The 44,489-nt window shown below is 72.6% G+C and carries 39 protein-coding genes; 24 read left to right on the forward strand and 15 right to left on the reverse strand.

Translation table 11 applies throughout. The features are described 5' to 3' along the window. Positions 1 to 259 precede the first annotated feature (259 nt). Positions 260 to 676 (reverse strand): SsgA family sporulation/cell division regulator, encoded by a 417-nt coding sequence (locus ACIQ9E_RS24210; RefSeq protein WP_403710263.1) that lies wholly within the window; start codon positions 674 to 676, stop codon positions 260 to 262. A gap of 188 nt (positions 677 to 864) precedes the next feature. Here ACIQ9E_RS24210 and ACIQ9E_RS24215 point away from each other — a divergent pair, with 188 nt between their 5' ends. The 5 genes from ACIQ9E_RS24215 to ACIQ9E_RS24235 all read left to right on the forward strand — a co-directional run bounded on the left by ACIQ9E_RS24215 (position 865) and on the right by ACIQ9E_RS24235 (position 5,824). After that, positions 865 to 2,124, forward strand: coding sequence for an energy-coupling factor ABC transporter permease (locus ACIQ9E_RS24215; protein ID WP_403710265.1), 1,260 nt, complete (start codon positions 865 to 867; stop codon positions 2,122 to 2,124). A gap of 7 nt (positions 2,125 to 2,131) precedes the next feature. Next, the gene (gene cbiQ / locus ACIQ9E_RS24220; protein ID WP_403710267.1) at positions 2,132 to 2,920 is read left to right on the forward strand and encodes a cobalt ECF transporter T component CbiQ; all 789 of its coding nucleotides are present in this window, start codon (positions 2,132 to 2,134) and stop codon (positions 2,918 to 2,920) included. Next, complete coding sequence (locus ACIQ9E_RS24225) at positions 2,917 to 3,693, forward strand: energy-coupling factor ABC transporter ATP-binding protein (RefSeq protein WP_403710269.1); 777 nt, start codon at positions 2,917 to 2,919, stop codon at positions 3,691 to 3,693. Before cbiQ ends, ACIQ9E_RS24225 begins: the two co-directional genes overlap by 4 nt. A gap of 71 nt (positions 3,694 to 3,764) precedes the next feature. Beyond that, positions 3,765 to 5,048, forward strand: coding sequence for a serine hydrolase domain-containing protein (locus ACIQ9E_RS24230; RefSeq protein ID WP_403710271.1), 1,284 nt, complete (start codon positions 3,765 to 3,767; stop codon positions 5,046 to 5,048). Continuing rightward, positions 5,045 to 5,824: an SDR family NAD(P)-dependent oxidoreductase gene (locus ACIQ9E_RS24235; protein ID WP_403710273.1), complete on the forward strand. Its 780-nt coding sequence runs from the start codon at positions 5,045 to 5,047 to the stop codon at positions 5,822 to 5,824. The genes ACIQ9E_RS24230 and ACIQ9E_RS24235 overlap by 4 nt, the downstream gene beginning before the upstream one ends. A gap of 245 nt (positions 5,825 to 6,069) precedes the next feature. Here ACIQ9E_RS24235 and ACIQ9E_RS24240 read toward each other — a convergent pair whose 3' ends face one another. The 6 genes from ACIQ9E_RS24240 to ACIQ9E_RS24265 form a co-directional block, all read right to left on the reverse strand. Next, complete coding sequence (locus ACIQ9E_RS24240; RefSeq protein WP_403710274.1) at positions 6,070 to 6,930, reverse strand: DUF4190 domain-containing protein; 861 nt, start codon at positions 6,928 to 6,930, stop codon at positions 6,070 to 6,072. Between the two features lie 351 nt (positions 6,931 to 7,281). Further along, positions 7,282 to 8,400: an NADAR family protein gene (locus ACIQ9E_RS24245; RefSeq protein ID WP_403710276.1), complete on the reverse strand. Its 1,119-nt coding sequence runs from the start codon at positions 8,398 to 8,400 to the stop codon at positions 7,282 to 7,284. 44 nt (positions 8,401 to 8,444) lie between these two features. After that, positions 8,445 to 9,515: a DUF5954 family protein gene (locus ACIQ9E_RS24250; RefSeq protein ID WP_403710277.1), complete on the reverse strand. Its 1,071-nt coding sequence runs from the start codon at positions 9,513 to 9,515 to the stop codon at positions 8,445 to 8,447. 192 nt (positions 9,516 to 9,707) lie between these two features. Further along, entirely contained in the window at positions 9,708 to 10,205 is a 498-nt protein-coding gene (locus ACIQ9E_RS24255) for a YbaK/EbsC family protein (RefSeq protein ID WP_403710279.1), read from the reverse strand. Between the two features lie 173 nt (positions 10,206 to 10,378). Further along, positions 10,379 to 12,001 (reverse strand): penicillin-binding transpeptidase domain-containing protein, encoded by a 1,623-nt coding sequence (locus tag ACIQ9E_RS24260; RefSeq protein ID WP_403710281.1) that lies wholly within the window; start codon positions 11,999 to 12,001, stop codon positions 10,379 to 10,381. A 191-nt stretch (positions 12,002 to 12,192) separates the two neighbouring features. Beyond that, positions 12,193 to 13,920, reverse strand: coding sequence for a dolichyl-phosphate-mannose--protein mannosyltransferase (locus ACIQ9E_RS24265; RefSeq protein WP_403710283.1), 1,728 nt, complete (start codon positions 13,918 to 13,920; stop codon positions 12,193 to 12,195). A gap of 62 nt (positions 13,921 to 13,982) precedes the next feature. Between ACIQ9E_RS24265 and rsmI the strand changes: the two genes are divergently transcribed. From rsmI to ACIQ9E_RS24345, 16 genes are all read left to right on the forward strand, one after another. Beyond that, positions 13,983 to 14,864: a 16S rRNA (cytidine(1402)-2'-O)-methyltransferase gene (gene rsmI, locus ACIQ9E_RS24270; RefSeq protein WP_403710285.1), complete on the forward strand. Its 882-nt coding sequence runs from the start codon at positions 13,983 to 13,985 to the stop codon at positions 14,862 to 14,864. A 221-nt stretch (positions 14,865 to 15,085) separates the two neighbouring features. After that, on the forward strand, positions 15,086 to 15,535 hold the full coding sequence (locus ACIQ9E_RS24275; protein ID WP_403710287.1) for a hypothetical protein: 450 nt from the start codon (positions 15,086 to 15,088) through the stop codon (positions 15,533 to 15,535). A gap of 341 nt (positions 15,536 to 15,876) precedes the next feature. Further along, the gene (locus ACIQ9E_RS24280; RefSeq protein ID WP_403710289.1) at positions 15,877 to 16,749 is read left to right on the forward strand and encodes a TatD family hydrolase; all 873 of its coding nucleotides are present in this window, start codon (positions 15,877 to 15,879) and stop codon (positions 16,747 to 16,749) included. A gap of 149 nt (positions 16,750 to 16,898) precedes the next feature. After that, a complete protein-coding gene (locus ACIQ9E_RS24285; RefSeq protein ID WP_403710291.1) occupies positions 16,899 to 18,338 on the forward strand; it encodes a ubiquitin-like domain-containing protein in 1,440 nt (479 codons plus the stop codon). Positions 18,339 to 18,388: 50 nt separating this feature from the next. Beyond that, positions 18,389 to 18,661, forward strand: coding sequence for a hypothetical protein (locus ACIQ9E_RS24290; protein ID WP_403710293.1), 273 nt, complete (start codon positions 18,389 to 18,391; stop codon positions 18,659 to 18,661). Then, complete coding sequence (locus ACIQ9E_RS24295) at positions 18,658 to 19,050, forward strand: type II toxin-antitoxin system VapC family toxin (protein WP_403710295.1); 393 nt, start codon at positions 18,658 to 18,660, stop codon at positions 19,048 to 19,050. The genes ACIQ9E_RS24290 and ACIQ9E_RS24295 overlap by 4 nt, the downstream gene beginning before the upstream one ends. Before the next feature lie 102 nt (positions 19,051 to 19,152). Beyond that, positions 19,153 to 20,055, forward strand: coding sequence for a 16S rRNA (adenine(1518)-N(6)/adenine(1519)-N(6))-dimethyltransferase RsmA (gene rsmA / locus ACIQ9E_RS24300; protein WP_403710609.1), 903 nt, complete (start codon positions 19,153 to 19,155; stop codon positions 20,053 to 20,055). Continuing rightward, positions 20,052 to 20,960: a 4-(cytidine 5'-diphospho)-2-C-methyl-D-erythritol kinase gene (locus tag ACIQ9E_RS24305; RefSeq protein ID WP_403710297.1), complete on the forward strand. Its 909-nt coding sequence runs from the start codon at positions 20,052 to 20,054 to the stop codon at positions 20,958 to 20,960. The genes rsmA and ACIQ9E_RS24305 overlap by 4 nt, the downstream gene beginning before the upstream one ends. Positions 20,961 to 21,274: 314 nt before the next feature. Further along, positions 21,275 to 21,544 carry a hypothetical protein gene (locus ACIQ9E_RS24310; RefSeq protein ID WP_403710299.1) on the forward strand — a complete coding sequence of 90 codons (270 nt, stop codon included), beginning with the start codon at positions 21,275 to 21,277 and terminating at the stop codon, positions 21,542 to 21,544. A gap of 133 nt (positions 21,545 to 21,677) precedes the next feature. Then, positions 21,678 to 22,553 (forward strand): glycosyltransferase family 2 protein, encoded by an 876-nt coding sequence (locus ACIQ9E_RS24315; protein WP_403710301.1) that lies wholly within the window; start codon positions 21,678 to 21,680, stop codon positions 22,551 to 22,553. Positions 22,554 to 22,740: 187 nt separating this feature from the next. Beyond that, entirely contained in the window at positions 22,741 to 24,558 is a 1,818-nt protein-coding gene (locus tag ACIQ9E_RS24320; RefSeq protein ID WP_403710303.1) for an ABC-F family ATP-binding cassette domain-containing protein, read from the forward strand. A 279-nt stretch (positions 24,559 to 24,837) separates the two neighbouring features. Further along, positions 24,838 to 26,850, forward strand: coding sequence for a PQQ-binding-like beta-propeller repeat protein (locus ACIQ9E_RS24325; protein WP_403710305.1), 2,013 nt, complete (start codon positions 24,838 to 24,840; stop codon positions 26,848 to 26,850). Between the two features lie 164 nt (positions 26,851 to 27,014). After that, positions 27,015 to 28,793 (forward strand): PQQ-binding-like beta-propeller repeat protein, encoded by a 1,779-nt coding sequence (locus ACIQ9E_RS24330; protein ID WP_403710307.1) that lies wholly within the window; start codon positions 27,015 to 27,017, stop codon positions 28,791 to 28,793. Positions 28,794 to 29,058: 265 nt separating this feature from the next. Further along, on the forward strand, positions 29,059 to 29,727 hold the full coding sequence (locus ACIQ9E_RS24335; protein ID WP_403710309.1) for a LuxR C-terminal-related transcriptional regulator: 669 nt from the start codon (positions 29,059 to 29,061) through the stop codon (positions 29,725 to 29,727). 332 nt (positions 29,728 to 30,059) lie between these two features. Further along, complete coding sequence (gene galE / locus ACIQ9E_RS24340) at positions 30,060 to 31,061, forward strand: UDP-glucose 4-epimerase GalE (RefSeq protein WP_403710311.1); 1,002 nt, start codon at positions 30,060 to 30,062, stop codon at positions 31,059 to 31,061. 437 nt (positions 31,062 to 31,498) lie between these two features. Then, positions 31,499 to 32,314, forward strand: coding sequence for a LuxR C-terminal-related transcriptional regulator (locus ACIQ9E_RS24345; protein ID WP_403710611.1), 816 nt, complete (start codon positions 31,499 to 31,501; stop codon positions 32,312 to 32,314). Here ACIQ9E_RS24345 and ACIQ9E_RS24350 read toward each other — a convergent pair. Beyond that, entirely contained in the window at positions 32,273 to 32,770 is a 498-nt protein-coding gene (locus tag ACIQ9E_RS24350; protein ID WP_006348795.1) for a MarR family winged helix-turn-helix transcriptional regulator, read from the reverse strand. The two genes, ACIQ9E_RS24345 and ACIQ9E_RS24350, sit on opposite strands and share 42 nt — an antisense overlap. Positions 32,771 to 32,901: 131 nt before the next feature. Here ACIQ9E_RS24350 and ACIQ9E_RS24355 point away from each other — a divergent pair, with 131 nt between their 5' ends. Further along, complete coding sequence (locus ACIQ9E_RS24355; protein ID WP_403710314.1) at positions 32,902 to 33,735, forward strand: trans-aconitate 2-methyltransferase; 834 nt, start codon at positions 32,902 to 32,904, stop codon at positions 33,733 to 33,735. Positions 33,736 to 33,847: 112 nt separating this feature from the next. On the opposite strand, the gene ACIQ9E_RS24360 is transcribed toward ACIQ9E_RS24355, so the two are convergent. Both ACIQ9E_RS24360 and ACIQ9E_RS24365 read right to left on the reverse strand, forming a co-directional pair. Beyond that, entirely contained in the window at positions 33,848 to 34,582 is a 735-nt protein-coding gene (locus ACIQ9E_RS24360) for a TetR/AcrR family transcriptional regulator (protein WP_130585052.1), read from the reverse strand. Further along, a complete protein-coding gene (locus ACIQ9E_RS24365; protein WP_403710316.1) occupies positions 34,579 to 35,634 on the reverse strand; it encodes an acyl-CoA desaturase in 1,056 nt (351 codons plus the stop codon). Before ACIQ9E_RS24365 ends, ACIQ9E_RS24360 begins: the two co-directional genes overlap by 4 nt. 240 nt (positions 35,635 to 35,874) lie before the next feature. Between ACIQ9E_RS24365 and ppc the strand changes: the two genes are divergently transcribed. Together ppc and ACIQ9E_RS24375 are read left to right on the forward strand one after the other, a co-directional pair. Further along, positions 35,875 to 38,616 carry a phosphoenolpyruvate carboxylase gene (ppc, locus tag ACIQ9E_RS24370; RefSeq protein ID WP_403710318.1) on the forward strand — a complete coding sequence of 914 codons (2,742 nt, stop codon included), beginning with the start codon at positions 35,875 to 35,877 and terminating at the stop codon, positions 38,614 to 38,616. Positions 38,617 to 38,739: 123 nt separating this feature from the next. Then, positions 38,740 to 39,339 (forward strand): Uma2 family endonuclease, encoded by a 600-nt coding sequence (locus ACIQ9E_RS24375; RefSeq protein WP_403710320.1) that lies wholly within the window; start codon positions 38,740 to 38,742, stop codon positions 39,337 to 39,339. On the opposite strand, the gene ACIQ9E_RS24380 is transcribed toward ACIQ9E_RS24375, so the two are convergent. The 5 genes from ACIQ9E_RS24380 to glmU form a co-directional block, all read right to left on the reverse strand. Beyond that, entirely contained in the window at positions 39,326 to 39,790 is a 465-nt protein-coding gene (locus ACIQ9E_RS24380) for a hypothetical protein (protein WP_403710322.1), read from the reverse strand. The two genes, ACIQ9E_RS24375 and ACIQ9E_RS24380, sit on opposite strands and share 14 nt — an antisense overlap. Positions 39,791 to 39,857: 67 nt before the next feature. Continuing rightward, a complete protein-coding gene (pth, locus tag ACIQ9E_RS24385; protein WP_403710324.1) occupies positions 39,858 to 40,469 on the reverse strand; it encodes an aminoacyl-tRNA hydrolase in 612 nt (203 codons plus the stop codon). A 223-nt stretch (positions 40,470 to 40,692) separates the two neighbouring features. Then, positions 40,693 to 41,283: a 50S ribosomal protein L25/general stress protein Ctc gene (locus ACIQ9E_RS24390; protein WP_403710326.1), complete on the reverse strand. Its 591-nt coding sequence runs from the start codon at positions 41,281 to 41,283 to the stop codon at positions 40,693 to 40,695. 244 nt (positions 41,284 to 41,527) lie between these two features. Further along, entirely contained in the window at positions 41,528 to 42,505 is a 978-nt protein-coding gene (locus ACIQ9E_RS24395; RefSeq protein WP_366258131.1) for a ribose-phosphate diphosphokinase, read from the reverse strand. 109 nt (positions 42,506 to 42,614) lie between these two features. Next, the gene (glmU, locus tag ACIQ9E_RS24400; RefSeq protein ID WP_403710328.1) at positions 42,615 to 44,063 is read right to left on the reverse strand and encodes a bifunctional UDP-N-acetylglucosamine diphosphorylase/glucosamine-1-phosphate N-acetyltransferase GlmU; all 1,449 of its coding nucleotides are present in this window, start codon (positions 44,061 to 44,063) and stop codon (positions 42,615 to 42,617) included. Between the last annotated feature and the right edge of the window lie 426 nt (positions 44,064 to 44,489).

A 44,489-nucleotide genomic window follows, 5' to 3' on the forward strand; every position in this document is an offset into this window, starting at 1 on the left:
GGCGGGGGCCCCCCCCCCCGGGGGGGGGGGGGGCCCGGGGGGCGGTTGTTTGGCGGGGGCCCGCGGGCCCGCGGGGCGGGGGGGGGGTCGGGCCCCGGCCCCGCCCCCCCGACCGGAGGCTTCGCCGGTCGCCGCCGGTCACGTTACGCCGTTCGGGTGGACCACCCGGTCCGGTGGGCACCCGCGGCGCTCTGCGGAAGCGACCCGCGCCGCCCGGCCGGACCGCCCGCGCCGCCCGGCGCGACCTGCACCATCCGGCCTACGCCGGTTCCGTCTCCGCGCCTGCCGTGCCGGCCTCTGCGGTCCCCGCGCCCGGCTGCGTACCCGCGCCGCTGCCGCCGACCGCCGCTGCCGCGTACGTGTGCCGCAGGAAGCGGTTCAGCACGTTCGAGTCGAACTGCACCACCGCCACCCCCTCCGGCGAGTGGAACTCCACGACGGCCTGCGCCCGGCCGCACGGCCAGACCTCCACATCGCCGCTGCGCACCGGCTTCCGCAGCCCGCTCTCCAGGACCTCCCGGGGGAAGGTCCATCCGGTGCCGCCCGGGAAGGCGAACCGGACCGCCCGCGGATCGCCCTCCGGCTCGTACGACATGGAGACCCGGACCGGCCGGTACTGGGGAGCGTCGGTGACGATCCGGCCCCAGACGTGATCTTCGACGGTGGTGGCGGACATCGTTCGCTCCTCGCAACGTCTTCTTTGTCCTCTAATGTCCCATATTTTGGCTGAGGGTTCGATCGCGCTTTGCCCTTTCTTGAGCAGGAGACGCTCTTGCAAGCCATGCGCAGAAGAGCACAATCAGTGCTGCCCGTCGCAGTCCGCGCGTCCGCTCCATCCGTCGCCTTTCCGATCCGGAGCCCGCCATGCATGTTCCCGACGGTTTCATCAACGCACCCGTGTCGGCCGCCGCCGGAGCCGTGGCGGTCGTCGCCGTCGCGGCCGGCCTGCGCGGGGCCCGCCGCGAGACGGCCCCACCCGGAGCGGGCGCCGACCCCGGCGGCGAGCGCACCGCGCCCCTCGCCGGACTCGTCGCCGCGTTCGTCTTCGCCGTACAGATGCTGAACTTCCCGGTCGCCGCCGGGACCAGCGGACACCTCCTCGGCGGCGCGCTGGCGGCGATCCTCGTCGGCCCGTACACCGGTCTGCTCTGCCTCGCCGTCGTCCTGCTGCTCCAGAGCGTCCTCTTCGCCGACGGCGGCCTCACCGCGCTCGGCGTGAACATCACCCTGATCGGGGTCGTCACCGTCGTCGTCGCATACGGGCTGTTCCGGGGGCTGCTCGCGGTGCTGCCGCGCCGCCGGAGCGCGATCACCGCCGCGACCTTCGTCGCCGCGCTGGTCTCCGTACCGGTGTCCGCGGTCGCCTTCACCCTGCTGTACGGGATCGGCGGCACCACCGATGTGCCGTTCGGTACGGTGCTGGCCGCCATGACCGGCGTACACCTGCTGATCGGCATCGGGGAGGCGCTGATCACCACGGCAACCGTCGGTGCGGTGCTCGCCGTCCGGCCCGACCTGGTGTACGGGGCCCGGGACCGGGTGGCCGTACCGCTGAAGCTCCGGGTCGGCGGGCGACTCACCGACCTGCCCGCCCCGCCCGCCGCCCGTGCCGCGGACGCCCCCCGGCCCGCCCCGCGGCGCCCGTCCCGGGCCGTCGCGCTCACGGGCCTCGCCGTCGCCGTCGTGCTGGCCGGTTTCGTCTCCTTCTACGCCTCCGCCAGCCCCGACGGCCTGGAGCGGGTCGCCATCGACAAGGGCTTCGCGGACTCCGCCGACGACCACGCGACCATGGACTGGCCGCTCGCGGACTACAGCATCGCCGATATCGCGGACGACCGGCTGTCGGGCGGGCTCGCGGGCGTCATCGGCGTCGTCGCGACGGTCGCCGCGGGAACCCTGCTGCTCCGGGCGGCGTCGGCACGCCGCTCCGCGCGGGCGGGTGCGCAGCGCCCGGACGGGGGCGCGGCGCCCGCACGGGCAGCCACCGGGCAGACCGGTCCGTCCCCGAGGGCCGATACCCCGGACGCGACCGGGACCCCGCGGCCCGCAACGACGCCTCCCGACCCCTCCGTGCCCCTCGAACCCCCGGGCCCGTCGACCGCGCCCCCGGCCGGACGGGACTGACCCCGGCATGGGCGCGGGCCACCGCCACAGCCCCACCCACCGGCTTCACGTCCCCCGTAGCTCCCCCGTCCACGCCCTGCCCCCGCACTGCAAACTCGTCGCCGTCCTCTGCTTCGTCCTCGTCGTCGTCACGACGCCCGGCCGGGCCGTCTGGGCCTTCGCCCTGTACGCCGCCCTGCTGGCCGCCGTCACCGCAGTCGCCCGCATCCCGCCCGCGACCGTACTCACCCGGCTGCTCGTCGAGGTGCCGTTCGTCGTGTTCGCGCTGCTGCTGCCGTTCGCGGTGCCCGCCGGGCCGGGGGAGCGCATCACCGTTCTCGGACTGACCCTGAGCGAACCGGGGCTGTGGGGCGCGTGGAACCTCCTCGCCAAGGCGACCCTCGGCGTCGCCGCCTCCGTCCTGCTCGCCGCCACCACCGAGATCCACGCCCTGCTCCTCGGCCTGGAGCGGCTCCGGCTGCCCTCGCTGCTCGTCCAGATCGCCTCCTTCATGATCCGTTACGCCGATGTGGTCGCCGACGATCTGCGGCGGATGGCGGTCGCCCGCCGCTCGCGCGGTTTCGAGGCGCGCGGCCCCCGGCACTGGGGCGTGCTCGCGAAAACGGCGGGCGCGCTCTTCATCCGTACCTACGAACGCGGCGAGCGGGTCCATCTCGCGATGCTGAGCAGGGGCTATACGGGCACGATGCCCGCACTCCACCCGGATACCGCGGCGACCCGGGCCCAGTGGACCTACGCCGCGGCCCTGCCCGCCGCCGCGCTCGCCGTCCGCCTCCTGGGAGGAAACCCCCTGTGACCTCCACCGCCGTACCGCCCTCGCTGCACATCGCCGGACTCGCCTACGCCTATCCCGACGGCCACCAGGCGCTCTTCGGCGTCGACCTGACGGTCGGCCGCGGCGAACGCGTCGCCCTCCTCGGCCCCAACGGCGCCGGGAAGACCACCCTCGTCCTCCATCTCAACGGCATCCTCGGCGGCGGCGCGGGCACGGTCGCCGTCGGCGGGCTGCCCGTCGAACGAGCCCGCCTCGCCGAGATCAGACGCCGGGTCGGCATCGTCTTCCAGGACCCCGACGACCAGCTCTTCATGCCGACCGTCCGGGAGGACGTCGCCTTCGGCCCGGCCAACGCCGGGGTGCGCGGACCCGAACTGGAGCGCCGGGTCACGGCCGCCCTGGAACGCGTCGGCATGGCCGCCCACGCGGAACGGCCGCCGCACCATCTGTCCTTCGGGCAGCGGCGGCGGGTCGCGGTGGCGACCGTCCTCGTCATGGAGCCGGAGATCCTCGTCCTCGACGAACCCTCCTCCAACCTCGACCCGGCATCCCGCCGTGAACTCGCCGACCTGCTGCGGTCGCTGGACGTCACGGTGCTGATGGTCACCCACGATCTGCCGTACGCGCTGGAGCTGTGCCCGCGGGCGGTGGTGCTCGGCGACGGGGTGATCGCGGCGGACGGGCCGACCCGTGAACTGCTGGCGGACGGCGCGCTGCTGCGGGCGCACCGGCTGGAGCTGCCGTACGGCTTCGATCCGGCGGCCGTCGCCCCGCTCCCCGCCCGCCCCGACTGACCTGGAAGTCCGGCCCGCGGGCTGACGTTGCACCATGGAGGACGGACGCAGCGACGCGGAGGGGCGGGTCCATGACGGATGTACGGGGCACGGTGGCGGACGGTTTCGAGCCGGTGCGGGAAGCGTTCGTGCGCAACTTCGAGCAGCGCGGGGAGCGGGGCGCGGCGGTCGCGGTCTACCGGGACGGGCACAAGGTGGTCGACCTGTGGGCGGGGACACGGGACGCCGACGGCGGGCCGGGCCCGGCGGAAGCGGGGGGAGCGGGCGGCTCCGAAGCGGGGACCCCTTCCGCATCCCCGCCCGGATCCCCGCAAGGATCTCCATCCGGATCCCCGTCCGACTTCTCCTCCGGGGCGCCCTGGGCGGTCGACACCGCGCAGATCGTCCGCTCGGTCACCAAGGGCGTGGCCGCGGCCGTCGTCCTCCTGCTCCACCAGCGCGGCCGGATCGATCTGGACGCGCCGGTCGGCACCTACTGGCCGGAGTTCAAGGCGGCGGGCAAGGAGCGGGTACTCGTCCGCCATCTCCTCTCCCACCGGGCCGGGCTCCCCGCGCTGGACCGTCCGCTGACCCCGGCCGAGGCGATCGACGGGGTCAGCGGCCCGGCGGCGCTCGCGGCACAGGCCCCCGCCTGGCAGCCGGGCACGGACCACGGCTACCACGCGCAGACGTACGGCTGGCTGCTGGCCGAACTCGTCCCCCGGGTCACCGGCCGGAGCATCGGCCGCTGGGTCGCCGAGGAGATAGCCCGCCCCCTCGGACTGGACTTCTGGCTGGGGCTCCCGGCGGAGGAGGCGCACCGGGTGGGGCGGATCGGACCGGTCGAGGAGCCGCCGCCGGTGCGCAGCGGCGGGCTCGCGCTGCGGCCCAAACGGTCGGTGGCGGACGCCTACCGGGACCCGGACTCGCTGACCCGGCGGGCATTCGGGGTGATCGCCCCGCTGCCGGACGAGAACGCCCCGGAGTACCGGGCCGCCGAACTGCCCGCGTCCGGCGGGATCTCCACGGCCCGGGCGCTGGCCCGCTTCTACGCGTCGACGATCGGCGCGGTCGACGGCGGTCCCCGGCTGTTCGCGCCCGCGACGCTGACCCTGGCCCGTACCGAGGAGTCCGCGGGCCCGGACCGGGTCCTCGTCGTCCCCACCCGCTACGGACTCGGCTTCATGCTCCACGGCCCGGCGGCGCCCCTGCTGGGGCCGGGCTCCTTCGGGCACCCCGGGCGCGGCGGCTCCCTCGGCTTCGCCGACCCCGATTCGGGGATCGCCTTCGGCTATGTCACCAATGGGCTCCGCAAGGGAGTCACCGCGGATCCCCGTGCCCAAGCGCTGGTCAGGGCGGTACGTTCGGCGCTATGAATCGCTTCGAGGGTTACGGGGTCCTGATCACGGGTGCGGCCCGCGGTATCGGTGCGGCGACCGCGCGCCGGCTGGCGGCCGAGGGCGCCCGCGTCCTGCTCACCGATATCGACGGACCGGCAGTGGCGAAGACGGCGGCGGACGTACCGGGCGCGGCCCATCTGGTGTGCGACGTCGGCGACCAGGCGCAGGCGGAAGCGGCGGTCGCCCGCGCCGTCGACACCTTCGGCCGGCTGGACGTCCTGGTCAACAATGCGTTCGCCTGTTCGCGGGACATGGACGCCTTCGAGGACGAGCCAGACACCACCTGGCGGCTCGACCTCGACATCACCCTGATGGGCGCGGTCCGCTGCGCACGGGCCGCCCTGCCGCGCCTGGCGGAGGCGGACGGCCGGGGCGCGATCGTCAACATCGGCTCCGTCAACGCCGAGGCGGACTTCGGCAACCACGCCTACAGCGCGGCCAAGGCGGGGCTGGCATCGCTGACGCGGACCCTGGCGGGCGATGTCGCACCGCGCGGCGTCCGGGTCAACCAGATCAACCCGGGCACGATCCGCACCGCGAACTGGGACGGCCGCGAGGCCGTCCTCTCGGCCCTGGGCAGCCGCGCCTACCCCCTGGGCCGGGTCGGTGAACCGGACGATATCGCGGCGGCGGTGGCGTTCCTGGCATCGCGGGACGCGTCGTGGATCACCGGGACGGTACTGCGGGTGGACGGCGGACTGCTGGCGGTGAACCGCATGTTCGCCGAGATCATGGCGGAAGTGGAAGGCTAGCCTCTCGTTTGTCGGACCGGTCGGTTACCACTCCGGGGCGTGGAGCACATCACGACTGCCTCGGGGATACAGGCGTACGAGCTGCGCTACCACGGGGGCCGCATCCTGGACTGAGCCCGGCCCCGCCTCGCGGGCTGCAAAACGCAGCGTCCCCCGGTGCGAGGCACCAGGGGACGCCGAGGCGCTCAGCGGCCGAAGAATCAGCGGCAGAAGGTTCAGCGGCCGGGGGATCGGAGGCCGAAGGTTCAGAGGGAGCCCGACCAGCGGGCGCCGTCCAGGTCCGCCATCGAAGGGTTGAACTCGACCTCGGCGGTGCCCGCCGCCGTGGGCGGGAGGGAGAAGGCGTAGCGGCCCACGGCCTGCTTGCCGGGGAGGACGAAGTCGTTGAGGATCTTCTGGCGGCCGCTGCCGTCGATGACCAGTTCGGCGTCGGCGCCCTCGGCGTCGTAGACGTAGGGCAGGCCGGAATCGACGGAGAGCCGCACCTTGTTGGTGTTGACGACGGTGATCGTCACCTCGATCGCCTTGTTGCCCTTCGCATGGCCGTTGGCGAACGAGTCCGGGGTGAACGGCTTCGGCTTGTGGACCGTGACCTTCAGACCGTTTTCGAAGAGGAAGGGCTCGCCGAACGAGAGCTTCCGGGCGGCGGCGGCCGCCGCCTCCTTCTTCTTCGCCTCGCGGTCCTCGGCCTCGGCCGATGCCTCGATCTGCAGGATCCGGTCCTCGGCGGTGTCGTCCGCTTCCTCGACGACGAACACGGTCAGCAGACCGCCGGCGATGGAGAGCAGCAGACCGATCGAGCCCATGATCACGCCGCCCAGGGCCATGCCCTTGTTGGTCGCGGGCCCCTTGCGGGCCTGGCTCACGCCGATGATGCCGAAGACCAGCGCGAGCAGGGCCGGGAGCCAGGACAGCCAGAAGAGGAAGACGGCCAGGCCCAGGATGATCCCGATGATGCCGAGGACCAGGGCCGCGACGCCCATCCCGTTGCCGGGCGGCCGCGGCGGGACGGGGTGCTGGGACCAGGGCGGCGGGGTCGCCCCGGTCCACGGCTGGGGCGCCGGGGGAGTGGGGCTCTGGTCGCCGGGAGGGGTGGGCATGGTCATGCGGGATCCTTGAGCGGGTTCGGGTGCCTGGTCGTCTCTTTCGAATCAGGCCGGATCGGAAAGAAACGCCCTAACCCTCGACAGTACCAGCAGTTTTTACTCTTTCCTTACTTATTTTCCGGGGATGGGTCCTCACCCGGACGGGGCAACGGCGCCCGCCCCGCCCCTCCGGCGTGGCTACGCTGCGCGCCATGGCCGGACTTGAGCCCCCGAGGTGCCCCACCTGCCCCGCACGGCCGTGGCTGTGGAAGGACACCACGACCGCCGCCCCCGACCGGCCCGATCAGTGGCGCTGGTACTGCACCACCTGCCGGGCCCGCCGCGAGCCCGGTTTCGCCGAGCGGATGGCGTTCACCTACCAGCCGGTGCCCGCCGTACCGGCTCCGGTCCGGCCGGGGCGGGCAGTTCCGCGCGGGTGAGTTCCAGGAGCCGGCCCATCCAGTTCCGGCCCCCGCCCCCGTTGTCGCCCCAGAACGGGTCGTCCATATCGTCGTAGAGGATCGCCGCGGTCCCGGTCGCGAGCAGTACGGCCGCCAGTTCCGGGTGCTGGGTGAACTTCGCGAGCAGCAGCCTGCCCAGCACCGCTGTACGGGTCCGCTCCCAGTCCCCGTGGCGTACCGCCTCCCCGCCCAGGCGTTTCGCGGTGAACGGGGTGTCCGCGGCCGTGATCGCGGCGCGTGCCGCCGGATCGGGGGTGGACAGCGCCCAGTAGGCGTGCACGACCGTCGGATGGACCGTGCCCTCGTAGGTGATCGGCGCCGGGTACGCGTTCCGCAGGGAGGTCTTGTCCGGAGTGTCCGACGCCGCGGGGAAGCAGTGCGGGATATGGACCGACGGCGGGCATTTGTCGGCGGCGGGCCCGGCGCCCGGGCCCCACCCCGCGCGCTCCGCGAAGTAGGCGATCGCCTCCTCGTAGTCCTCCCGGCCGACCTCCTCCTCCGCGATCTCGTCCGTGCCGCCGACGCCCGCCGCCAGGATCCGCAGCGGCCAGTCCTTGAGGTCCATATCGCCGAGCGCGTAGCGCCGTACGGTCTCCGGGATCGCGTAGTACGCCGTCCGGACCGCGAGCCGGTTGGCCTCCGTGCGGTCGGCCATGAACCGGTCGACCGCGGCCAGACAGCGGTCCGTCGAGTCCGGGCGGCCGTTCAGCTCCTCGACGGTGTCGCGGACCTCGGCCAGCAGCTGCTCCGCGGTATGCCAGGTGCGGGGCGTCCCGAACGTCCACTCAGCCAGGTCGTGTCCCGAGGCCCGGCCGCCCTCGGGCAGCTCCGTCGCCACCCGGCCGGAGGCCAGCTTCTGCTCGAACTCCTCCAGGGTGACCGGCTCCCACGCGTCGACGATGCCGTCCGCGTAGACGAACAGATCGGTCAGGAAGTAGCGGCCGCCGTTGTTGATGAACGCATGGCGCCAAGTGCCCGGGATGCGGCGGCCGTCCGCCTCGCGGTGGACGAGTCTCGTCTTACGGATCATCCCCGCATTCTCTCCTTCTCCCTGCCTTCGCCGGGGCCGGGCCCTCACTCCTCCTCGTAGTGCAGCGTCCCGTCGTCGTCCATCGTCGGATGCAGTTTCATCGGGCCCCAGCTGTCGAGGTCGGAGGCGCGCGGGGTCTCGGGGCCGTCCGGGCCGCAGCGGATCGCGCGTTCGATCCGGCAGACCCGGTAGAGGGTGTCCCCGACCTGTGCCTCGTCCGCCCGCCCCGCCGCCCTGAACTCCGCCGCCGCCAGGGCGTGCGCCGCCCGGTCGGCCGCGTCGAAGCGGTACATCACGGGCCAGAACTCGTTCATCCCGTCGAAGAGGGCCCGCCGGGCGTCGTGCGGCGACGGCAGCAGCGCGCCCCGGGGCGTCCACCGGCCGTCCGCCAGCTCGGCCAGGCTGAAACCGACGGGCAGCAGGGCGATTTCGGGGTAATGCTCGACGGCGAGTTCCGAGTCCCTGCGCACCTGGTCGGGGTAGAGGGTGCCGCTGTACGTGAAGGACCGCAGGCCCAGTTTCATCGCCCCCGCCATCAGCCCCTCCTCCCGGTCGGGGTCGATGACGAGGCCGACTTCGGGCCACCGGCGGCGGCGGCCGCCCTCCCACACGTCGTTGCCCGGGTCGGGGTCGGTGGGGCGCGGCGGCTCGATGCCTTCCTCGCCGCGGCGGGCGAACCCGTCGGCGCGGACCACCCGGTAGCGGCAGCCGAGCACCTCGACCTCGTTCACCGGTTCGTTCTCCAGGACGCCGACCGCGTCGAGGAGCCGGCGGCGCACCCGTGGATCGCCGGTCTCGTCCTTGGCCCGGAACCACAGGAAGGAGTTGAGGCTGTCCCGCGCCTCCTGCGGGGTGCCGCTGGCCACCGGACGCAGCAGCCGCCAGGTGCCGTTCTCGCCGCCGTCGCGCCAGGGGTGCGCCGCGGTCCCCGGGGGCGCGCCGGGCCCGCCGGTGTTCTGCGCGGCGAGTCCGAACACCGGCCCGCGCACCAGAAGATCGGGGTAGCGGTACGAGGCCTCGACGGCGTCGGCCTCGGTCACCCAGGCCGCCGGGTCGTCGAGTTTCACCAGATTCTCGTGCAGCCGGTCGATCCGTCGCTTCCAGTCATCAGGCATGCGCACATTGTTGTGGCGCCGGGGCGGGCACGCCGTGGAGCGTACGTCAACTGGCCTGAAGCGTACGGGCGGTACGAGCCGCGCTCGAACGCACGGCCTGTCCGGCCGGCCGGGCCGGATCGTGCGTTCGAGCGCGGCGGAGCGCCGCGAACGCGCCCCGCGGCGGAGCCTGTGAACCCGCGGACGGTGTCGTTACTCCGTGCGCTCCCGCACATCGACGAGCGTGCCGCCCGCGTGCTCGACGAGCGACGCGGGGTCCAGCGGGAAGACCGTATGCGGGGTTCCGGCCGCCGCCCACACCACATCGTGGGCGAGCAGTCCGCGGTCCGCCAGCACCCGGGTCCGGGTCAGATGCCCGAAGGGGGGCACCCCGCCGATCGCGTACCCCGTCGTCGCCCGGACGAGATCGGCGTCGGCGCGGGTGACGGCCCCGGCCCCCAGCTCCGCCCGTACCCGCTCGACATCCACCCGGGACGCCCCGTCCATCAGCACCAGCACCGGCTCCCCGTCCGCCGCGAAGATCAGCGACTTGACGATCTCACCGGGGTCGCAGCCGATGGCGGCAGCGGCCTCGGCGGCGGTCCGGGTCGCGGCCGGGAAACGGCGTACCGGAACGTCGAGCCCCAACTCCTGCAGAGCGGCGGCGAAACGGGGATGGGCATCGGACACGGTGCTGTCATGAGTACTCATGGCCGGGCACGTTACTGCCGCCCGGACGGCGGGGGCGACCCGAATCGCCCCGGACCGGGGCGGTCGGCGGACGCCGTACGGCCGCCGCACCCTGCCGTACCCACAGGGAGACCCGCCCCCCTGAGGAACCGCAGCCGGCCGCCCCCGCCCCGTACCACCGGCCCCGGACCCGCTCAGCGCGCGTTCAGCACGCTCGCCACCACCGGCCCCGCGGCCACCCCGCCCCGGCCGCCCGCCTGCACGACGGCCGCCGCCGACACATCCCCGGCGAACCCGGTGAACCACGAGTTGCTCTTCGCCTGGTCGCCGACCTCCGCCGAACCGGTCTTCGACCCCTTGTCGCCGCCGACCGGCGCCATCGCCTGCGTGCCGGATCCGCCGCCCGCGTCCGCCCGCATCAGCGACCGCAGCGTGTCCGCCATCGCCGGAGGCAGCGGCTGCGCCGTCGCGAAGTCGGCGCCGTTCACCGACCGAGGCACCAGCGTGGGCTGCTTGAAGGCGCCGTTCTTCACCGTCGCCGACACGGACGCCATGTTCAGCGCGTTCATCGTGATCTTCCCCTGGCCGATGTACGAGGCGGCGGTCTCCGTACCCGACGAATCGGGCACCTTGCCGTCGTGGGTCGACACGCCCGTCTTCCAGTCCAGCCCGATGCCGAAGTACTTCCGGGCCGTATCGCCCAGGGCCGAACCCGCGACCCCCTTCTCCGTCAGCGGTTTGATCGCCTTGATGAAGGTGGTGTTGCAGGAGCGGGCGAACGCCTGCCGGAAGGTCGCGTCCGGCACCTCGAACTGCTTCAGGTTCTCGAAGGTCCGGCCGTCCCACTGCACGGTCTTCGGACACTCCACCTTGCTGTCCGCGCCGGTCACCAAACCGTGTTCCAGCATCATCGCCGCCGACACGATCTTCATCGTCGAGCCGGGGGCCTGCGCACCCATCAGCGCCGTGTTGAAGCCGCCCGCGGGCGAGTTGGCGATCGCCAGGATCTCGCCCGTACTGGGCTGGACCGCCGCCACCGACGCCTGCCCGTAGCCCTTCACCGCCTTCTCCGCCGCGGCCTGCACCCGGGCGTCGATCGTGGTCTTCAGCTTCCCCGGCTTCCCCGGGGCGAGCACCAGCAGCGTCCGGTCCGGCACGCTCTCACTCGCGGACTCCACCATCAGCTCCACGCCCGGTTTGCCGTCCGTGGCCTCGCCGAACCGCTTCCGCAGCCCGTCGACGACCGCCGCCAGCGACGGGTACGCCTCCTTCGACAGCTCCCGGCCGTTGCGGTCCACCGCCGTGATCGGCGGGGCGGACGCCGGGCCCGTGGTGAGCTTCGCGCCCTTCGTCAGCTGCGGATGGACGACGGTCGGCTGCCAGTTCACCAGCGCCCGGCCCGAGGTCTGTCCGCGGACCACCGTCAGCTGCGACCGGTACGTCAGCGGTTTGCTCACGCCTTCGTGCACCACCGTCGCCTGCACCGTGTACGGCACCGCGGCGCCCACGGCCGGACCCGGAACGATCTCGGCGGCCGACACCTTCGCATCCGTGCGGAAGCCGGATATCAGCGCCCGTGCCTCCGCCGTGTTGTCGGTGAGCCCGGCCGCGGTCTCCGCGTCGCCCTTGGCCCAGGCGGCGAGGAAGTCCCGGGCCGTCTCGTCGATCTCCTCCGGACTCGGCGGCCCGGTCTTCTCGGCGCTCTCCGTCCCGCCGCCGCTGACCCCTTCGTAGAGGTTCCAGCCCCCGTATGCGACCCCTCCGGCCACGACGAGAAACACCCCGCCGACGACGGCGGCCTTCGCTCCGCTGCGCATGCTCCGCGCCCTCCCCGATTCCCCGTTGAGTTCCACGTTTGTACGCCCCCGGCGGGCTTCCGCCGTCGCCGGACGCCCTCAGACCCTAGGCCGGAACGGAAGCCGAACTACCGTTCTGTTACGGGACCGGGACCAAGCATCACGCAGGCCGGCGGTGATACGCACACCCTCCGCCCCCGGCCCGATCCGGCCTACACCCAGGTGTCCAGCCACATCCGGTCCTGCCATTCGCTCATCGGGATCACCGCACCCGTGTACAGGGGGTGGAAGTAGATGAAGTTCCAGATGATCAGCAGGACGAGGACGCCCGCGCCGATCGCGCCCACCGCCCGCCGGGACTCGGTCGCCCCCCGCGGCCCCAGAATCGCCCCGATCAGCATCGCCACCGCCAGACAGAGGAACGGTACGAAGACCACCGCGTAGAAGACGAAGATCGTCCGCTCCTGGTAGAAGAACCACGGCACCCAGCCCGCGGCGATCGCGCAGGCGATCGCGCCCGCCCGCCAGTCGCGCCGGAACAGCCACCGCCACAGCACATAGACGATCGCCGCGCACCCGGCCCACCACAGCAGCGGGGTGCCGAGCGCCAGCACCTCGGAGGCGCAGTTGCCGCTGGTCTCGGCCGGACAGCCGCCGGTGCCCGGTTTCGGGTCCTTGTAGTAGTACGAGACCGGGCGGCCCATCACGATCCAGCTCCAGGGATTGGACTGGTACGTATGGCCCGAGGTCAGGTTCACATGGAACTCGTACACCTCGGACTCGTAGTGCCACAGGCTGCGCAGCCAGTCCGGGAGGAACGGCCAGGCGGTCTCCCGGCCCGGTCCCGTCGCCGCCCAGTTCCGCAGATGCCCCCGGTAGGTGAGGATCCACCCGGACCAGGTGGCGATGTACGTCACCACCGCGACCGGCACCGTCGCCACGAAGGCGGGCACCAGATCCCGTCGCGCCACCGCCGCGTACGGCCGCACCGCGCCCGCCGTACGGCGCGCGCCCACATCCCACAGGACGGTCAGCAGACCGAAGGCGGCCAGGATGTACAGACCGTTCCACTTGGTCCCGGCGGCCAGGCCCAGCATCACGCCCGCCGCGATCCGCCAGGGCCGTGAGCCGATCCGCAGCCGCTCCGCGACCGTCGCGTCCGGCCGCAGCAATCCGTCCGCGTCCACCGGCAGTGCCCCCGCCAGCCGGGCTCTGGCCCGGTCCCGGTCGATCAGCAGACAGCCGAAGGCCGCGACGACGAAGAACATCAGCACCAGGTCGAGCAGGGCGGTACGGCTCATCACGAAGTGCAGCCCGTCCACCGCCAGCAGCAGGCCCGCCACACAGCCGAGGAAGGTCGAGCGGAACAGCCGCCGGCCGATCCGGCAGATCATCAGCACCGAGAGCGTGCCGAGCAGCGCCACCATGAAACGCCAGCCGAACGGCTCGAAACCGAACAGCTTCTCGCCCAGGCCGATGACCCATTTGCCGACCGGCGGGTGGACCACGTACCCGGCATCGGCCGGAATCGCCACGGACGACGGGTCCTGGAGGATCTGCTTGTCGACGTCCTTGGGCCAGTTGCCCTCGTACCCCTGGTTGACCAGCGCCCACGAGTCCTTGGCGTAGTACGTCTCGTCGAATATCACCGCATGCGGTGTGCCCAGGTTCCAGAACCGGATCACCCCGGCGAACAGGGCGACCAGCAGCGGGCCCGCCCAGGCCGAGATCCGCAGCAGCGGTTCGACACGGTGCGGGGGGATGCCGAGTACCGGCCAGATCCTCTCGGACGGCCGGGCGTACGGCGGTACGAGCCGCTCCCGCAGCCCGATCACCGTCCGCGGGGTGTATCCGAAGCGCCGCAGACGCGCGGGCCAGGCGGCGGGGGGCGGCGGGTCGTCGGCCCCGCGCTTCAGGGGCGATGGCGCGGTACTGGTCACCGCGCCATCGTAGGGACATCCCCTGTGGCCGTGCCCCCGCCACCGCACGGGACAATGAACGGGTGACTCAGAACGCCGGACCGGCCACCGGAACGACTGCCGGAACCCTCGTCCTCGCCGGGACGCCCATCGGCGACCCGGGCGACGCCCCGCCCCGCCTCGCCGCCGAGCTGCGTACCGCGGACATCGTCGCCGCCGAGGACACCCGGCGGCTGCGGCGGCTCACCCAGACCCTCGACGCCCAGCCCATGGGCCGGGTCGTCTCCTACTTCGAGGGCAATGAGGCCGCCCGCACCCCCGAGCTGGTGGAGGCGCTGGCGGGCGGCGCGCGGGTGCTGCTGGTCACCGACGCGGGCATGCCGTCGGTATCCGACCCGGGCTACCGGCTCGTCGCCGCCGCCGTCGAGGCGGACATCCGGGTGACCGCGGTCCCCGGCCCGTCCGCCGTGCTGACCGCGCTGGCACTCTCCGGGCTGCCGGTCGACCGCTTCTGCTTCGAGGGCTTCCTGCCGCGGAAGGCCGGCGAGCGGCTGGCCAGGCTCCGCGAGAACGAGCAGGAGCGCCGGACCCTCGTCTACTTCGAGGCCACCCACCGTATCGAGGAGACCCTCGCCGCGATGGCCGAGGTCTTCGGCGCCGACCGGCGCGCCGCGGTCTGCCGGGAGCTGACCAAGACGTACGAGGAGATCAAGCGCGGCGGTCTGGCCGATCTTGCGGCCTGGGCCGCGGACGGTGTACGCGGTGAGATCACGGTCGTCGTCGAGGGCGCCCCGGCCCCCGGGCCCGGCGACCTCACCCCCGCCGAACTGGTCGCCCGGGTGCGGACCAGGGAGGACGCGGGGGAGCGGCGCAAGGAGGCCATCGCGGCGGTCGCCGCCGAGGCCGGGCTGCCCAAGCGCGAGGTGTTCGACGCGGTGGTGGCGGCGAAGAACGAGAACCGCTGACCGGTCCCCGCAGCGCCCGGAGGGCGCGGATCCGGGGTCGGTGAAGGACTGGCGAGGGCCGGGATCCGGGATCGGTAAAGGACTAACCTGGAAGGGCAAAGCGGGGACCGCGTCCGGGGGCTCCCCGGCATGGGAAGTCCCAAGTCCGCACCATCTTTCGACAGGCTCTGATGCGCTCCCGCCGGAATGGGCGTCCACTGGATCAGTGGAGAGGAGCTGGCATGAGTGAGATCACCGGCGCGGCCAGGGTCCACGAGGCATACGCCTTCGCGTGCATGCGCTGCGGACACGGCTGGGAACAGGCGTACGAGATCGAACACCACCTCGACGCGGAGGGGCGGGCGTACGTGGTCTACCGGGCCGACGGTGTCCGGGTGCCGTCCCCGCTGTCGAGCCCCACGTGTGCCAATTGCGGGGGGCACGTCGTCAGGATCATGCGCGCGGGGCAGGTGTCGTCCGTGCTGGGCCGGGCCGCCGGAGCGGGCCGTTCCGGCCGGGTCGTCGAGGAGCGGACGGTACCGATCGCCGGGCCGATCGGCGCGACGGACTACCGCCTGGAGCCGGTGACGGACCCGGCCGCCCTCCCGCCGCAGCCGGACCCACCGCACCGGGAATCCCACCACTGGCACCTGTCGGATCTGCTCCACCCGTTCCGCCACCGCAACCGCTGACCCGCCGCATCACCGTCGCGGGGCTGCCGCGGGGGCCGGGTCCGCCCGCCCGGAGCGCCGGGGTCGCGGCAGGACGTTCCCCGAGGCGCTGACCGGGTCCGGCTCCGGGCCGGGTCCAGGGGCTCGGCTCCGTCCGCCGTCCGGAGTCCGGGCCGCCCCGGCAGGGGCCCCACAGGGCGGGGCCACCGGGTGGTGAACCACCCGGTGGCCCCGCCCTGTGCCGGGTGCCCCCGGCGGCCCGCCCCGGTCCGGTACAACGCCCGCCGTGTCCCGCTCCACATCCCGGGCGGGACGGCGGGACGGCCGGATCACCGGGTCGCCCGGTCCGTAGGATCGCGTCCATGAGTTCGAAGTCCGCCCCGCCGCCGCTGCCCGAGCCCCTCCGGGTCCCCGTCGCCGATTCGCACACCCACCTCGATATGCAGGAGGGCACCGTCGAGGAGGCACTGGCCCGGGCGGCGGCCGTGGGCGTGACCACCGTCGTCCAGGTCGGCTGCGATATCGAGGGCTCCCGCTGGGCCGCCCGTACCGCCGCCGCGCACGACGCCGTCCACGCGGCCGTCGCCCTCCACCCGAACGAAGCCCCCCGGATCGTCCTCGGCGACCCCGGGAACGGCGGCCCGCGCCAGACGGTACGGCCCCCCGGCGGGGACGCCGCACTCGACGCCGCCCTCGCCGAGATCGACGCGCTCGCAGCCCTGCCGCAGGTGCTGGCGGTCGGTGAGACCGGCCTCGACTACTTCCGTACCGGCGAGGACGGCATCGCCGCCCAGGAGCGGTCCTTCCGCGCCCATATCGAGATCGCCAAACGCCATGGCAAGGCGCTGGTCATCCACGACCGGGACGCCCACGCGGACGTCCTGCGGGTCCTGGCGGAGGAGGGCGCGCCCGAGCGCACCGTGTTCCACTGCTACTCCGGCGACGCCGAGATGGCGAAGGTGTGCGCGGCGGCGGGCTACTACATGTCCTTCGCGGGGAACGTCACCTTCAAGAACGCCCAGCCGCTGCGCGACGCACTCGCCGCCGCCCCGCGCGAGCTGGTCCTGGTCGAGACCGACGCGCCGTTCCTGACGCCCGCGCCGTACCGCGGACGGCCTAACGCCCCGTATCTCATTCCGGTCACGCTGCGGGCGATGGCCGCGGTGAAGGGGCTCGACGAGGACACGCTGGCAGCGGCGGTGGCGGCCAATACCGCGGAGGCCTTCGGCTACTGAAGGATCACGGCGAGGTAACGCTCCGTAGCCCGTACGGGGCCGGCGCGCGAACGACTCGCCACAGACTGTGACCGAATGGCTTTGGAGAGTCATCGCGGCTCGGCTAGCGTCCCGGCGCACCACAGAGCGGGCGTCGGACGGAGCGCGTCGTGAGCGAAGAGACCAGCGCGAGCACCGGGCGGTACGGGAGCGGGACGGCGGGCCGGGACGCGTCCGGCGGCCCGGAACCGCTCCCCGGCACCTGGGCCTATGCGGTGGCGGCGGACACGGGCAACGGCGGCCGCCCGCCGCGGCCCCGGACCGGCCACGGGAGCGCGGGTACGCCCGCGGACCCGGGTGCGCCGGGCCGGCCCGGGCTCGTGGAGCAGGAGCAGGACGCGTTCCGGGCCGTACCGGCGCCCGCCCCCGCCACCTACCTCCCCGCCCCCGCCACCTACCTCCCCGCCCCCGCCCCGGGCCGGGGGCGGCGGCGACGGCGGCCCGCGGGGGCCCGCCCCGCCCGGACCGAGCTGCTGCGGAAGCTGCTTCCGCAGGCCCTCGTCGTCGTCTTCCTCGCGGGCGGCACCTCCGCCTTCCTCGTCAGCGACAAGGCCGTCCGCCTCACGGTCGACGGCGTACCGCGCACCCTGCACACCTTCGCCGACGACGTCGGGGAGCTGCTCGAAGCCGAGGGGGTGGCCGTCGGCGGGCACGACATCGTCGCGCCCGGCCCGTCGGCCGTGCTGGCCAGCGGTGACGAGGTCGTCGTCCGGTACGGGCGGCCGATCGCCCTCACCCTCGACGGCAGCCGCCGCACGATCTGGACCACCGCGGAGACCGTGGAGGAGGCGCTGCGGCAGCTCGGTGTCCGCGCGGAGGGCGCCTATCTGTCGGCGTCCCGCTCCGCCGGGATCACCCGGGCCGGACTCGCCCTCGACGTCCGTACGGAGCGCGCGGTGACCGTCCTCGCCGACGGCCGCGCCCGCACCCTGCGGACGAACGCAGCGACGGTCGCCCAGGCCCTCGCGGAGGCGGGTATCGCGCTCGACGGCGAGGACACCGCGTCCGTACCGCTGGACGCCTTCCCCCGGGACGGCCAGACGATCACCGTGCTGCGGATCACCGGCTCGCGGCAGGTACGGGAGGAGCCCGTCCCCTACGACACCGTGCGCACGGCCGACCCCCGGGCCTTCGCGGGCACCGAGACCGTCGTCCAGCAGGGCCGGCCGGGCACCCGCAGGGTGACGTACGCGCTGCGGACGGTGAACGGCGTCCGGGAGCAGCCGCGGAAGGTCGCGGAGGAGCTGGTACGCCGCCCGGTCACCCAGCGCATCCGCTACGGCACCCGCCCCCTGCCCCGGTCGGTCGCGGGCACCGACGGTCTGAACTGGGCCGCCCTCGCCCACTGCGAATCCGGCGGCCGCCCGAACGCGGTCGACCCCTCGGGCACCTACGGCGGCCTCTACCAGTTCGACCCCTTCACCTGGCACTCCCTGGGCGGCCGCGGCCGCCCCCAGGACGCCCCGGCGTCGGAGCAGACCTTCCGCGCGAAGAAGCTCTACGTCCAGCGCGGCGCGGCCCCCTGGCCGCACTGCGGCCGCCGGTTGTAGGGAATGGGCTTCCGCCCTCATATTGCTAAGGATTTTGTTAAACTGGAGCCATGGATACCCCTCCGAATCCCGGTGAAGGGCCCATCCGGCCCGTCTCGGTCTCGCTTCATGAAGGCACCATCGCCGCGCTCAAGGCCCGAACCGGCAGGCGGGGCATGTCCGCCTATGTCGAGGCCCTGGTCCAGCGTCAACTGGAACGTGAACGGCTTCGCGAACTCATCGAAGACGCCGAGGCGGTGCATGGGCCGGTCGACCAGGCTGCTGTGGCGGCCAAACTGGCCATGCTCCGTGATGATGCGGCGGACTCAACGGAAGCCGCATGAGCGGGACGCTCGTCCTGGACTGCGAGGGCCTGTCCAAGCTCATTCGGCGCACTCCGGAGCTCACGGAATGGCTGACCGTCGCCCAAGTCAAGGATTGGCGCGTCGTGACCAGTTCGGTCACCCTCGTCGAAGCCCGCGACCCCAGGATTCCGCAGGCGCGTTTCGACTACGCCGTTTCCCTGGTGAGCATCGTTCCGCCGAGTGAGGCCGTTGCTCGCCACGCAAGCAAGCTGCTCGCCGCCGCGGGGCTGCACGGCCACAAGTACGCGCTCGATGCGATCGTTGCCGCCACGGCGCTTGCGGCGTCTCGTCCGGTGGTGATTCTCACCTCCGACCCCGAGGACCTGTCGGCCCTGTGCGGCCCCGGCGTCCGTGTGGTCAAGATCTGAAGGGCGTCCCGCCCCCCCCGGCAGGACGGCTCCGCCCCCGTGGAGGCTTAGGCTGTAGCGGTGAGCAGCACTGAGCCCGACGCCCCCGACAGCACCGACGGAATCGGCGATTCCGGCGCCTCCGGAGACTCCGGGGCGGCCGGGAGCCCCGACGCCCTCCTCGGGCCCGCCGACATCCGCGAACTGGCGGCCGCGCTCGGTGTGCGCCCCACCAAGCAGCGCGGGCAGAACTTCGTCATCGACGCGAACACCGTCCGCCGGATCGTCCGCACCGCAGGTGTCCGGCCCGACGACACCGTCGTCGAGGTCGGCCCCGGGCTCGGCTCCCTCACCCTCGCCCTGCTGGAGGCCGCCGAGCAGGTCGTCGCCGTCGAGATCGACGACGTCCTGGCCGCCGCTCTCCCGGCCACGATCCTGGCCCGGATGCCGGAGCGGGCCCCCCGCTTCTCGCTGGTGCACTCCGACGCCATGCTCGTCGACGAGCTGCCCGGGCCCCCGCCCACCGCGCTCGTCGCCAACCTCCCGTACAACGTCGCCGTACCCGTACTGCTGCATATGCTCGACCGCTTCCCGACCATCGAGCGGACCCTCGTGATGGTGCAGGCGGAGGTGGCCGACCGGCTCGCCGCCGATCCGGGGAACAAGGTGTACGGGGTGCCCTCCGTCAAGGCCAACTGGTACGCCGACGTCAAGCGCGCCGGGTCGATCGGCCGGAACGTCTTCTGGCCCGCGCCCAACGTCGACTCCGGACTCGTCTCCCTGGTCCGCCGGGAGCCCCCGAAGACGACCGCGACCAAACGCGAGGTCTTCACCGTCGTCGACGCGGCCTTCGCGCAGCGCCGCAAGACCCTGCGCGCCGCCCTCGCGGGCTGGGCCGGCTCCCCGGCGCTCGCCGAGCGGGCCCTGGTCGCGGCGGGCGTCTCGCCGCAGGCCCGCGGCGAAGCCCTGACGGTCGAGGAGTTCGCCCGGATCGCCGAGGCCAAGCCCGCCGGAGTGACCGTATGAGCCCCGCCGCCGAGGCCGTCACCGTCCGCGTCCCCGCGAAGGTCAACGTCCGGCTCGCCGTCGGCGCCGCCCGCCCGGACGGCTTCCACGACCTGGCCAACGTCTTCCTCGCCGTCTCCCTCTTCGACGAGGTCACCGCGCGCCCCGCCGGCACCCTCACCGTCACCTGCGAGGGCCCCGGCGCCGACCAGGTGCCCCTGGACCGCACCAACCTCGCCGCCCGCGCCGCCCTGCTGCTCGCCGCCCGCCACGGCATCGAGCCCGCCGTCCATCTCCATATCGCCAAGGACATCCCCGTCGCGGGCGGTATGGCGGGCGGCAGCGCCGACGGCGCGGGCGCCCTGCTCGCCTGCGACGCCCTGTGGGGTCTGGACTCCTCCCGCGCCGAACTCCTCGACATCTGCGCCGAACTCGGCTCCGACGTCCCCTTCAGCCTGGTCGGGGGGGCCGCGCTCGGCACCGGGCGCGGCGAACGGCTCACCCCGCTCGACACCGGCGGCACCTTCCACTGGGTGTTCGCCCTCGCCGACGGCGGACTGTCGACCCCGGCGGTCTACGGCGAGTTCGACCGGCTCACCGCCGGGACGGACGTCCCCGCCCCCGAGGCGTCCCCGGCCCTCCTCGCCGCCCTGCGCTCGGGCGACGCACCCGCGCTGGCCGCCGTACTCGCCAACGACCTCCAGCCCGCCGCGCTCTCACTCCGCCCGGCCCTGCGCGCGACGCTCGACGCGGGCCTGGCGGCGGGCGCCCTCGCCGGAATCGTCTCCGGTTCCGGTCCGACGACCGCGTTCCTGGTGAAGGACGGGGAATCGGCCGTCTCCGTGGCCGCCGCGCTGGAAGCCTCCGGCACCTGCCGTACGGCACGGGCGGCCTCCTCGCCCGCGCCGGGAGCGACCGTCCGCTGATCCGGGGACCCCGATCCGGGGACACCGACCCGGGGACGCTGATCCGCGCGGCTCCGATCCGGAGGACACCGGCCCGCGCCCGCGGCAGCTCCCCACGGCCTTCGGAAGGCCCCGGGGACCCGGCTCTCCGCACCCCCGGCGGCCCCCGGCCGCGTACACCCTCCGGACGTGCGTGCGTCCATGGGCCGTACCGCGCCGGAATCTTTTCGGGTGATCGGCGCGGCGCGCCCGGTGTGGGGTGCCGTCAGCACCCGCCGCCCCGTGGTCGATTGGGCCCGAGCCCCGTTCCGATGACCGGGCTCGGAGAGGAACTCATGAAGAGCATCCTGGGCAAGGCGCTGGTGACCGCCGGTGCCGCACTGGCCCTGGCAGCCGTCGCGGCCCCCGCGCAGGCGCACGAGCCCGTGACCGCGGGCGGCGGCGGCCAGTACGTCGCCTCCGGCGAGTGGCACAACATCTTCGCGGCGGGCGAGGTGTACGGCTTCGCGGAGACGGCCCACTCCTACGCCTCGGGCCTCGCCTTCGGCTGGGCCACGGACACCACGTCCGGCGGCGGCTTCGAAGGTGTCGCGGGCACCCGCTGACCGCGGGCGCCACTGCGCACAGGAGGGGCTCCACCGGCCCGGCGGGCCGGTGGAGCCCCTCCGCATGTCGGGCTCCGGACCGCCAGCGGTTAGCATCCGAACGCATCACCCTTGATGAGTGGAGAGTTCATTGGTGCGTCAACCGCGCGTCGGCGTCGCGATTCTGACCATGGGCAACCGCCCCGCCGAACTGGGGGAGCTGCTCGAATCGGTCGCGAAGCAGGACACCCCCGCGAGCCGGATCGTGGTCGTCGGCAACGGCGCGTCCCTGCCGCCGCTCCCCGACGGGGTCACCGGCGTCGAACTGCCCGAGAACCTCGGCGTCACCGGCGGACGCAATGCGGCCATCGCGAAACTGCGCGAGCTGGGGGACGTCGATATCCTCGTCGACCTCGACGACGACGGGCTGCTGATCGACACCGACGTCTTCACCAGGCTGGTCGAGCTGTACGAGCAGGACGAGGCCCTCGGCGTCGTCAGCTTCCGGATCGCCGACGAGCAGGGCCGCACCGCCCGGCGCCACGTCCCGCGGCTGCGGGCGAGCGACCCGATGCGCCGCGGCTATGTCACCACCTTCCTCGGCGGCGGCCACGGGATCTCCATGAAGATGCTCGACGAGACCGGCGACTGGCCCGACGCGTTCTTCTACGCCCACGAGGAGACCGATCTCGCCTGGCGGGCCCTCGACCACGGCTGGAAGATCCTCTACGAGCCCGCTCTGGTCCTCCGGCACCCCTGGACCTCGCCCACCCGGCACGCCGTCTTCCACCGCATGGTGGCCCGCAACCGGGTCTGGCTGGCCAAACGCCACCTTCCGGCCCTGCTGGTCCCGCTCTATCTGGGTGTGTGGACCGCGCTGACGCTGCTGCGGACCCGGTCGGCGAGCGGTCTGCGCGCCTGGTTCGGCGGCTTCGCCGAAGGCGTCAGGACGCCCTGCCCGCCGCGCCGCCCGATGCGCTGGCGGACCGTATGGCGCATGACCCGGCTGGGCCGCCCCCCGGTGATCTGAGCCCGCCTCTCCGGGGCCCGGCCCGGCCGCCGGTCCCCGGGCAGGGGCGGCCCCGCTCCGGATGCACCGGGGGCTCCTCCCGGGGGTAACGGGCGGCCCGGCCCGCGACGCCACCCGGCCGCCGCGGGGGCCGCCGCGGCCCGACTACCCTGGTAGGTCGATCCACCCGCCCCTACTCGGGAGAGAAATGGCCGTCAATCTGGTCAATGTCGAGGCAGTCAGCAAGGTGTACGGAACGCGTGCCCTGCTCGACTCCGTATCCCTCGGCGTCTCCGAAGGGGACCGCATCGGTGTCGTCGGGCGCAACGGCGACGGCAAGACCACCCTCATCCGGCTGCTGGCCAAACTGGAGGAGCCCGACAGCGGACGGGTCACCCAGAGCGGCGGGCTGCGGACCGGGGTCCTCACCCAGCACGACTCCCTCGACCCGGCCGCCACCATCCGCCACGAGGTCATCGGCGATCTCGCCGACCACGAGTGGGCCGGCAGCGCCCGGATCCGCGACGTCCTCACCGGCCTGTTCGGCGGTCTTTCGCTGCCCGGGTTCCCCGAGGGCCTCGACACCGTCATCGGCCCGCTCTCCGGCGGTGAGCGCCGCCGGATCGCGCTGGCCAAACTGCTCATCGACGAGCAGGACCTGATCGTCCTCGACGAGCCGACCAACCACCTCGATGTGGAGGGCATCGCATGGCTGGCCGGGCATCTGCGGAACCGCCGCTCCGCCCTGGTCTGCGTCACCCACGACCGCTGGTTCCTCGACCAGGTCTGCACCCGGATGTGGGACGTGCAGCGCGGCACGGTCTACGAGTACGAGGGCGGCTACAGCGACTACGTCTTCGCCCGCGCCGAGCGGGAGCGGATCGCCGCCACCGAGGAGGCGAAGCGGCAGAACCTGATGCGCAAGGAGCTGGCGTGGCTGCGGCGCGGCGCTCCCGCCCGTACCTCCAAGCCCCGCTACCGCATCGAGGCCGCCAACGAGCTGATCGCGGACGTACCGCCGCCGCGGGACACCAGCGAGCTGATGAAGTTCGCGTCCGCCCGGCTCGGGAAGACCGTCTTCGATCTGGAGGACGTGACCGTCCAGGCCGGGCCGAAGGTGCTGCTGAAGCATCTGACCTGGCAGCTCGGTCCGGGCGACCGGATCGGTCTGGTCGGGGTGAACGGCGCCGGGAAGACGTCCCTGCTGCGGGCGCTCGCCGAGGCCGCCGAGACCGGCGGCGAGGCGCAGCCCGCCGCCGGCCGGGTCACGGTCGGCAAAACGGTACGCCTGGCCTATCTCTCCCAGGACGTCACCGAGCTGCCCGCCCAGCTGCGGGTCCTGGAGGCCGTCCAGCAGATCCGGGACCGTGTCGACCTCGGCAAGGGCCGGGAGATGACCGCGGGGCAGCTCTGCGAGCAGTTCGGCTTTGTGAAGGAGAAGCAGTGGACGCCGGTGGGCGACCTCTCCGGCGGTGAGCGCCGCCGGCTCCAGTTGCTGCGGCTGCTGATGGCCGAGCCGAACGTCCTCTTCCTCGACGAGCCCACCAACGACCTCGACATCGAGACCCTGACCCAGCTGGAGGACCTGCTCGACGGCTGGCCCGGGTCGATGGTGGTCATCTCGCACGACCGGTTCTTCGTCGAGCGGACCACGGACCGGGTGCTCGCCCTGCTCGGCGACAAGACCCTGCGGATGCTGCCGCGCGGTATCGACGAGTATCTGGAGCGGCGGCGCGACGCCGTCGAGTCCGCCGCCCCGGCGCCCGCCCCCGCGAGGTCCGCCGCCGCGGCGCCGGAGACCAAGACCCGGTCGGCCGGTGAGCTGCGGGCCGCGCAGAAGGAGCTCCAGCGCATCGAGCGGCAGCTCGACAAGCTCGCGGAGAAGGAGAAGGCGGTCCACGACGAGATCGCCGCCAACGCCACCGACTTCGAGCGGGTCGCCGGGCTCGACGCCGAACTGCGGGCCCTCGCCGGACAGCGGGAGGAACTGGAGGGCCGCTGGCTGGAGTTGGCCGACGACGTCTGAGCCGCGCCCGCCGCCCCGGGCCCGGGAGGCCCGGCCGCGGTCTTCATCACAGCGCCGTCACAAGCCGGTCCGCCCCCGGTGACGGGCGCGGACCGGCCCCTTTCCCGAACTGACCCGAGTGATAGAAAGAGGCTCCGCCCGACTGCCGCGACTCCGCGGCTCCAGGTTCGGAACGCTCCTTTCCGGGACACGGGCACCGGCCGTAGGCGCGCCGTGCGCGCCCCCGGGAACACGGGGGAGGCCGTCGGACCTACGGACGTACGAAGGGGGATGCGCTGAATGTCTCAGCCACCCGGCCGGCCGCTGCCGGAGGACGCCGGTTTCCCGCAGGACCCGCGGTCCGGCTACGGATATCCGGAGCAGGGTCCGCATTGGGACCAGGATCAGGACCGGGACCGGGACCGGGATCAGGCTCAGGACCCGGGCCCGTATCCGGACGGGGGCCCGGTGCCCGCCGCCGGAAGCGGCGGCCCGCCGTACATACCCCCGCCGCCGCCCGGACCCCCACCCGTACCTCCGGCGCAGGACGGACAGTTCCCCGCATACGGCACCGGCACCGGTACCGGCCCGGCGCAGGGCGGTTCCTTCCCGGCGTACGGCACCGGGCCGGGCGCCGGTGACGGCGCGTCCCCGGGGCCGTTCCAGCAGCCCGGTTCCGCCCAGCCGTACCCGGGCGCCCAGCAGTTCGCCCCGTACACCGGCGGCGCACAGCCCGGCCCGTACACCGGTGGTACGCAACCCGGCCCGTACGGCGGCCTTCCGCAGCACGACGGCCAGGCGTTCGCGTACGGTACGGTCCCCCCGGCCCCGCCCGGCGGCCCCGGCAAGCGGCGCACCCCGATCCTGATCGCCGCGGGCGTCGCCGCCCTTCTCGTCGCCGGTGCCGGTACGTACGCCGTCGTCGGCGACGACGGCAACGAAGGCCGGAAGACCGGCGCCGGTGAACACACCGCCCCCGCACCCACGGACAGCGCACCGGACGACGACGACGACGGCGGCGGCACCGCGGCCGGTGGCCGCGGCGGCGAGACCGACCGCGATCCGAGCGGTGACGACCTCAACGCCGGCCGTGCGCCCGGCGAGGCGCGTGCCCTCTTCGTCACCCGCAACGACGTCGACCTGCCGCGCGGCGGTGCCGAGGTCCACGGCCCGTGGAGCCACGGCGGCACCATCGCCAAGGCCATGTACCGGCAGGTCGTCGGCTACTCGGCCACCGACGGCACCAAGAAGTGGACCGTGCCGCTGGAGCGGGAGCTATGCTCCGCGACACCGCGCCCGTCCGCGGGCGGCGCGATCGTCGTCGGTATCAAGGACCGTACGGGTTCGGGGGCCCGCTGCCGTGATCTGCGGAGCATCGACCTCGGCACCGGCAAGGTGATCTGGAAGGCCGAGATCCCCGAGGAGAAAGGCTTCCTCGGGCTCTCCGACCACACCCTCACCATCAGCGGCAACACCCTTGCCGCGGGTGCCACCGGGGTGTCGTACGGCTTCTCCATGAAGGACGGCAAGCGGCTCTTCACCGGGCCGCGGAGCGGCTGCAAGCCGTTCGCTTACGCGGGCGGCGCCCGGCTCCTGGCCGCGGTGAGCTGCCCCACCGGCGACTACAAGAAGCCCAGGCACCAGCTCCAGCAGATCGACCCGGCCACCGGGAAGGCCCGCTGGACGTTCGACGCACCCGCGGGCTGGGAGATCGACAAGGTCTACTCCGCCGACCCCGTCGTGGTCTCCCTCGTCAAGCGCGAGCCCAAGTCGTGGACCGTTGTCGCGCTCAAGCCCGACGGAACGCTCCGCGCCCCCATCGCGGGCGGCAAGGAGAGGTTCCGGGTCGGCTGCGGCGGCTCCTTCGTGATCTTCGGACAGAATCTGGAGGGCTGTCAGGGCGTCGTCGCCGATCCGGACACCCTCTATCTGGCCACCGAGCCCGTCCGCGGGGCCGGCGGCGGCGGGAACCAGATCGTCGCCTTCGACCTGAACACCGGCCGCCCCACCTGGCGGGCGCCCTCCGGCGGTGACACCGCGGCCGTACCGGTGCGCATGGACGGCCGCAATCTGATCGTCTACCGGGAGCCGTCGTACGGTTCCGGGGGCGCCGTCGCGTCGATCGCGCCCGCGGGCGGTCCGCCGAAGACGCTGCTGCGCCACCCCAGGTCCGCCGCCAGGACCGAGAACTCCTTCTACTCGGTGAACGTCCTCTACGAGGCCGGCTCCGTCTATCTGGCGGCCCGCCGGGTGAGCGCGGCGAACGACGCGGAGGAACTGAAGACGCCGACGATGCTGGCCTTCGGCCCCTGACGGCTCCGGGGGCGGGCCCGTGATGCCCGCCCCCGCCGTAGCCGGTGCCCACCGCCCGCACCGTCCGTGCAGTTCCTTCCTCCCTCCTCCTCTCTTTCCCCCCTCCCTCTCCCTCTCGCGCTTCTCTCCGTTCCTGCTTCTCCTCGCCGACGAGGTGTTCCGTCATGAGTCAGCCGCCTCCTCCCCCACCGCCGTCCGGACCGCCCGCGCAGGGCGGCGGTTTCGGCGCGCCCGTGGACCCGCCGCCGGGCGGATTCGGCCCGCCGCAGGAGCCCCCGCAGGGGCCGCCGCCCGCCGGTTACGGCTATCCGCAGCAGGCTCCGCAGGCCGGGGGCGGATGGGGACCTCCGCCGCCCGGCTATCCGGCGCAGCCCCAGGGCTACGGCTTCCCGCAGGCACCGTCCGGTTCCCCCGCCATGTCCCCGTACGGCTATCCGACCCAGCCCCAGGGCGCGATGCCCCCGGTCGGGCCGCAGCCGCCCCGGAAGAAGATCGGCACTCAGGCGAAGATCGTCATCGCCGCGGCGGCCGCCGTCGTCCTGATCGTCGGCGGCGGGGTGCTGTACGCCGCGACCGGCGACGACACCGGCAAGAAGGACACCACCGCGAGCAGCGGGGGCACCGAGGGCGGGAAGGACGGCGGGAAGAGCGGCGGCACGGGAACCGGCGGCGGTACGGAGAAGATCCCCGAGAACACCCGCTCCCGGCTCGGCTTCGCCCTCGACCCTCCGGCGGCCAAGGAGGTCTCCTCGTTCAAGGGGTCCTGGGTGACGGACAAGGCGTTCGTGAAACCCGGTCTGCACGAGCTGACCGGTTACGACCGGGACCGGGGCACCGTGCTCTGGCGGATCCCGCTCCCGGGCCAGACCTGCGGTGCCTCACGCCACCAGTCGGCCGACCAGAAGACCGCGATCCTCTTCGAGCCCGCACCCCGGACCGCCACCAGCCCCGGCCGCTACCAGCCGTGCTCCGAGGTCGCCGCCGTCGATCTGGCGAACGGCAAGCTGCTGTGGCGGAAATCCGTCACCTCCCCCCTCCGGGGCGACCGGCCGATCAGCTTCGACGAGATCACGCTCAGCGGCACCACGGTGGCCGCGGGCGGCCTCGGCGGCGGCGCCGCCTTCGATCTCCGGAACGGTGCCGTGCGCTGGAAGCCGACCTCGTCCGACGCGAACTGCGAGGACCGCGGCTATGCCGGCGGGCCCGCGCTCGTCGCGGTCCGCGCCTGCGGCACCTACGGCAACGAGCAGTTGACGATCCAGCCGGTCGATCCGGTCAGCGGGCGCCCCCAGTTCTCGTACAAGATGCCGAAGGGCGTGGACTACGCGAGCATCGTCCATACCAAACCGCTGGTCGTCGCGGCGGATGTCGGCGACACCGGGAAGCACGGGATCTCCGACTTCTTCTCCATCGGCGACCGCGGGGCGCTGCTGGCCAAGATCTCCGCGACCGGTGACCGCTTCGAGGCACGCTGCTCGGTCACGGAGGTCGAATCGTGCACCAACGTCGTCGTCGGCAACGGACGGCTCTATCTGGCGACCTCGCCGCACGAGGGCAGCAGCGGAAGCTACGGGCGGACGAACGAGATCGTCTCGTACGACCTGGCCACCGGGAAGCCGCTGCCGGGGCGGGCGGACGCCGGTGAGGGCTACACGATCCTGCCGCTGCGGATGGACGGCAACGCCGTGATCGCCTACAAGCAGCCGCCGTACCGCAAGGGCGGCCAAGTCGTCAGCCTCCACGGCACCGTGCTCTCGTCGACGCTGCTGATGGAGAATCCGTCGGACGAGCAGTCCGTCGAGAAGGAGCGGAAGTTCCTCGTGTCCGGCTCCGAGTACCTCTATGCCGACGGACGGCTCTATCTGAGCGAGGAACTGATGAGCGGCGTGGATACTGCCACGTACAAAAGTTATCTGGCGGTTGCATTTACGACAGAAAGTTGAAAACGCGACCGATTTTCGCCCTAGAGCCCCCCGGGTACTGCTGCGGTGAGGCCTGATTCGCGGAACAGTAGTGGCCCGGTACGGGGAGTTCCCGTGCCGGGCCGCCGCCTTTTGGTCATGCGACGGTCATGCCATGGTCATAAGTGACCCTGATGCGCGGCATATTCGGCAGTCTTGGGTACTTCTGCCGACTCGGGGCACACGTTGTCGAACTGGCGTGTAGCTTGCCGGGGCAGGTTGCACCGGGGGGGATGGGAGTTGCTCGATGGGCGTGCGGCTCATGGTGGTCGACGATCACCGACTGCACGCCGAGGCGCTCGCCTCGGCGTTGAAACTACGGGGACACCGGGTGCTGGCCGCGACGGCGCCCGTCGCGGGCGCGGCGGACCTGGTGGTCACCCGGGCGCCCGAGGTGTGCCTCCTGGGGACCGCTTCCCCGGCGGAGCCCGGCGTCTTCGACCCGGTCGTCCGGATCAGGCGGGAGCGCCCCCAGGTCGCGGTGGTGGTTCTGGGGCCGGTGCCGAGCCCCTGGGGCATAGCGGCGGCCTTCGCGGCGGGCGCGGCGGGCTATGTCCGTCACGACGAGCGCATCGAGGGCGTGGAGCGTGCCATGGTCAAGGCCCGCGCGGGTGAGGCGGTGGTCGCCCCCGCCCTGCTCCAGGGGGCCTTCGCGGAACTGCTCAACCCGGTCTCGCAGCCCGACGACGAGGGCCAGCGGCTGCTGCGGCTGCTGACCCCACGCGAGGTGGAGGTGCTGGTCCGGGTCGCCGAGGGCGAGGACACCCGGCTGATCGCGGCGGGCATGGGCATCGCCCCGAGCACGGCGCGCACGCATGTCCAGCGGGTGCTGATGAAGCTGGGTGTGGGCTCGCGCCTGGAGGCGGCGGCGCTGGCGGCCCGCACGGGCCTCCTCGACCGCGCGACGCTCCGCTGAGGGGGGGCTCCGGGACCGCCCCGCCCCCGGTGCCCGCGCGCCCCGCCGCACGGGCTGCGCCCACCGCCCGGCCGGGTACCGACGGGCCGCGGTCGCGAAGGCTCAGCACCCGGCTGGGCCATAGGCGTTGCCCCGGCGGGGGCCGCTTCGCCCCGGGCGCGGGGCCAGGGGCCCCGGGGGCTCCCCGGGGACACCCACGGGTGAATCGCGCGGCCCGACCGGCGCGCCTGCACCGCCGCGGAACCGTCCCGTGGGATGCGTGGACGCCCATCCGCCCCCGCCCCGGGCCCCGCCCCGGCCCGCGGCCGGCGACCGCGAGAGGCGACGAGCACATGACCGCAAGCCCCCGAGTCCCCAACACCCCCACCCCGGTACGGAAGTACCTCGTCACCGGGGGCGCGGGCTACATCGGCGGGGCCGTCGCCCGGCGCCTGCTGGAGGCCGGGCACGAAGTCGTCGTCCTCGACGACTTCTCCACCGGCTTCCGCGACGGCGTCCCCGCGGACGCGGTCCTCGTCGAGGGCGGTATCCGGGACGCGGCCCGCTGGCTGGACCCGTCCTTCGACGGAGTACTGCACTTCGCCGCGTACTCCCAGGTCGGCGAGTCCGTCGCCGACCCCGGGAAGTACTGGGAGAACAACGTCGGCGGCACGATCGCCCTGCTCGCCGCCATGCGCGCGGCCCGGGTCCGGAAGCTCGTCTTCTCCTCCAGCGCCGCGACCTACGGCGAACCGGTCCGCAGCCCCGTCACCGAATCCGACCCCACCGTCCCGACCAGCCCCTACGGCGCCACCAAACTCGCCGTCGACCATATGATCGGCGGCGAGGCGCGGGCCCACGGCCTGGCCGCGGTCTCCCTGCGCTACTTCAATGTCGCCGGGGCGTACCGCGGGCACGGCGAGCGCCATGAACCCGAATCCCATCTCATCCCGCTCGTCCTCGACGTGGCCCTCGGCCGCCGCGAGTCGATCGCGGTCTACGGCGACGACTACCCCACCCCCGACGGCACCTGCGTCCGCGACTACATCCATATCGCCGACCTCGCGGAGGCGCATGTACTGGCGCTGGCCGCGGCCCGCCCCGGCGAGCAGCTGATCTGCAACCTCGGCAACGGCAACGGCTTCTCGGTCCGCGAGGTCGTGGCGGCCGTACGGAAGGTCACCGGGCACCCGGTGCCCGAGACGCTGGCACCGCGCCGCCCCGGGGACCCGGCCGTCCTCGTCGCCTCCGCGGCCGTCGCCCGCGAACGCCTCGGCTGGGCCCCCGCCCGCCCCGGACTCGCCGATATCGTCTCCGACGCCTGGGAGTTCGCCCGTACCCGGGTCCTCGTCTGAGGCGCCCGAGCCGTCGACCGCACCGGCCCGGACGGAGTTCACCGGTGCGGCGCGTGGACCGGATCCGGCCGTAAGGGCGGCTTCCGGTTCTCGACGGGCGGGCCCTTTCCCTGCAAGGGTCACCCCGTGCCCGACCGGGCTCCGCCGTGTACCGTTCTCCCCATCCTTCCCACCCAACCCCAGAGTAACTTCGAGATACAACTCATTCCCCAGAGCTGGTCATCAGTTCTGCAAATACGCTTCCGCTTCTGCCCGCCGTCCGTACTCTGATGCTCAACGCCGGTGGGGGCCGGTGTTGATCAGGGGACGAGACAGCGGGGTACGACGCCCGGGGTGGGGTATTTCAGTCACTGCACGGCGACGGCCGGGCGAGGCTGACGGTCCGTCTCGGGCGCTCTGTTCGCACCGAGCCGTCCTCCGACACAGGGGGTGTGTCTGTGATCCGTATCCGGGTCCTGGTGGTGGACGACCACCGAATCTTCGCCGAGTCGCTCGCCGCCGCCATGGCTGCCGAGCCCGATGTGGACGTCGGCGCAGCGGGCAGCGGGCCTGCCGCGTTGCGATGTCTGGAGCGCGCGGTCGCCGACGGGCGGCCGTTCGACGTGATGCTGGTCGACGCCGATCTGGGGGCCGCCGTCGTTCCCGGGCCGGGCGGCCGGGCGCCGGTCCCGCGCGCCGTGCCCGACGAGGGCGGCGATGCGCTGGACGGTCTCGTGGACGGACTGAGCCTGGTCTCAGGGGTGCGATCCGGCCAGCCCGCGGTCCGCTGCGTCGTCCTCGCCGAGAAGGACGATCCGCGCCGCGCGGCCCTCGCCCTCCAGGCGGGTGCCTCCGGCTGGGTCGCCAAGGACTGTTCACTCCAGCGACTTCTCGCCGTGATCCGCGGGGTGCTGCGCGACGAGACCCATCTGCCGCCGGCGCTGCTCACCGGGGTCCTTCGGGAGCTGACCGCCGCGCGCAAGCACCGCACCGAGAGCGAACGGCTGGTGGAGTCGCTCACCCCGCGCGAGCGCGAGGTACTGCGGTGCATGGTCGCGGGGCTGGGGCGCAAGGCGGTCGCCGAGCGCCTCTTCCTCTCCCCGCACACCGTCCGGACGCATATGCAGAACGTCCTCGGCAAACTCGGGGTGCACTCCACCCTCGCGGCCGTGGCGCTCGCCCGCCGGGCCGGGGTCGGCCCCGCCGACCCCGCGGTGAAGCTCTCCGGCGGACTAGCCGGGAATGTTGTCGAACGGGGCGGTCAACTGGCGTAGCAGGGCGGCCAGCTCCGCCCGCTGCGCCCGGGACAGCTCCGCGAGGATCGCGCGCTCCTGGGCGAGCAGCCCGGCGAGCGCGCGGTCCGCGCGATCGCGCCCCTCGGGGGTCAGCCGGACCAGCACTCCGCGCCGGTCCGAGGGGTCCGGCAGCCGTTCCACCAGGTCCCTCTTGGCCAGTCTGTCGATCCGGTTGGTCATCGTGCCGGAGGTCACCAGGGTCTGGGTGAGGAGCTGTCCGGGCGAGAGCTGGTAGGGCGCGCCCGCGCGCCGCAGCGACGTCAGTACGTCGAACTCCCACGGCTCCAGATCGTGCTCCGAGAAGGCGAGCCGCCGGGCCCGGTCCAGATGGCGGGCCAGTCTGGAGACGCGGCTGAGCACCTCAAGCGGTTCCACGTCGAGGTCCGGGCGCTCGCGGCGCCAAGCTGCGACCAGTCGATCGACCTCGTCCTCCATGACGATCAGTGTAGAGGGTCCCTCGATATGAAGTCTCTTGACGTCAAGAGATAATGTGATGGATGGTGGAGCAGGGACGGGCGGGGCGCCCGTCCGGCTTCTGCCGTCCGCCGCCGTGAGGGAGTCGCGCCGTGAATTCCGCACCGATCTGGGATCCCCACCAGTACCTCCGCCATTCGGGTCACCGGGCGCGCCCCTTCCTCGACCTCCTCGCCCGGATCCCCGATCCGGCCGCCCCGGCGGCCGAAGGCCGGCCGCCCAGGATCGCGGACCTCGGCTGCGGGCCCGGGAATGTCACCGCGCTGCTGGCCGACCGCTGGCCCACCGCCGAGATCACCGGCTTCGACCATTCGCCCGAGATGCTTGCCCGCGCCGAGCAGGAGCACGCCGGGCCCACCCCGGGCGGCGGCCGGCTCGACTTCCGGGCGGCCGACGCCGTGGACTGGACGCCCGACGGGCCGTACGACCTGATCGTCTCCAACGCGGCGCTCCAGTGGGTGCCCGGCCATGCCGGTTCCTTCGCCCGCTGGACCGCGGCCCTCACCCCCGGCGGCACCTTCGCCTTCCAGGTCCCCGGCAATCACGGAGCCCCCAGCCATACCCTGCTGGGCACCCTGTGCGGGCAGCCCGAGTGGCGGGACCGGATCGGTGAACACTGGAGGGGCTCCGCCCACGTGCTGTCCCCGGCCGGCTATCTGGAGCGGCTGACCGGTCTCGACTGCGCGGCGGACGTCTGGGAGACCACGTACCACCAGCTCCTGACCGGCGAGGATCCGGTCCTGGACTGGGTCAAGGGCACGACGCTGCGGCCCGTGCTGACGGAGCTGGGCGACGACGAGGAGGCCGTCGGCGCCTTTCTGGAGCAGTACGGGGAGCTGCTGCGGGAGGCGTATCCGGCGGGGCCGCGGGGGACGGTCTTCCCGTTCCGCCGGATCTTCGCGGTCGCGCTGAAACCGGTGCTCTGACCGGCCCGTTTCCGACGGGTCCGGACCCCGGAGGTGCCGCCACCCGCCCGGGTCCGCCTCCGGCGGCACCCCGCCCCGCCCGGGAGCGCACCGGCAGGGCCCGCCGCCCCCTTCAGCTCTTGCGGTGGCCCATCAGCCGGGGCTTCTGCTCCAGACCGTCGAGACCGTGCCACGCCAGATTCACCAGATGCGCCGCCACCTCGGCCTTCTCGGGCCGGCGGGCGTCCACCCACCACTGACCCGTCAGGGCGACCATCCCCACCAGCGCCTGGGCGTACAGCGGCGCCAGCTTCGGATCGAAGCCGCGATGCTTGAACTCCAGACCCAGAATGTCCTCGACCTGTGTGGCGATATCGCTGATCAGCGAGGCGAACGTGCCCGTCGACTGGGCGACCGGCGAATCCCGGACCAGGATCCGGAAACCGTCCGTGTACGTCTCGATGTAGTCGAGGAGCGCAAAAGCCGCCTGCTCCAGCAGCTCCCGCGGATGCCCGGCGGTCAGCGCGCCCGTCACCATGTCGAGGAGCTGGCGCATCTCACGGTCGACCACCACCGCGTACAGGCCCTCCTTGCCGCCGAAGTGTTCGTACACCACCGGCTTGGACACCCCCGCGTTCGCGGCGATCTCCTCCACCGAAGTGCCCTCGAAGCCCTTCTCGGCGAAGAGCGTGCGACCGATGTCCAGCAACTGCTCGCGGCGCTCGGCGCCGGTCATCCGCACCCGGCGCCCGCGCCGCGCCGAGGGCCGGCTCTTCGCGGCGCCCGCCGCGGTCGCCGGGCCCGCCGCGTTCGCTGCGTCTATCTGGGTATGGGTACTGCTGCCTTCGGTCGCCACGTCGTCCATCATGCCGTGTCGACGGCCCCGGTGTTCCCGGGGGACGTGGCCCGCCGGGCGGCGATCCGGTCGTCACTGGGCCAGCGGACGTCGTACGCCCAGCCGAGCTGTTCGAACCAGCGGATCACCCGCGCACTGGAATCGACCTGGCCGCGCAGCACTCCGTGGCGTGCCGAGGTCTGGTCCGCATGGTGCAGGTTGTGCCAGGACTCGCCGCACGACAGCACCGCCAGCCACCACACATTGCCCGACCGATCACGTGATCGGAACGGCCGCTTCCCGGCCGCGTGGCAGATGGAATTGATGGACCAGGTGACATGGTGCAGCAGCGCGACCCGGACCAGCGACCCCCAGAAGAAACCGGTGAACGCCCCCCACCAGGACCAGGTCACCAGACCGCCGACCACGGCAGGGAAGGAGAGGGAGAGGAGTGTGTAGAAGACGAAGTGGCGGGAGACGCGGCGGATCGCCGGATCCTTGATGAGATCCGGGGCGTACTTGTGCTGCGAAGTCTGCTCCTCGTCGAACATCCAGCCGATATGGGCCCACCACAGGCCCTTCATCAGCGCGGGCACGGTCTCCCCGTACCGCCACGGGGAGTGCGGGTCGCCCTCGGCGTCCGAGAACTTGTGGTGCTTGCGGTGGTCGGCGACCCAGCGGACCACCGGACCCTCCACGGCCAGCGAACCCGCGACGGCGAGCGCGATCCGCAGCGGCCGCTTCGCCTTGAAGGAGCCGTGCGTGAAGTAGCGGTGGTAGCCGACGGTGATGCCGTGGCAGGCGATGAAGTACATCGACACCAGCAGCCCGAGGTCCAGCCAGCTCACCCCCCAGCCCCAGGCCAGCGGCACGGCCGCGATCAGCGCCAGGAAGGGGACGGCGATGAAGAGCATCAGGGCGATCTGTTCGAGGGTCCGCTTCTCGTCACCACCCAGCGTCGCGGAGGGCAGTGCGCCGGACTCCCCGCCGGGGGCGCTCCCCGCGGCGGAGCCGTCGCCGGGCTCCTCGTCCGGTGGGGTGCCCGGGCCCGGGACGTCGTCGAGCAGGTCGGGGCTAGTCGTCATGAAGGGTTCCCCTGGGGGGTGAAGGAGTGAGCGGTGTGTCCGCGGTCGAGCCGTCGTCCCGTGGAGCTACGGCTGCGTAACCTACGGCGACGTAAGTATGGCAGCGCACGGCCCGGGGGCAAGAGCCCCTCCTAGCGGTACCGGGGTGGTGGACACCTATCCTGGGAGCTGCCGGACAGCGCGGTCCGCCGACTCCAGAACCCCTCCAGACGTGCTCAAACACCGCAAGGAGCAGCACCTGTGAGCAGTGCCGACCAGACACCCACGGCCAGCGCAGAACTCCGGGCCGACATCCGCCGACTGGGCGACCTCCTGGGCGAGACCATCGTCCGTCAGGAGGGACCCGACCTCCTCGACCTCGTCGAGCGCGTACGCGCCCTGACCCGCAGCGACGGGGAAGCGGCCGCAGCACTCCTGGGCGATATCGACCTGCCGACCGCCGGCAAGCTGGTCCGCGCCTTCTCCACCTACTTCCACCTCGCCAATGTCACCGAACAGGTGCACCGCGGGCGGGAGATGCGCGAGCGGCGCGCCGCCGAGGGCGGGCTGCTGGCCCGTACCGCCGACCGGCTCAAGGACGCCGACCCCGAGCATCTCGCGGCCACCGTCCGCAACCTCAACGTCCGGCCCGTCTTCACCGCGCACCCCACCGAGGCCGCCCGGCGCTCGGTGCTCAACAAGCTCCGGCGGATCGCCCAGCTCCTGGAGACCGACGGGGCCGGGTCCGGCGGGCCCGCCGAGCGGCGCCGCTGCGATCTGCGGCTCGCCGAGAACATCGACCTCGTCTGGCAGACCGACGAACTCCGGGTGGTCCGGCCCGAGCCCGCCGACGAGGCCCGCAACGCCATCTACTACCTCGACGAACTCCACGCGAACGCCGTCGGGGACGTCCTGGAGGACCTCGCCGCCGAGCTGGAGCGGGTCGGCGTCGAGCTGCCCGCCGGCACCCGGCCGCTGACCTTCGGCACCTGGATCGGCGGTGACCGCGACGGCAACCCGAACGTCACCCCCGCCGTCACCCGGGACGTGCTGATCCTCCAGCACGAGCACGGCATCACCGACGCCCTCGCGCTCGTCGACTCGCTGCGCGGACTGCTCTCCAATTCCATCCGCTACGCCGGGGCCACCGACGAACTGCTCGCCTCGCTGGACACCGATCTGGAACTGCTGCCGGAGATCAGCCCCCGCTACAAGCGGCTCAACGCGGAGGAGCCGTACCGCCTCAAGGCCACCTGCATCCAGCAGAAGCTGGAGAACACCCGGACCAGACTCGCCAAGGGCACCGCCCACGAGCCCGGCCGGGACTACCTCGGCACCGCGGGTCTGCTGGCCGATCTCACCCTCATCCAGACGTCGCTCCGGGCCCACCGCGGCGGGCTCTTCGCCGACGGCCGGATGGACCGCACCATCCGCACCCTGGCCGCCTTCGGGCTCCAGCTCGCCACCATGGACGTCCGCGAGCACGCCGACGCCCACCACCACGCCCTCGGCCAGCTCTTCGACCGGCTCGGCGAGGAGTCCTGGCGGTACGCGGACATGCCGCGCGAGTACCGGCAGAAGCTGCTCGCCAAGGAACTGCGCTCGCGCCGCCCGCTGGCACCGACCCCGGCACCGCTGGACGCCGCCGGGCAGAAGACGCTCGGGGTCTTCCACACCGTGCGCGAGGCCTTCGAACGGTTCGGACCCGAGGTCATCGAGTCGTACATCATCTCCATGTGCCAGGGCGCGGACGACGTCTTCGCCGCCGCCGTCCTGGCCCGCGAGGCCGGACTGCTCGATCTGCACGGCGGCTGGGCGAAGATCGGCATCGTGCCGCTGCTGGAGACCACCGACGAGCTGCGCGCCGCCGACGTCATCCTCGACGAGATGCTGTCCGACCCCTCCTACCGGCGGCTGGTCTCGCTCCGCGGCGATGTGCAGGAGGTCATGCTCGGCTACTCCGACTCGTCGAAGTTCGGCGGCATCACCACCTCCCAGTGGGAGATCCACCGGGCCCAGCGCCGACTGCGCGACGTCGCCCACCGGCACGGGGTACGGCTCCGGCTCTTCCACGGCCGCGGCGGCACCGTCGGCCGCGGCGGCGGCCCCACCGCCGACGCGATCCTCGCCCAGCCGTGGGGCACGCTGGACGGCGAGATCAAGGTGACCGAGCAGGGCGAGGTCATCTCCGACAAGTACCTGATCCCGTCGCTGGCCCGGGAGAACCTGGAGCTGACGGTCGCCGCCACCCTCCAGGCGTCCGCGCTGCACACCGCGCCCCGCCAGTCGGTGGAGTCCCTGGCCCGCTGGGACGCGGCGATGGACACCGTGTCGGACGCGGCCCACGCGGCGTACCGCAGGCTCGTCGAGGACCCGGACCTGCCCGCGTACTTCTTCGCCTCCACCCCGGTCGACCAGCTCGCCGACCTCCACCTGGGCTCCCGGCCCTCCCGCCGCCCCGACTCCGGGGCCGGGCTCGACGGGCTGCGGGCCATCCCGTGGGTCTTCGGCTGGACCCAGTCCCGGCAGATCGTCCCCGGCTGGTACGGAGTCGGCTCGGGCCTCAAGGCGCTCCGCGAGGCCGGTCTGGACACCGTGCTGGAGGAGATGTACGAGAAGTGGCACTTCTTCCGCAACTTCCTCGGCAACGTCGAGATGACGCTCGCCAAGACGGACCTGCGGATCGCCCGCCACTACGTCGACACCCTGGTGCCCGAGGAGCTCAAGCACGTCTTCGCGGACATCGAGGCCGAGCACGAGCTGACCGTCCGCGAGGTGCTCCGGATCACCGGCGGTGAGCGGCTCCTCGACTCCCACCCGGTGCTCCAGCAGACCTTCGCCATCCGCGACGCCTACCTGGACCCGATCTCGTACCTCCAGGTCTCCCTCCTCGCCCGCCAGCGCGAGGCCGCGGCCCGCGGCGAAGACCCGGATCCGCTGCTCGCCCGCGCCCTGCTGCTGACGGTCAACGGCGTCGCCGCGGGCCTCCGCAACACCGGCTGACACCGGCCTCCGGCCACGGCTCGTCAAGGCGCTTCCGGCTCCGCCACCCGATGGGGGGACGGGGCCGGAAGTGTCCGGCTACCGTGGACGGGGTAGGCCATGATCCCGTCCATGGGAGGAACGATGACTGCTGAGCCCGTGCAGCACTGGCCTGTGCCGCCCCTGGACGGATACACCGTGGACGATCTGCTGACGCTGCCCGGCCTCCCGCCGCATACGGAGTTGATCGACGGGAGTCTGGTTCTGGTGAGTCCGCAGCGTTACTTCCACTATGCGGTGATCAAGCTTTTGGAGAACGGGCTCCAGCTCACGCTGCCGGAGCATCTTTGGATCGTCAGGGAGATGACCGTGATCATCGACCGGCGCAACGGTCCGGAGCCCGATGTTTCTGTGATCCGGGCCGAGGCTCTGACGAGCATGAATCAATCGCGCTTCCAGGCTTCGGACGTCGTCCTTGCGATCGAGGTGGTCTCACCCGAGTCGATGTCGAGGGACCGGGACACCAAGCCGCACAAGTACGCTGCCGCCGGCATTCCGCACTTCTGGCGGGTGGAGCAGACGGGGAACGAGCAGCCGGTGGTCCATGTATTCGAGCTGGATCAAACCACCAGGAGCTATGTGCACGCGGGAATGCACCGCGACCGGCTCAAACTGGATGTCCCTTACGAGATTGCGATCGATCTGGAGATTCCGCTCCCCCCGGTCCGCCCTACAGCAGAGTGAACGTCGCCACGGCGATCGCCGCCCCCGTCGCGGCCGTCGCCGCGGCCACCCGGGGCAGCGCCAGGCCGCCCGCGATGACGATCGACGCGAGGAGCAGCGCGCCCGCCAACGGGAGCCAGGCGTGGAGGGCGCCCGCCGGGCCGGTGCGGACCAGTTCCTTCGTACCGGGCTTCAGGACCACCTTCAGCACCGCGCCCTTCTCGACCGCGATCGACTTCTCGATGGTCAGCCCGGTCCTGGCCGGTGCGGGGGCCTTCGGGGCGTAAGCACCCGTACAGGTGTCCTCGCCGCAGTCGGCGACGGTCAGGGTGCCGTGCTCACGGCCCTTGGCCAGGACGACATGCTGGGCGGAGTCCCAGGAGGCCCGGAATCCGGCCACCAGCAGCAGCACGGCGACGGCTCCCATGGCGGCTCGGAGGGCACCGAGGAGCGCGCGGTTCACGGACGGCATGAGCCCGGATCTTTGGCCATGAGGGCACACCGCGTCAACCACCGTCCCCGGTGGGATCCGGCGGCCGTCAGGAGTTGTACGTGCTCTGCGCCCGCTCCAGACCCTCGGTGACCAGGGCTTCCACCGCGTCGGCGGCCCGGTCGACGAAGTAGTCCAGCTCCTTGCGCTCGGCGCCCGAGAAGTCCTTCAGAACGAAGTCGGCGACCGGCATCCGGCCCGGGGGGCGGCCGATGCCGAACCGTACCCGGTGGTATTCGGGGCCCAGCGACTTGGTGATCGACTTCAGGCCGTTGTGGCCGTTGTCCCCGCCGCCGATCTTCAGCCGCAGGACGCCGTAGTCGATGTCCAGCTCGTCGTGGACGGCGACGATGTTCGCCACCGGGATCTTGTAGAAGTCCCGGAGTGCGGTGACCGGGCCGCCCGAGAGGTTCATGTACGACATCGGCTTCGCCAGCACCACCCGGCGGCTGCCGGGCCCGGGGCTGCCGAGCCGGCCTTCGACGATCTGGGCCTGGGCCTTCTGGCCGCGTTTGAAGGTGCCGCCGATCCGGTCGGCGAGCAGATCGGCGACCATGAAGCCCACATTGTGGCGGTTGGCGGCATAGCCGGGGCCGGGGTTGCCGAGACCCACGATCAGCCAGGGGGCGTTGGTGCCGGTCGTCGCATCGGTGGTCGTCATGGGGTGATTCTCTCCGTCGGGGGTGGCGGGAGGCGGGGCGGGCCGTATCCGGAGTCCGGAGCGTCCGGGGGCACGGAGGTACGGGGGACGGCGGCGGCGCACGCCCGGCGGGCCTCCGGACCGGCCGCGGGGCATCGGGCGTCCCGGGCCGGGAAACGCGGTCGCCGCCCGCTCCCCGGCGGGGTGCGGGCGGCGACCGTACAAGCAGTGACGCCGGGAGTGCTTAGGCCTCCGCGGCCTCCTCGCCCTCGGCAGCCTCGGCGGCGGGCTCCTCGGCCTGCGCGGCCAGGACCTGGAGGACGACCGCGTCCTCCTCGACGGCCAGGGTCACGCCGGACGGCAGCGCGATGTCCTTGGCGAGGACGGAGGCGCCGGCCTCCAGGCCCTCGACGGAGACCGTGAAGGACTCGGGGATGTGGGTGGCCTCGGCCTCGACGGGCAGCGAGTTCAGGACGTGCTCCAGGAGGTTGCCGCCCGCGGCCAGCTCGCCCTCGGCGACGACGGGGACCTCGACCGTGACCTTCTCGCCGCGCTTGACCAGCAGCAGGTCGACGTGCTCCAGGTGGCCCTTCAGCGGGTCGCGCTGCACGGCCTTCGGGATCGCCAGCTCGTTCTTGCCCTCAAGGTCGAGGGAGAGCAGGACGTTCGGCGTACGGAGCGCCAGCAGCAGCTCGTGGCCCGGGAGGGTCAGGTGGACCGGGTCGGTGCCGTGGCCGTAGAGGACACCGGGAACCCGGTTGTCACGGCGGACGCGGCGGGCGGCGCCCTTGCCGAACTCGGTACGGATGCTCGCGGCGAGCTTCACCTCGGACATGTGCACTCCTCGCACAACAGACGGATACGGATGGTCACCCGGCCGCGAACGGCCTGCTACGCCTGATGCGAAGAGCGCGTCGATAACGGACCGCCGTACCGCTTCCGGTACGGCCTCCCTCGCCGAGCAACCTCAGCAGTCTACGCGAAAGGGCCGCGCTCTCCGAAACGGAGAGCGCGGCCCCTTGATCCGCCGACCCGGACCCGTCCGACCCGAGGGCCGAGGGCGAACCGAGCCCCGGAAGTTACGCCTGCTCCTCGAAGAGGCTCGTCACCGAACCGTCCTCGAAGACCTCGCGCACGGCGCGGGCGATCGTCGGCGCCATCGACAGCACCGTGATCTTGTCCAGCTCCAGATCGCCGGGGGTGGGCAGCGTGTTCGTCAGGACGAACTCGCTGACCTTGGAGTTCTTCAGACGGTCCGCCGCCGGACCGGAGAGCACACCGTGCGTCGCCGTCACGATGACGTCCTCCGCGCCGTTCGCGAACAGCGCGTCCGCCGCGGCGCAGATCGTGCCACCGGTGTCGATCATGTCGTCGACCAGGACGCAGACCCGGCCCTCGACATTGCCGACGACCTCGTGGACGGTCACCTGGTTGGCGACGTCCTTGTCCCGCCGCTTGTGGACGATGGCCAGCGGCGCGCCGAGCCGGTCGCACCAGCGGTCCGCGACCCGGACCCGGCCGGCGTCGGGGGAGACCACGGTCAGCTTCGACGGGTCGACCTTCGCGGCCACGTAGTCCGCCAGCACCGGCAGGGCGAACAGATGGTCCACCGGGCCGTCGAAGAAGCCCTGGATCTGGTCGGTGTGCAGATCGACCGTGAGAATACGGTCCGCGCCCGCCGTCTTCATCAGGTCGGCGATCATACGGGCCGAGATCGGCTCACGGCCGCGGTGCTTCTTGTCCTGCCGCGCATAGCCGTAGAACGGAACGATCACGGTGATGCTCCGGGCGGAGGCCCGCTTCAGAGCGTCGATCATGATCAGCTGTTCCATGATCCACTTATTGATGGGAGCCGTGTGGCTCTGCATCAGAAAGCAGTCGGCACCGCGCGCGGACTCCTGGAAGCGGACGTAGATCTCGCCGTTCGCGAAGTCGAAAGCCTTGGTCGGAACCAGGCTGACACCCAGTTGATGCGCGACTTCCTCGGCCAGCTCGGGGTGGGCGCGGCCGGAGAAGAGCATGAGCTTCTTCTCGCCGGTCGTCTTGATCCCGGTCACAGCACTGTCTCCTCAGAGGGTGTTCTCTGGCCGCGGGCATGGGAAATCGCGAGCCAGCCGAATGTGTGCACGTATCACGGTACGCCGTCTTTGGCGCACCTGTTTCCGGTCAGTTCTCGACGGACGCCTTGTCCGACGCCGCCGCGGCAGCCTGTGCAGCGGCGCTCCCCGGCCGCTTGCGGGCCACCCAGCCCTCGATATTCCGCTGCTGGCCACGGGCGACGGCCAGGGAACCGGCCGGCACGTCCTTGGTGATCACCGAGCCGGCCGCGGTATAGGCGCCGTCCCCGACCGTGACAGGAGCCACAAACATATTGTCCGAGCCGGTCTTGCAGTGGGAGCCGATCGTGGTGTGGTGCTTTGCCTCACCGTCGTAGTTCACAAAGACGCTGGCCGCGCCGATATTGCTGAAATCACCGATCGTGGCATCGCCGACATACGACAGATGGGGGACCTTGGTGCCCTCGCCGATCGTGGCGTTCTTCATCTCGACGTAGGTACCGGCCTTGGCCTTCACCCCGAGCCTGGTGCCCGGACGCAGATAGGCGAAGGGGCCCACGGAGGCGCCGTCGCCGATCTCCGCGCGATCCGCGACCGCGTTGTCGACCCGGGCGCCCGCGCCCACGACGGTGTCCGTGAGCCGGGTGTTGGGCCCCACCTCGGCGCCTTCGGCGAGACGGGTGGCCCCGAGCAGCTGGGTGCCCGGGTGGACGATGGAGTCCGGCTCGAACACGACGGTCGCGTCGACCTGGACCGATGCCGGGTCCACGACCGTCACTCCGGCGAGCATCGCCCGCTCCAGCAGCCGTGCGTTGAGCAGCCCGCGGGCTTCCGCGAGCTGGACCCGGTTGTTGATGCCGAGGATCTCCCGGTGGTCGGCGGCGACACTGGCCCCGACCCGGTGCCCGGCCTCCCGCAGGATGCCGAGGACATCGGTCAGATACTCCTCGCCCTGGCTGTTGTCCGTACGGACCTTCCCCAGCGCGTCCGTGAGCAGCTGCCCGTCGAAGGCGAACACCCCGGAGTTGATCTCCCGGATCGCCCGCTGGTCCTCGGAGGCGTCCTTGTGCTCCACGATCGCGGTCACGGCGCCCGACACACTGTCCCGCACGATCCGGCCGTAGCCCGTGGAGTCCGGGACCTCGGCGGTGAGCACGGTCACCGCGTTGCCGTCGTCCGCGTGGGTCGCGGCCAGCGCGGTCAGCGTCCCGCCGGAGAGCAGCGGGGTGTCGCCGCAGACCACGACGACCGTCCCCGTGACGGACTGCCCCAGCTCTTCGAGGGCGATCCGGACCGCGTGGCCGGTGCCGTTCTGCTCGGCCTGGAAGGCGGTACGGGTACCGGCGTACCGTTCCGTCAGATGGCCCCTGACCTGTTCTGCGGCGTGGCCGATGACCACGACCAGGTGCTCGGGGTCCAGCTCGCGCGCCGCGGTGACGACATGGCCCACAAGGGACCGCCCGCAGATGTCATGGAGGACCTTGGGGGTCTTGGACTTCATGCGGGTGCCCTCACCCGCTGCGAGGACGACGACGGCTGCCGGGCGGTTGGCGCTCACGGGTATGCCCTTCGGCTTCGGGTGGTGGACATCCGAAGGATACCGGGGCGTCTGACCAGCGAAATGACCAGGGAAACCCAAGATCCGCCCAAGAGCCGCCGGGCGGTGCGCGCCGCGGCGAAATGTCCCGGCTGTGTTCCCGAGCGGGTCCCGGGCGTGGCTCGGGGCGCGGGCCGTTACCCGGGTCGGGGCTCGGTTCTCGGTACGGGCCGGGGCATGGTCCGGAGTTCCGGCCTCCGAAGCCTCCGGGCCTCGGAACCTCTGCACCCCCCCGGAATCCCCGGAAACGGGCGCGGGGGCCCGCCCCCCACCCCCCGGGCCCCCCCCCCCCCCCGGGGGGGCGGGGCGGGGGGGCGCGGCCGTCCGGCGGCCCGGGAGGCAGGCCGCGCCGACGTCTTAGACCCACCACCACAGGTGAGCCCCGGG

Origin of the sequence: Streptomyces sp. NPDC094448, assembly GCF_044763775.1 — a bacterium.
Taxonomy (GTDB): Bacteria; Actinomycetota; Actinomycetes; order Streptomycetales; family Streptomycetaceae; genus Streptomyces.

Coding starts and splice junctions, on each gene's coding strand:
- ACIQ9E_RS24210 (WP_403710263.1), bottom strand. CDS start 676: ATGTCCGCCACCACCGTCGAAGATCACGTCTGGGGCCGGATCGTCACC.
- ACIQ9E_RS24215 (WP_403710265.1), top strand. CDS start 865: ATGCATGTTCCCGACGGTTTCATCAACGCACCCGTGTCGGCCGCCGCC.
- cbiQ (WP_403710267.1), top strand. CDS start 2,132: ATGGGCGCGGGCCACCGCCACAGCCCCACCCACCGGCTTCACGTCCCC.
- ACIQ9E_RS24230 (WP_403710271.1), top strand. CDS start 3,765: ATGACGGATGTACGGGGCACGGTGGCGGACGGTTTCGAGCCGGTGCGG.
- ACIQ9E_RS24235 (WP_403710273.1), top strand. CDS start 5,045: ATGAATCGCTTCGAGGGTTACGGGGTCCTGATCACGGGTGCGGCCCGC.
- ACIQ9E_RS24240 (WP_403710274.1), bottom strand. CDS start 6,930: ATGACCATGCCCACCCCTCCCGGCGACCAGAGCCCCACTCCCCCGGCG.
- ACIQ9E_RS24245 (WP_403710276.1), bottom strand. CDS start 8,400: ATGATCCGTAAGACGAGACTCGTCCACCGCGAGGCGGACGGCCGCCGC.
- ACIQ9E_RS24250 (WP_403710277.1), bottom strand. CDS start 9,515: ATGCCTGATGACTGGAAGCGACGGATCGACCGGCTGCACGAGAATCTG.
- ACIQ9E_RS24255 (WP_403710279.1), bottom strand. CDS start 10,205: ATGAGTACTCATGACAGCACCGTGTCCGATGCCCATCCCCGTTTCGCC.
- ACIQ9E_RS24260 (WP_403710281.1), bottom strand. CDS start 12,001: ATGCGCAGCGGAGCGAAGGCCGCCGTCGTCGGCGGGGTGTTTCTCGTC.
- ACIQ9E_RS24275 (WP_403710287.1), top strand. CDS start 15,086: ATGAGTGAGATCACCGGCGCGGCCAGGGTCCACGAGGCATACGCCTTC.
- ACIQ9E_RS24280 (WP_403710289.1), top strand. CDS start 15,877: ATGAGTTCGAAGTCCGCCCCGCCGCCGCTGCCCGAGCCCCTCCGGGTC.
- ACIQ9E_RS24290 (WP_403710293.1), top strand. CDS start 18,389: ATGGATACCCCTCCGAATCCCGGTGAAGGGCCCATCCGGCCCGTCTCG.
- ACIQ9E_RS24295 (WP_403710295.1), top strand. CDS start 18,658: ATGAGCGGGACGCTCGTCCTGGACTGCGAGGGCCTGTCCAAGCTCATT.
- ACIQ9E_RS24305 (WP_403710297.1), top strand. CDS start 20,052: ATGAGCCCCGCCGCCGAGGCCGTCACCGTCCGCGTCCCCGCGAAGGTC.
- ACIQ9E_RS24310 (WP_403710299.1), top strand. CDS start 21,275: ATGAAGAGCATCCTGGGCAAGGCGCTGGTGACCGCCGGTGCCGCACTG.
- ACIQ9E_RS24320 (WP_403710303.1), top strand. CDS start 22,741: ATGGCCGTCAATCTGGTCAATGTCGAGGCAGTCAGCAAGGTGTACGGA.
- ACIQ9E_RS24325 (WP_403710305.1), top strand. CDS start 24,838: ATGTCTCAGCCACCCGGCCGGCCGCTGCCGGAGGACGCCGGTTTCCCG.
- ACIQ9E_RS24330 (WP_403710307.1), top strand. CDS start 27,015: ATGAGTCAGCCGCCTCCTCCCCCACCGCCGTCCGGACCGCCCGCGCAG.
- ACIQ9E_RS24335 (WP_403710309.1), top strand. CDS start 29,059: ATGGGCGTGCGGCTCATGGTGGTCGACGATCACCGACTGCACGCCGAG.
- galE (WP_403710311.1), top strand. CDS start 30,060: ATGACCGCAAGCCCCCGAGTCCCCAACACCCCCACCCCGGTACGGAAG.
- ACIQ9E_RS24350 (WP_006348795.1), bottom strand. CDS start 32,770: ATGGAGGACGAGGTCGATCGACTGGTCGCAGCTTGGCGCCGCGAGCGC.
- ACIQ9E_RS24360 (WP_130585052.1), bottom strand. CDS start 34,582: ATGATGGACGACGTGGCGACCGAAGGCAGCAGTACCCATACCCAGATA.
- ACIQ9E_RS24365 (WP_403710316.1), bottom strand. CDS start 35,634: ATGACGACTAGCCCCGACCTGCTCGACGACGTCCCGGGCCCGGGCACC.
- ACIQ9E_RS24375 (WP_403710320.1), top strand. CDS start 38,740: ATGACTGCTGAGCCCGTGCAGCACTGGCCTGTGCCGCCCCTGGACGGA.
- ACIQ9E_RS24380 (WP_403710322.1), bottom strand. CDS start 39,790: ATGCCGTCCGTGAACCGCGCGCTCCTCGGTGCCCTCCGAGCCGCCATG.
- pth (WP_403710324.1), bottom strand. CDS start 40,469: ATGACGACCACCGATGCGACGACCGGCACCAACGCCCCCTGGCTGATC.
- ACIQ9E_RS24390 (WP_403710326.1), bottom strand. CDS start 41,283: ATGTCCGAGGTGAAGCTCGCCGCGAGCATCCGTACCGAGTTCGGCAAG.